Here is a 55,758-nt window from a genome sequence, read left to right as displayed (position 1 = left end):
TGATCGTCACATGACGGCAGGTATGCGCAGCGTCGCGCAACGTCAACATCTCGCGAGCGGTCAGGACTCGGATGTGTTCATCCGGTCCGACGGGCTGCTCGTCAAGCGCACGCGCACCGGCCGTGACCTGCGGCGCGAGGCCGAGATGATGTTGTACCTGAGCGGTCACGGCATCCCCGTCCCGCGCGTTCACGACGCGACCGAGGACGAGCTCGTCATGCAGTACGTGCCCGGCCCGCGGATGTCCGAGGAGATCGGCCGCAAGCCGTGGCTCGCCGGCCGTCTCGGCGAGGACCTCGCGGAGCTGCACCACCGCCTCGACCTCATCCAGGCGCCCGACTTCCTCAGCGGCGAGGGCAACCTCCTGCACCTCGACCTGCACCCCGGCAACGTCGTGCTCGGCCCGGAAGGTCCCGTCGTCCTCGACTGGGCGTGCGCTACCAAGGGCGACCGCCGGCTCGACGTCGCGCTCAGCTGGGTGTCCCTGGCCGTGGCCCGCCTCGCGCCGGTCAAGAAGCTCACGCGGTGGCGGTTCCTGAGGTCGTTCATGGCCAACGTGGACCCGAAGGCGATCGAGGCGATCCCGGAGGCTGCGCGCATCCGTCTGGAACGTCATGACCGCGATCCGCAAGAACGCGCGGCACTTCAGAAACTGATGGATCGCAAACGCCACTAGGCTGAGGCCCATGCCGGACCGTCTGTCAGCGCTGGACGCCTCGTTCTTGTACCTGGAGGACTCCACGACGCCGATGCACGTCGGCGGAGTGGCCGTGTTCCGACGGCCCAAGGCGGGTTTCGACTACGACAAGCTCGTCGACCTGATCGAGCAGCGCCTGAGCCTCGTGCCGCGCTACCGGCAGAAGGTCGTGCACGTCCCGGGACGCATCGCGCGCCCGGTCTGGGTCGACGACCCGGACTTCGACGTGACCTACCACGTGCGCCGCTCGGCCCTGCCCAAGCCGGGCAACGACACCCAGCTGCACGACCTGGTCGCGCGCCTGATGTCGCGGCCGCTGGACCACTCCCGCCCGTTGTGGGAGATCTACCTGGTCGAGGGCCTCGCGAAGAACCAGGCCGCGGTCATCACCAAGACCCACCAGGCCATGATCGACGGCATCGCGTCGCTGGAGATCGGCCAGGTCATGCTGGACGTGTCGCCGTCGCCGCGCACCAACGTCGAGAACCTCTGGATGCCGCAGCCGGAGCCGAGCGGGCTGCAGCTCGTGGCCGACGCCGTGACCGACATCGTGCAGCGCCCCGGCGAGCTCGCGGAGAACGTCCGCAGCGCCGCGATGGACACCGTCGCCACCGTCGGGAAGGTCATCAACGCCTTCGGTGCAGTGGCCGCCGCAATCCACACCGCCGCGACGCCCGCCCCTGGCAGCCCGTTGAACGTCCGCATCACATCGCCGCAGCGCCGTTTCGCCGTAGCGCGCGCTCAGCTCGACGACCTGCGCGCGATCCGCAAGACGCACGGCGGCACCGTGAACGACGTGGTGCTCGCGGCGTTGTCCGGTGCGCTGCGCAACTGGCTGCTCAGCCGGGGCGAGAACGTCACCGGCAGCACGACGATCCGCGCGATGGCGCCGCTGTCCGTCCGCGAGGCCGACCCGGACTCCGGCAACAACGTGTCCGCTTATCTGGTCGATCTGCCGGTCGGCGAACCGAACCCGGTCGTGCGCTTGCACCACGTCTCGCACGCGATGCGCGCACACAAGGAGTCCGGCCAGTCCGTCGCCGCCGACGCGCTGGTGAAGGTCTCCGGCTTCGCACCACCGACGTTGCACGCACTAGGCGCGCGGGCGGCCAGCTCGTTCAGCCGCCGGCTGTTCAACGTGATCGTCACGAACGTTCCAGGCCCGCAGGTGCCGCTGTACGCGGCGGGGGCGAGAATGACCGAGATCTTCCCGGTCGTCCCGCTCGCCAAGAACCAGGCGCTGGCCATCGGGGTGACGTCGTACGACGGCGGTGTTTACTTCGGACTGAACGGCGACCGCGACGCCATGTCCGATGTGGACGTTCTCGCGACCATGGTCGAGGAGTCGGTGGAGGAACTGATGGGGACGGCGAGCACGTCATGAGGGTCTACATCCCGGCCACGGTGTCGATGCTGCGCACGTTCGTCGACAGCGGCGAACTGGCCCCGATCGGTGGCACCGCGTTCGCCCTGACTCCCGCACTGCGCGAGTCCTACGCGGCGGGCGACACCGAAGAGCTCGAGTACGCCGCAATGCTGGACGCCGCGCGTGCTTCGTTGCGCCTGCTGGCCGGCGACGAAAAGGCCGAGCCACGCCGCGCAGTGCTCGCCGTGGACATGGACGACGTGACGCTGCGTCCGGACCTCGACTACTCGGTGGTGAAGGTCGCGGGCTCGGTCACGTTGAAGGACGTCGCCTCGGTGCACCTCGACACGTCCGAGGCCGAGGAGGACGTGCGCGCGGCCGCGGAGGTCGTCGACGCCGCGGACATGGGCGACCCGGACGCCGAGTTCACGCTGGGCAGCGCCGAGGACCACGAACTGGCCTGGTACGCACCGCAGGAGCTCGCGTTCGTCCTGGAGCTGCTCTAGTCCCGCCGCTGGTCGAAGACCTCGGGCATCGGCTGGAAACCGGCGGCCTTGTAGGTGGCGACGGCGCCTTCGTTGCTGCTCGGTGTGCAGACGAGTGCCGTGGACGAGCCGAGTTGCTGGAGCGTTTTCGCCGCGGCGATGGTGATGGCCTTGCCGAAGCCCCGGCCGCGGTGGTCGCGGTGCACGCCCATGGGTTCGAGCAGGCCGGGCTTGCCGGGGCCCGCTGACCACACGGTCACGGCTGCGACCGGCTGGCTCTCTGCGTAGGCGACGAGGCTGCGGGCGTCTTCGTACGGGCCGCTCGCCATGTTGTGCCAGCGCTCTTCGGTGAAGGTCGAGCGGTCGAACGACGCCCTGATCACTTCGGCGTACTCGTGTGCCTGGCCGGGGCCGATCACCTCGACTTCTGCTTCGGGGTCTTCGACCGGCTGGGAGAGGTCGCGGCGCAGTGGGGTCCACGGTTCGTCGGACTGCCAGCCGTCGCTGAACATCTGTTCCTGGAAGCGGGTGTGCTTCGGGGACTCGATGTAGACCTTGCCCGCAGGGAGCACGCCACGGCTCGGGTCTTTGACGTCCTCTGCCAGCTGTTGCGCGAGGTCCTCGTCGTGGTGGGCATCCGGGGCCATGGTGAAGCGGAGCAGGTCCGGCTGGTCGAGGAAGCCGACCGCGAGGATCCTGCCGTCGCGGCTCCAGGTGCGGACTGCAGCGGCTGTTGCCTCGGCGCCGAGTCGCCAGGCCCAGCCGATGTCGCCGGGATGCAGCTGCATGGGCGCGTCGTCGTGCTGCCACTCGCGGAGGGCCTGCACGGCTGCGGTCAGCTCGTTGACTTGCGGCGTTCGCAACACGGGCCGATCACACACCACGGGCTGGTCGGCCGCATCCGGATTTACATGCCCTCGGCGGGCTCCCACAGCTCGATCCGGTTCCCCTCCGGATCCACGCACCACCCGAACCGCCCGAACTCCGAGTCCTCGGTCTCCGGCAGCACCTCCACCCCGCGCGCCTTCAGCTTCGCCATCAACGACACCAGGTCGTCGACGCGCAGGTTCAGCATGGTGCGCTGGTGCGGCTCGCCGATGTATTCGGTGTCCTGGGCGAACAACGCCATCGTCGTCGTGCCGGGGTGGTCGGTCGTGGCCGTGTCGAGCCAGTGGAAGGTGACGGTGCCCTTTTCGCTCATCGGCACGCCGAGGTTGTCGCGGTACCAGGCGGCCAGGCGCACGGGATCTCGGGAACGCAGGAAAACCCCGCCGATGCCAGTCACCCGCGCCACCCGACGGACCCTACTACCGCGTGCCACGATGGGGGAATGGACGCCGTAACGTCTGCACCCGAACCGGTCAACGAGCCGGTGCACACCTACGCGCCAGGCAGCGCCGAACGCGCCAGTCTTGAACAACGCATCACAGAACTAAAAGGCACCACGCACGAGCTGACGATGACCATCGGCGGTCAGCAGCGCATGGGCGGTGGCGAGCCCATCAACGTGGTGCAGCCGCACAACCACCGGCACGTCCTCGGCGTGACCCACCAGGCGACGAACGCAGACGTCGCGGAAGCCATGCGTGCAGCTCAGCACGCCGCGCCCGGCTGGCAGGAGCTGCCGTTCGACGAACGCGCCGCGGTGCTTCTCAGGGCCGCCGACCTGCTGGCCGGCCCACACCGCGACACCCTCAACGCCGCCACGATCCTCGGGCAGTCGAAGTCCGTGCAGCAGGCCGAGATCGACGCCGCGTGCGAGCTGATCGACTTCCTGCGGTTCAACGTCCACTTCGGCCGCCGGATCCTCGAGGAGCAGCCGATCTCCAGCCCTGGCGTGTGGAACCGGATGGACCACCGGCCGCTCGACGGGTTCGTCGTGGCGATCACGCCGTTCAACTTCACCGCCATCGCGGGGAATCTGCCGCTTGCGCCCGCGTTGATGGGCAACACCGTGGTCTGGAAACCGAGTCCCACGCAGCAGCTCGCGGCGCACTTCACCATGCGGCTGCTGGAGGAGGCGGGTCTGCCGCCGGGCGTGATCAACCTCGTCACGGGTGACGGTCAGGCGATCGGTGCGGTGGCGTTGAAGGACAGGTTCTTCGCCGGCCTGCACTTCACCGGCTCCACGCGCACGTTCAAAGCGCTCTGGCAGACCATGGCGGCGAACCTCGACCACTACCGCGCCTACCCGCGCATCGTCGGTGAGACCGGCGGCAAGGACTTCGTGCTGGCACATCCGTCCGCCGATCCCAAGGCGCTCGTCACCGGGCTCGTCAGAGGCGCTTTCGAGTACCAGGGCCAGAAGTGCAGTGCGGCCTCACGGGCGTACGTCGCGCGTTCGTTGTGGGAGAGCGAGGTTCGCGAACGTCTGCTCGACGTCACGAAGTCCTTGTCCTACGGCGATGTCACGGACCTGTCGGCGTTCGGTGGCGCGGTGATCGACCGGCGTGCGTTCGCCAAGCACAAGGACGCGTTGCTGATGGCGTCGGCGTCCACGTCGGTCGAGGTGCTGGCCGGCGGCACGTGCGACGACTCCGTGGGCTACTTCGTCGACCCGACCGTGCTGCTCGGCACCGACCCGCACCACGACATCTTCACGACCGAGTACTTCGGCCCGATCCTCGCCGTGCACGTCTACGAGGACGCGGAGTTCCCGAAGATCATGGAGACCATCGAGAGCTCCACCCCGTACGCGCTGACCGGCGCCGTCTTCGCGCGCGATCGTGTCGCCGTCGAGCAAGCGCACAAAGCACTGCGGTTCGCCGCCGGCAATTTCTACATCAACGACAAACCGACCGGCGCGGTCGTGGGGCAGCAGCCGTTCGGCGGCTCACGCGGCTCGGGCACCAACGACAAGGCGGGCTCGATCTACAACCTGCAGCGCTGGACCAGCCCGCGCGCCATCAAGGAAACCCTGGTGCCGCCGACGAACCACACCTACCCGCACATGGGCTAGCGAGGCTTCCAGCCGGTGGCCTCGGTGAGCTTCGTGCTCACGACCCGCTGCGACCGTCCGAACACCTCGAACGCCGCGGCGAACCGTCCCATGAACTTGGGCATCCGGGTGATGCCCATGTCCCGCTTCAACACCGGCGACCCGACGTTGTAGATCCCCGGCGGCGCGTCGAGCACCGCGACAGCCGCGGCCGCCGCGTCACCGGGGTGCACGACGGACATCCAGCCGTCGCCCACGAGCACCGGTGGCGTCTGGGCCTCGCCGCCGGTCAGCAGGCCGATGCGCAGGAACACACCGCCGGGGTGCCGCAGCACGTTCCGCTGCGCCTGCACCGAGCTCGCGACGTGGCCGACGGGCTTCAGCGGCGCGTCCTCGTCGAGCTCCCGGTCGCCGCCGTCCGCGTACACGAACGAGATGCCCTCCTGCACGATCCGCCCGACGCCCGCCCGCAACGCGGCCTCGACCAGCGCCGCGCTGCCGTCCGTGCGGATGCGGTCGTTCTCCGCCCACGTGCTGGCCATGACGGCCTTCATGCTGAGCGGGATGCGGGTGGCGAGGTTGACGACGGCGTCGTAGCCCGTCAGCGCCGCGGTGAGCTGGTCGACGTCGAACATCGAGGTCGCGTGCCGGTCCAGCACCCCGACCTCGTGTCCGGCGGCCCGCAGCAGCGGCACCGCTTCCCGTCCGAGCACACCCGACGCACCGATCACGAATACCTTCATGACAGGTGGACGAGGTAGCGCGTCAGTCCGTGACAGGCACCCGTTCCAGCAGCGTGCGCGCTACAGCGCCCGTGACCTCACCGAGCGCTTGACGGGAGTCGGGCGTCCGGCGCACCACGAACCCGATCGTCTCCTTCTCGCCGACCGAGGCAAGGCCTTCGCACCGCACGGTGTCGTCGCACTGGTAGCTGACCGAGCGGTACTGGGTCGTCTCCATGCCGGCGCAGTCGCCGGTCTCCGGGCAGAACTGGATCTTGGCCTCGTGCTGGGTCTTCGCCAGCAGCGTGACCTGCACGGACACCTTGCCCTCGTCCGCGCCGTACTCGAAGTGGCACGACCGTTCCTGTCCCTGCGTGGCTTTGACGAGCCGCTGGTTCTCCACGTCGGAGTCCTTCAGCAGCGTGCACACGTCGACGGTCGCGAACGTCTTGGGCCCCTCGGCCACGTGCACGTTCGGCGAGCACGCGGTCAGCACCAGGAGGAGCGGCAACCAGCGCTTCACCTCGGCAACCGCTCCAACGCCTTGGCGGCGAGACCCTGCGTGACCTGCCCGACGACGTTCGGGTCGTGGCTGCGCTGGACCACCTTCAGCCCCAGCACCTGCCCGTCCCGCACCTCGACGACGGCGTCGCACGTCACCTCGCCCGAGGCATCGGTGCAGCGGCGCGTCATCGCACGGTCGTTGATCACCGCGCCGTAGCCGCCGTCGTCCTGCAGCGGCTTCGCGGCGTCGTTGTAGCTCGACGTCACGAGCGTCAGCCGGACCGTCAGCGAGTCGAACGTGTAGTCGCACGCCCGATCAGCCTTGGCCGTGCTCTTCAGGCTGCCCGCGTCACCGGACGCGAGCAGCACGCACGCGTCGAGGTCCGCGAACTTCGGGGCAGGGGGCGGCGCGGCGGTGCACGCCGTCAGGACGCCGAGCAGCAGGATCAGCCTCTTCACGGCCTCAACCTTTGCAGCACCTTGACCGACCGCTCACGGGCGGCCATCCCAACGCTGTAGCTCGGCGGCGTGATCAGCGACCTCAGCACCATCACGGAGTCCGGCTCCAGCTCGGTCACGACGATCCCCACCATGAACGCCTGTCCCGTGCTGGCGACCTCCCGCTCGACACCCCACCAGGCCTTGCGGCCCTCGACGGTCAGTTCGGAGCCCTCGGTCAGTCGGTCCTTCGCCTGCTCCAGCGACTCGTCCTCGACGCTCAGCCACACGGCCTCGTCCTCGGTGGCCCAGGTGCACTCCAGCTCGCCCGTCAACCGCTTCGGAGGGCCCAGCAACGGCTTCTTGAAGTCCGACTCGCCGAGCAGCGTGCAGGGGTCGACGGTGTTGAGGTCGGGCAGCGCGGGCTTGGCCGGGTCGGGCTTCGGCGCCCCGGTGACCTGGACGGTGCACGCGCTCAGCGCCAGCAGAGCGGCCAGGACAAGGCGCCTCATGACGGCATCCGGGCGAGCAGTTCGGTGATCAGCCCCTGGGTGTTGAGCAGCAGGTGCGACTCGCTCGCGTCTTTGCGCGACAACGACACCATGAGCGTCCGTTCGTACGCGACAGCCGCCCAGGCCACGCAGCTGATGTCGCGCTCTTCCCCGCCGCAGTAGAACCACACGTGGTGACCCTCGATCAGACCCTGCCACCCGTCGGGGTTGTTCGCCTTCTCCGCCTCGTACGGGCTGGGCAGCACACCGGCGAGAACGACGAGGTAGTTGCCCGGCTCACTGGTGCTGACCCAGACCGCGCAGGTGCCGGGGATCTCCTTGTGGAGCTCGGGCGGAGCGGCGAACGGGCCGTACTTGTTGCGCTTGAAGTCGTCCTCGGTGACGAGCTTGCACGGGTCGAGATTCGCGACGTTGCGCGGCTTGTCCATGCGCGGCGACGTCGTCGCCACCGGGCTCGGTGTGCCGGGGGTCCCAGCCGTGCACGCCGCGAGCGCGCAGCAGAGCACAGCAGCCCCCAGAAGTCTGCTCATGCGGTGAAGTGTGACTTATCAGCGCAAGTTCAATCCGTGTAGTCGTCCATCCCGGCACGCGAGGCGAGCAGCCGGCGCAGCGAGATCAGCCGGCCAGGCGCGTCCGGCACCAGCTCGTCCAGCATGCAGCCGGGATCCTCCGGGGCACCCAGATGGCCGCATCCGGGCGGGCATTCCTCGGCGGCCTCGGCGAAGTCCGGGAACGCCTTCACGATGTCGTCCGGCGTGATGTGCGCGAGGCCGAACGAGCGGATGCCCGGCGTGTCCACGACCCAGCCGCCGTCGGGCAGGCGCAGCGCCACCGCCTGGGTCGAGGTGTGCCGGCCCTTGCCCACGCCGGACACCACGCCCACCGCGCGGTTCGCGTCCGGCACCAGGCGGTTGACCAAAGTGGACTTGCCGACGCCCGAGTGGCCGATCAGGCACGAGACCGTGTCCGACAGGCGTGCGCGCAGCTCAGCGGGCTCCTCGTCGAACCGCGTCACGATCACCGGCACGTCGAGCTCGGTGTACAGGGCCAGCAGCGAGTCCGCGGACGCCAGGTCCGACTTCGTCAGGCACAGCACCGGTTCCAGGCCGCCGGCGTACGCGGCGACCAGACAGCGGTCGATGAAACCCGTGCGCGGCGGGGGATCCGCCAGCGCGACCACCATGATGAGCTGGGAGGCGTTCGCGACGACGACGCGTTCGAACGGGTCGGTGTCGTCCGCGGTCCGGCGCAGCACCGAGGTCCGCTCCTCGACGCGCACGATGCGGGCCAGCGTGTCCGGCTGGCCCGACGTGTCACCGACGATGCCGACCTGGTCGCCCACGACCACGGGCGTGCGGCCCAGTTCGCGCGCACGCATCGCCGTCACCACTACGTCGTTGTCCAACGCGCACGTCCAACGGCCGCGGTCCACGCCGATCACCATCGCGCTCTCGGCGTCGGCGTGTTCGGGCCGTCTCTTGCTGCGTGGCCGCGTCCCCTTGCCGGGGCGCACCCGCACGTCGGACTCGTCAAGCTTGCGCCAGTCCCGCTTGCTCACTTCTACGCGCCCCCGGTGAGCATGGCGTTCCACATTCCTGGGAAGTCGGGGATCGTCTTCGTCGTCGAACCGATGTCGTCCACCTCGACGCCCGGCACCACGAGGCCGATGATCGCGCCGGCGGTCGCCATCCGGTGGTCCGCGTAGGCCTTCCACACGCCACCGTGCAGCGGCGCCGGGTTGATGATCAGCCCGTCCTCGGTCTCGGAAGCGTTGCCGCCCAACCCGTTGATCTCGTTGACCAGAGCCGCGATCCGGTCCGTCTCGTGGCCGCGGATGTGCGCGACCCCGCGGATGATCGTCTGCCCCTCCGCCAGCGCCGCCAAAGCCGCGACCGTCGGCGTCAGCTCGCTCTCGTCGCGCAGGTCGATGTCCAACCCGGACAGTCGAGCAGGCCCGCGCACGGTCAGGCCGCGCTCCGACACCTCGACCTCGCAGCCCATGCGCTGAAGAATGTCGCGCACCGAGTCACCGGGCTGAGTGGTCTCAGCGGGCCAGTGCGGAATCGTCACCTCGCCGCCGGTCACCGCGGCCGCCGCCAGGAACACCGTCGCGTTCGACAGGTCCGGCTCCACGTGCCACGTGCGGGCGGCGATCGAGCCCGGCTCGACGTGCCAGAGGTTCGCCTCGGTCTCCACGTGAACCCCGACCGAACGCAGCGTCTGCACCGTCATGTCGATGTGCGGCAACGAGGGCACGGGCTTGCCGTCGTGCCGCACCGTCACGCCCTTGTCGTACCGCGCGGCGGACAGCAGCAGCCCGGAGACGAACTGCGACGAGCCCGACGCGTCGATCGTCACCTCACCACCGGCCAGCGATCCCGTGCCGCGCAACGTGAACGGCAACGCGTCGCCCTCGACGTCCGCGCCCAGCGACCGCAACGCACCCAGCACGGTGCTCATCGGCCGCGTGCGCGCGTGCGGGTCGCCGTCGAACCGGATCTCGCCCTCGGCCAGTGCGGCGGCCGGCGGCAGGAACCGCATGACCGTCCCCGCGAGCCCGCAGTCGACATCGGCCGGACCACGCAGCACACCGGGCGTCACGTCCCAGCCGCCGTCCTCGCGATCGGCGAACCCGACGCCCAGCGACGACAGCGCCGCGGCCATCAACACGGTGTCGCGACTGCGCAACGGCGCGTGCACCGCGGAGGGCCCGTCGGCCAGTGCCGCGAGCACCAGAACGCGGTTCGTGATCGACTTCGAGCCGGGCACCGGCACGGTCGAGTGGACTGGACCGGGTGCGCTGGGGGCTGACCAGTGCTGAGTCATGCAGCAATGATCCCGCACCCCACTTGGGGCGGCTCGCACAGGTGTTCCCGACGTGCGACGATGACGACTTCGGAGGTGATCGGTTTTGTGCGGTAGGTACGCCTCCACCAAGGACCCGGCGCTGCTGGCGGCCGAGTTCGACGCGGTGGACGGAACCGGCGACGAGGCGCCAGGGGCGGACTACAACATCGCGCCCACCAAGCACGTCATGGCTGTGGTGGAGCGCAAACCCGAGGACGAGGAGCTGGAACGCAGCCTGCGCGTCATGCGCTGGGGCCTCGTTCCGCACTGGGCCAAGGACCTCTCCGGCGCGGCGAAGATGATCAACGCCCGCTCCGAGAGCGTGCTGGAGAAGCCCGCGTACAAGCAGTCCGCGATGAAGCGCCGCTGCATCATCCCCGCCGCCGGTTGGTACGAATGGCAGCCGGGCGAGGGGCGCAAACAGCCGTACTTCATCACGCTCGGGGACGACGCCTCGCTCGCGATGGCCGGCATCTGGTCCGTGTGGTGGAAGGACGACGTTCCGACGGTCACGTGCGCGGTGCTCACCACGGACGCCATCGGCGCGATGACCGAGGTGCACCACCGCATGCCGTTGCTGCTGCCTCAGGACCGCTGGTCGTCGTGGCTCGACCCGACCTCCCTGGACCCGAGCGCGCTCCTGGCGCCGGATCCCTCGATCGTCGACGCACTTGAGCTGCGTCCGGTGTCGATGGCGGTGAACAGCGTGAAGAACAACAACCCGTCGCTGATGGAACGCGTCTCGTTGGAAGAGGACGAGAAGCCCGCACCCACGTTGTTCGAGCTGTCGTGACGACGCTGTTGGTGGACACGCCGCACGGCCCCGCGCGGGCCTCACTGCACTGTGCCCACGAACCGCGTGCAGCACTACTTCTGGGGCACGGCGCCGGTGGCGGCGTCGAGGCCCCGGACCTGGTCGCCGCGTGCCACGCCGCCAACAAGGTCGGCGTGCACGTGGCGTTGATCGAACAGCCGTACCGCGTCGCCGGCCGCCGCGCCCCCGCCCCGGCCAAGCAGCTCGACACGGCGTGGCTCTCGGTCGTCGAGGACCTGGGCGAACGCTGGTTCGACGGCCTGCCGCTGGTGTTCGGCGGCCGGTCGTCCGGCGCCCGCGTGGCCTGTCGTACGAGCGTCGAGGGCCAGGCCGTCGCGGTGCTGTGCCTGGCGTTCCCGGTGCACCCGCCGGGCAAGCCGGAGAAGTCCCGGATGGCCGAGCTGGACGGCGTCGAGGTCGCGACCCTGGTCGTGCAGGGCGAGAACGACCCGTTCGGTCAGCCCGCGCGTGCCCACCACCGCGAGGTCGTCCTGCTGAAGGGCGACCACTCGCTGAAGGCCTCCGTCGCTGACGTGGGCCGGTCGGTGGGCGAGTGGCTGGACCGCGTGCTGCGGCCGCTCGACTAATTCGCCTGCTTGATCGGCGGTCGCGGCGTTATCGTCCGCGCCCATGACAGTCTTCGATGAGCAGGGCAGGCCCGAACCACCCATGGACGGCGACGAACTCGCCACCCTGAACGGCTTCCTGGAGTTCCAGCGCGCCACCCTCGCGTGGAAGACGCAGGGCCTGAACGCCGAGCAACTCGCCAGGACCACCGCCAAGTCCACGATGACCCTCGGCGGCATCCTCAGGCACATCGCCTACGTCGAGCAGCAGTGGTTCCACGTCGTCCTGCACGACCGCGAGCCGCTGGAACCGTGGGCGAGTGTCGACTGGAAGGCCGACTACGACTGGGACTGGCACACGGCGGCCGACCACACCGTCGAGGACCTGCTCGCCCTCTGGCAGAACGAGGTCGAGAACGCCCGCAAGGCCGTCGCGGAAGCCCTGGAGACCGGCGACCTCGGTCAGCCGGCGAAGCGAGCACCGTGGCGGGACGGCCGCGTGCCGAACCTGCGCTGGATCCTCACGCACATGATCGAGGAGTACTCGCGCCACAACGGTCACGCCGACCTGCTGCGCGAGTCGATCGACGGCCAGACCGGCGAATGACCCTCAGGCGCTGATCGGCGCGACCACCGCGTTCGTCAGCTTCACCAGGTCGGCCGGCGCGATCTCCACCTCGAGCCCGCGCCGCCCGGCGCTGCAGAACATCGTGTCGAACTCCAGCGCCGAGGCATCCACCACGACCGGCAGCCGCTTCTTCTGTCCCAGCGGCGAGATCCCGCCCGCGACGTACCCGGTGGCGCGCTCGGCGTCGGCAATGACGGCCATCTTCGCCTTCTTGCCCTTGAGAGCAGCCGCCAGTCCTTTGAGGTCGAGCTGCCCCGTCACCGGCACGACGCCGACCGCGAGCTTGCCGTCCACTTCGGCCACCAGGGTCTTGAACACCCGTCCGGGGACCAGTCCGAGCGCCTCCGCCGCCTCCAGCCCGTAGGACTCGTGGCGGGGGTCGTGCTCGTACGAGTGCAAGGTGTGCGCCACCCGCTGCTTGTCCAGCAGCGCTGTGGCGGGCGTCCCACGTCCGGCCATGCGGAATTACTACCAGCCTGCCCGTTGTTACTCAGGACGTGGTGACGAACATGCTTGAGCGGCCCCGCGTATTGTCGGTCCCGACCCAGAACCAGTGGGAAGGGAGCGCGGTGCCCGCCACCGGCACGACTGAGACGACGGCGGAGCGTGCCGCGCGTTTCGAGCGCGACGCCATGCCGATGCTCGACCAGCTCTACTCGGCTGCCCTGCGCATGACGCGCAACCCGGCTGATGCCGAGGACCTCGTCCAGGAGACGTTCCTCAAGGCCTACTCGGCGTTCGCGTCCTTCAGTGAAGGCACGAACCTCAAGGCGTGGCTGTACCGGATCCTGACGAACACCTACATCAACGGCTACCGCAAGAAGCAGCGCCAGCCGATTCAGCAGCCGACCGACGAGATCACGGACTGGCAGCTGGCGCAGGCGGAGAGCCACACCTCGTCCGGGCTGCGCAGCGCCGAGGTCGAGGCACTCGACAACCTGCCCGACAGCGACGTCAAGGAAGCATTGCAGCGGTTGCCGGAGGAGTTCCGGATCGCGGTCTACCTCGCCGATGTCGAAGGCTTCGCGTACAAGGAGATCGCAGACATCATGGGCACCCCGATCGGCACGGTGATGTCCCGGTTGCACCGGGGCCGTCGCCAGCTCCGCGACCAGCTCGCCGACGTCGCGCGTGAGCGCGGTTTCCTGCGCGGCAACAACGGAGACGCGTCATGAACTGCGGCGAACCCCACGAGACCGACTGCTCAGAGGTCCTGTCCGAGGTGTGGCTGTTCCTCGACCAGGAGTGCGACCAGACGCGGCGCCAGGCGCTGCAGACACACCTCGACGAGTGCCACCCGTGCCTGGAGCAGTTCGGGCTGGAGGAGCACCTCAAGGCGTTGCTCGCGCGCAAGTGCGGAGGCGACTACGCCCCGGCCGACCTGAAGGCGCGCATCCGCGCCACGATCGTGGAGATCCGCACGGAGGACTGAACGGTCCCCTGAACGACAAAAAGGCCTGGTCACCGTCTCGGTGTCCAGGCCTTTTCGCAGCACTCAGGCGTTGGGGCGCTTGCCTCGGTTGGCGCCGCCCTTTTTGCGGTCGCGGCGCTTGCGAGCACGCTTCGACATGGGTGTCTCCTAGGATCAGAACTGCTTCACCCACCATTTTCTCATGGAGGAGTTCTGAGCACGCTCACGGACCTGCTGGCCGAGCACACCAAGCTCTCCGGCGTCGCTGTCGACCACCTCCAGCTGGTCGTCGCCGAGTGGCAACTCCTCTCGGACCTGTCGTTCGCGGACTTCAACATGTGGGTGCCGCTGGAGGACAACAAGTTCCTCTGCGTGGCGCAGGCCCGTCCCACGACGGCGCCCACGGCTCACCCCGAGGACGTCGTCGGCAGCGAGGTCGACACCGAGGAACACCCGCAGCTGCGCCGGGCCATCGACGAGTCGCGGATCTGCCGCGAGGAGGACCCGCGCTGGCACCTGGGCGTGCCCGTGCGGCGCGAGACCATCCCGGTCCGGCTGGGCAACCAGGTCATCGCGGTGCTGAGCCGCAGCACGAACCTGGCGGTCCCGCGCGTGCCGTCGCCGTTGGAGATCTCATATCTGGGGTCGGCTGCCGACCTGTGCCAGATGATCGCGGACGGCACGTTCCCCGCGCCCGAACCGTCCCCGGACGTGCACACCAGCCCGCGCGTCGGTGACGGCCTGATCAGGCTCGACCCGTCCGGTGCCGTGGTGTTCGCGTCGCCGAACGCGCTGTCGGCCTACCACCGCATGGGGCACGCCTCCGACCTGGTCGGCGTGCACCTGGCGCCGCTGACCAGGAGTTTGATCGGCGATCCGTTCGACGCCACCGAGGTCGCGCAACGCATCAGGCTCGCCCTGGAAGGCAAGCCGTCGATGCGCATGGAGGCCGAGTCACGGCGTGGTGCGGCGGTCCTGTTCCGTGCGCTGCCGTTGCGGCCGCGTGGCCAGGCCGCGGGCGCGCTGGTGCTGTGCCGCGACGTCACCGAGGTGCGCCGGCGCGACCGGGCGTTGATGTCGAAGGACGCCACGATCCGCGAGATCCACCACCGGGTGAAGAACAACCTGCAGACCGTCGCAGCGCTGCTGAGGTTGCAAAGTCGCAGGTTGACGAACCCGGAGGCGAAGGAGGCGCTGGCCGAGTCGGTCCGCCGTGTGACTTCCATCGCACTGGTTCACGAGACGTTGTCGATGTCGGTGGACGAGCGGGTCGATCTCGACGACGTGGTCGACAAGGTGATCCCGATGATGAGCGACGTGGCGGTCACCGAGACCCAGGTGAGCGTGCGCCGCGAGGGTGGTTTCGGGGTCGTCCCCGCCGAGATCGCGACCCCGCTGGTGATGGTGCTGACCGAGCTCGTGCAGAACGCCTTCGAGCACGCTTACGCCCCTGGCCAGCGCGGAGAGGTCGTCGTGCACTCCGAGCGGTCGGCGAAGTGGCTCGACGTGACGGTCACCGACGACGGCAAGGGGCTTCCGCCCGGTTTCTCCCTGGAGCGCACGGATCGTCTCGGTTTGCAGATCGTTCGGACCCTTGTTGATTCCGAATTGAGAGGCTCGTTGAGCTTGCGGCGAAGGCCCCGAGGCGGTACAGAGGCGGTCCTGCGCGTGCCCCTCAGAGGGCGGCGCTAAACTAACGCCGTGCACACGTGACGGCCAGCCTCAGCGGCTCTCACGTGGTCATGCGGGAGGGTGTGCAAACAAAGAAAAAGCCCGACACCTGGCACGGTGTCGGGCTTCTTCTTATGTGTCGTTCGCGGCTAACTGCCTGCTCAGGCGTTGCTGCGGGCCCGCGTGCGGGCGTTGCGGCGCTTGAGAGCGCGGCGCTCGTCTTCGCTCATCCCGCCCCAGACGCCGGCGTCCTGGCCGCTCTCCAGTGCCCACGCGAGGCAGTCGGAGACGACGGGGCAACGGCGGCAGACGGTCTTCGCCTCGGCGATCTGAAGCAGCGCGGGACCACTGTTCCCAACGGGGAAGAACAGCTCGGGGTCCTCGTCGCGGCAGATCGCGCGGTGGCGCCAGTCCATTGGAACTACTCCTCAGCTAGGCGCGCACAAGGGCACGCCGGTTGTCAGCGGTCGTTTTGGGGTGCTTGTGAATGCTTTCACGAACGGCTGGGATGTCAAGGGGTTAGCACTGACCCGGTGAGTGAACTCACCCAAAAGATCGACAGCGTTCACCTGGGGTTTAACGCTCTGCTGTCACTCGACTGCAGTACATCGCGGGTCGATACCGAGACAGTCACGAACCGATCACGGGCTGTCAAGTTGCTTATACGGCAACAGTCAACGCGTCGGGGACTGCCCGGAACTCCACCGCAGTCGTCATGCCGAGGAAATCACCGTCGACCTGGAGGTTGGCGGGCTCCTCGCACTTCACTCTGACATAACCCACGTCATCACGCCGAACGAGATTTCCGCTCTTCGGGTTACCCGTCGCGAGCACCTGGGCCACGTAGCGCCCCACCGTGGGCACGCGCAGGGTCTTCAGCGCGGACAGGCCGAGGCCTCCGTCGAACGACGTGCTGGGGTTGAGCTGGATCGCCTTGTCGCCGAAGTACGTCCACGGGTCGGTGTTCGACACGAACACCATGCCGACGTCGTTGAACGGTGACTCACCGGGAACCTCGACCGTGAAGTGCTGAGGCTTGCGCACGTTCTGCGCATAAGCCTTCAAAGCGACAGTCAGATACAGAGCGGGACTCGCATTGCGGCCCTTCGCTCGCTTCTTCTCCACGCCGGCGACGACGTCCGCGTCCAGGCCCATGCCCGCGTTGAAGGTGAACCAGCGGCCCTTACCGCCCTCGACGACGTCCGCGAAGACCTGACCGAGCCCGATCCGGCGCTTCGTGCCGTTCTCGATCGACTGAAGCAGGACGTGCGTCGCCTCGACGGGGTCGCGGGGGATGCCGAGCGCGCCCGCGAAGACGTTGGCCGAACCGCCCGGCACGACGCCGAGCATCGGCTTGTTGGGGCGTGGCCCGTCGCGCAGGATGCCGTTGACGACCTCGTTGACCGTGCCGTCGCCGCCGTGGGCGATGACCAGGTCGAACCCGTCCGCCGCGGCCTTGCTCGCAGCGTCTGCCGCATGGCCGCGGTAGCAGGTCTCGATGATCTCCAGCTGGACGTCGCTGGCGAGTGCGTGCGCCAACACGTCACGGCCCGCCGGCGTTGTTGTAGTCGCCTGAGGGTTCACCACGAGAAGAGCGCGCACTACTTGAGAGTAAGACAGTGCGTGACGGTCAGCCGCGCGCATGTCCTCCCTCAGGGTGGCTCCTGCTTCACGAAAGTGGCGCAAATCTCCCTTCCGGTAGCACCGCGTGCGCCTCCCAGACGAGTGCACCCCGGACGACCGCCGGCTCGCTGAAGGCCCCTTGATCTTCCCGCGCCGGACGTGCTGAGTGAGCCCTCCAACCGGGTGGCCTACGATCCGTGACCAGTACAGAACGTGAGGAAAGGTCTCCAGTGACCACTGCGCCACCCCGCTCGGTGCGCATCGCCGCCGCGCTCACCTTCCTGCAGTGCCTGGGCGGTATCGCGCTGGCTGTCGCGCTCGTCGTCCGGGTGATCGGGGGAGCGACGCCAGCTGGCCCCATCCTCGGCGCCGCCGGTGTGCTGGTGCTCTGGTTCGGCGGGGCGATCTTCGCGTCGATCATGTTGTTCCGCGGTCGCCACGGCGCGCGCACTCCCGTGATCGTCACGCAACTGCTGCTGCTCGGCTGTGCCTGGTACGCGTACGGGGCGTCGCAGCAGCCGTTGCTCGGTTCGCTGGCCGGTTTCTACTGCGTCGCGGTTCTGGTGCTGCTCTTCACCCGCGAAGGCCGTGAGTGGGCGCTCGGTCTGGGCGAACCGGCAGATTTGGCCGAAGGTGACAAAGCCGACTAACGGAGGGTGGTCACGGTCACACGACCGAGTGAAGCTGTGCGTGGTTGTTTAACCACTCCCTGCACTCACGAGGTGACCAACCATGCGTTTGTTGACCGCGATCGCGGGCGCCGTCCTGGCGGCACTCTCTCTCGCACCTGTGACGGCGTCGGCGGCTCCGGACGACCCGGACATGTCGCCGATGATCATCGGTGGCAGCTACGCCCAGAACTTCCCCTACGCGGCGCGCCTGTTCGCCAACGGGCGGGAGAACTGCTCGGCCACCAAGATCGCACCTCAGTGGATCCTGACCGCTGAGCACTGCGTGGCGTCGAGCACCGCGAGGTACACGTTCCGGGCGGGCAGCCTGGACCAGACCTCCGGTGGACAGCTGGTGACCGGTGACCGCGTCATCAAGCACCCGTCCGCCGACCTGGCGCTGGTGCACGTGACCACGTCGATGTCCTCGCCGTTCTCCCCGCTCGGCAACCCGGTCTCGGTGGGCAACACCGTGCAGCTCTACGGCTGGGGCGCCACCTGCACCAACCAGCCCGAGATCAACTGCCAGTCGCGCTACCTGAAGGTCGCGAACACCCGCGTGACCAGCACCAACGGTCGTGACTACCGCGGTGGCGTCGCCATCTCGGTGCAGCGTGTCGACGGCATCGCGGCCGGCGGCGACTCCGGCGGCCCGATGTTCGCCAACGGCCGTCAGGTCGGCGTCGCCTCGACGTCGGACCGCGCGACGCGCTCCAACTACACCAGCATCAACCACGCCCCGTACCGCACCTGGATCCGGAACACCGCGGGCGTCTGACACACCCTGATTGATCAGCGGTAACCCTGCGATGGCCCTCGGCTCCGGCCGGGGGCCATCACCCTACGTGTTCACGAATGGTGGATGGACACGAACGGAGTAGCCAGTTACCGTGCTGCCAGCGTTCGCGCCGCTCGGGAGCAGGGTGAGGTGCGCAGTGCAGGACGGCCCGAAGCGGGTGACGACAAACGGCGGCTCAGAACGCCCAAATGTGGCTCGCCTGTTCGACTACTACCTCGGCGGCGCGCACAACTTCGCGGTTGACCGCGCCCTGGCCGAGGAAAGCATCAAGCGCTTCCCCGTGGCCGAGATGGCACGCACGATCAGGTCCTTCTCCCGCCGCGTAGTGCGCATGTGCGTGGAAGAACTGGGCATCCGCCAGTTCCTGGACCTGGGCAGCGGCATCCCCACAGCGGGCAACGTGCACGAGGTCGCCCAGTCCATCGACCCGTCCTGCAACGTCGTCTACGTGGACCACGACCCGGTAGCCGTGGCCCACGCCCGCACGATGCTCCGCGACAACCTGAGCGCCGCGATCGTCCAGGCCGACATGTGCGACGTCGGCGCCGTGCTGCGCCACCCGGAGACCCGCCGCCTCATCGACTTCACCCAGCCGACCGCGGTCCTGATGGTCGGCATCCTCCCGTACATCCTCGATGAGCCCGCCGGCGTCGTGGCCCGGTACCGCGCGGCGCTGTGCGAGGGCAGCGTCCTGGCCTTGACGCATCTGACCAAGGATGTCGAGCCCGACCTGGTGGATCAGCTCGTGAAGCTCGCTGACGGCATGGATTCCGAGTTGGTGCCGCGGTCCAAGCAGGACGTGGAGGAGTTCGTCTGCGGGTTGCAGCTGTTGGAGCCCGGGTTGGTGCTTGCCGCTCACTGGCGGGCGGACGGCGAGCTGCCTGGGACCTCTGCTGCGGCTGATGCTTCGACTTATGGGGCGGTCGGCGTCATCTGACGTGCTCGCCGCCCACTGGACGGTGGACGGCGAGCTGCCCGGTCGTCACGTTCCTGTCTAGCTCGCCTTCGCCCGCAGCGCCTGACCGCTGGTCGAAGTGCTGTTGGTGACCGACGTCCCGCTGCTCTTCCGCCACTGCAGGTCGTTCGCACCCGTGCTCCGCTCAACCTTCACACCGTTGAGCGAGATCCCGGAAACGCTGTCGGTCGTGAAAGCCGGCCGCCCATCGCTCTTGTCGAACTCGATGGTGCTGTCGATGAACTTGACGTCAACCGCGTTGCGGATCCAGAACCCGAACGCCGGCCGTACCCCGAAGATCCGCGGCGGGTACTCACCGGACACCTCCGGCGGCACCCGCGACGAGTCAGATTCCTTGTGGTTGCCGGGAACGGTCAACCTAACGTTGTCGAACGTCAGCCCGGTGATCTTCGAGTCGGACCGGCCGGAGATGGTCGACGCGTACTCCGGGTCGCCGGGGATGTCGCGCGGCGCGGTCAGGTTCGTGCCGGTGATGTTCCTGTACGTGATGTTGCGGATCTTGCCGGTGGGTGGCGAATTGGGGCAGCGGCCGCGCTTGCCGATGTGGATGAAGATCGGTGACGCGGTCTTGGTGAGCTGGATGTTGTCGTAGACGACGTCCTCGATCACCGCGCCGTCCATCGACACCATGCCCAGGCCGGCCTTCGACGCGCCGGTGACCTTGAGGTTGCGGAACTGGATGTTCTTGAAGCTGCCGCAGGTCTCCGAGCCGAACTGGATCGCGTTGTTCTCGGTCGACTGGATGGTCGAGTCGCGGACGATGTTGTTCTCGCTCAAGAAGGTCTTGCCCGTGGCGTAGTCGCTCTTGAACGCCACCGCGTCGTCGCTGGAGATGATCGTGGAGTTCGACAGCTCGATGTTGGAGCTGTTGATGAAGTTGATGCCGTCGCGGTCGTCGGGGCTGTCGACGGTGATCCGGTCGAGCTTCATCCCGTTGCAGCCGTTGACGATGATCGCGAAGTGGCCGGCCTCGCGGAACGTCACGTCGGTGATGTTGACGTTTTTGCAGAACTTGAGCGACAGCATCTTGTCGCCCTTGCCCGCCGGGATGTTCTCGCCGGTCTCCAGCTTGTTGGCGCCGTCGATCACGCCCTTGCCGGTGAAGTTGATGTTCTCGACGTTCTCGCCCCACAGCAGCGCGTTGCGGAAGTGGCTGTGCCCGAAGTCCTGGTACTTGCGGTAGGTCGGGTTGGGTTCCGGTGCGTCGATGCCGCTGCCGGACGCCACGATCCGCGCGCCCTGCTGGATGTTGATGGTGATGTTGCTCTTGAGGTGGATCGAGCGGGACAGGTATGTGCCCGGCGGGATTTCGACGATGCCGCCGCCCGCGCTGGAAGCCGCCGCGATGGCCTTGTCGATGGCGACCGAGTCGATCGCCTTGCCGTCGCCCTTCGCGCCGTAGTCCTTCACGTTGAAGCTGGCCGCGTTCGCCACGCCCACCGGTGCCACGACCACCGCTAGCGCGACGAACGCGCCGGTCAGTCGACGCCTCATCGTTGAGAGGTCCTTCCTCGTCGTGCGTCGAGGGCGGCGGCTAACTCGGCGTCTGAAACGTTCTGAAAACGGTTTCATCAACGACCATAGTGAAGGCCGGGCCCGAAGTACAGACCCGGCCTCGCCTGAGCACAGGGGGGCTCAGGTGTGTCAGTACGCAGCCTTCGGGGCACCGCCGAGGCCGGCCGGGCCGCGGTACTGCGCGCCACCGAACGCGAGGATCGCGTAGCCGATGATGCTGAACAGCCACAGGCCCACGACGCCGAAGACGGAGTCCTTGCCGAAGGACTTCGCGACGTCCATGGAGACGATCAGCGCGATCACGATGTTCACGATCGGGATCAGCAGCAGGATCAACCACCAGCCGGGACGGCCGGCGAGCTTCAGCCACACGTAGATGTTGTAGATCGGGATGATCGCCGCCCAGCCCGGCTGACCCGCCTTGGTGAAGGTCTTCCAGAAGACGACGATGCTGAACGCGATGAGGGCCAAGTAGATGATCAGGCCGACGACGCCGATGCCAGTCGCGGCCGGGTCAACGGTAGTCGGGTCAGTGCCCACGGTCTTTCCTTCTTTCCACGCTTACTTGCTGCCGGGGGATCGGCGAGCGGGGACGCTGCCAGGACCGTGGACCCGTCCTGTGTGGAATTCCCGTTTCGTGAGCGTTTCGAGACCTTCTGTCAACCTTCAGAGTGAAGAGCCGAGTTTGGCCAGCGCTTCGTCCGCGACCCGCATGACGGTCCACTCGTCCATCGGGATCGCGCCCAGGGACTTGTAGAACCCGATGCTCGGCTCGTTCCAGTTGAGGACCCACCACTGCAATCTGGTGTATCCCTTGGCAATGCATTCCTGGGCGAGCACTTCGAGAAGCTGCTTGCCCAGGCCGTTGCCGCGCTGCTCCGGCGTGACGTAGAGGTCTTCCAGGTAGATGCCGTGGACGCCGTCCCACGTCGAGAAGTTGAGGAACCACAACGCGATTCCGACGACCTGACCGTCCACTTCGGCCACATGTCCGAACAGTGCGGGGTGCTCGCCGAACAGTGCGGTGTGCAGCTGTTCCGAGGTGAGGTGGCACTGCTCGGGCGCACGTTCGTACAGCGCCAGCTCGTGCACCAGCTTGACGACCGCGTCGACGTCACGCGGTTCCACCCGCCGGATCATCACACCTCCCAGGCAGGCACGTTGAGCCTGCGCACCTGCGGGTCGCCCCGCTCGTCGCCCAGCTGGCAGATGCCGGCCGGGTCCAATCCGAAGTGGACGCCCTGGTCCGGCGCCAGCCCGAGCCACGCCGCGATCAGCACGCGACTGAAGTGCCCGTGTCCCACCAGCACGACGTCGCCGCCGGGCAGGATCTTGCGCACCTCGGCGAGCACCTTGCGGGCCCGGTCCTGGACCTCGGCGTGCGTCTCGCCGTTCGGCATCGGGTGCGTCCACACCGTCCACCCCGGCACGCGCTCGCGGATCTGCGGCGTGGTGATGCCCTCGTAGTCGCCGTAATCCCACTCGGCGAGCTCCTCGGTCGTGGCGCTGATCTCCAGGCCGGCCAGTTTCGCCGTTCTGGTGGCGCGCTGCCGCGGGCTCGTCAGGACGAGGGCCGGCGCCTGGTCGGTGCCCCGCAACCGCGCGAGCGTGGCGCCCGCGCGGCGTGCTTGCTGCTCACCTTCCGGCGTCAGCTCGATGTCAGTGCGTCCCGTGTGCCTGCCGCTCTCGGACCACTCGGTCTGGCCGTGGCGCAGCAGGTAGAGGTGGGTGCTCACCTGTTCGATCCTAGGGAGTGACGGGGAGCACGTTTGGGGGAGTCCTGCTTGGAGGTACCCAGCGCGCCATGACCGCCGAGCACCCCGACCACGGCGCACCCGACGAGGTCGACCCCCAGGAGATCCGCGAGGCCTTCGGGGTCCGCGTCGCGCGCATCCGGGCGGAGCTGACCTCGACGTGGAACAAACTGCGCCAGAACGAGCGCGACCCGGACGCCAGAAACGAGTGAGCGCCTACTTCCGTTCGAACGGCTGTTCCGAAGTCCGGTAGCGCTCCTGCCCGGTGCTGGGCTTGATGAGCACCACGAAGTCCAGCGGTTCTCCGAACGCCTCCGCGTCGATCAGGTGCGTGGTCACGCTCCACCTGCCCGGCTCCAGCTGGACGGGGAAGCCTTCGTCTTCCTCCGCGTTCCCGGTGATGTGCTCGATCCCGCTCACCCGCACGTCTGTCTCGCTGACCAGCAGATACGGCTCGGACCTGACGACGACGTGCTGTTGCTCGGCCTCGGTGAGCGCGGCGTCGGCGCCCCACCGCACGATGTACTCCCACGCACCGTCCATTCCGGTGCTGAGCGGGACCATCGAGCCTGCCTCGATGTGCCTGGGGATGCCGCCGTCTTCGAGCAGTTCCTCGTCCCACGTGTCGTAGTCGACGACGTGGCTGAACGGTTTGCGGTGCCACAGCACCTGCATGCCCGCGTCGGTTGCCACGAGTCCGTTCGCCTGCCCCATTTCGCGCCCCCAGTTCGTCGTCGTGCGATGTCGCTGCGCCGAACAGCGTAGTTCGATCGTCTGTTTGTTGTTTTGTTTGGCGGATTACCGGCACTTTCGCGTGCAGTGTGCTCCACGGCGTGGCTAGAACGGAGTGGATCGTCCTTTCTGAGGGGGACCCGCACATGCGCCGCATAGTCGCGCTTTTGATACCTGCTTTGATCGCTGCAGTCGTACCGGCCCTGCCGGCTTCCGCGGCATCTTCACCGTCCTCGGCTCCGGGTTGGGCCGTTGCCGGTGACGTGATCCAGTGGACCGCTCCCACGCAACTGCCGTTGTCGGACGCCGGCGTGGAGTTCTGGGAAGGGAACCGTTTTCTCGGCGTGGCCAGGGAATCATCCGACCTGCGGACGTTCACGCTGAACGCTTCGCTGCGGAATCCCGAGGCGCTGCAGGTACGTTCTGCCGGGCGGCGGCTGGACGTCACTGAGCCCTCCGCGTCCTCGCTGGGTTCTGTCGGGGAGCTGCCGGCGCTGTTGCCTTCCGCTTCTGTCGATCCCGGTGTGCCCGGCCCGTACGCCACGACGAGTGGTTCGTACGCGCTCGATCCGATCCGGTTGCCGGACTACCCGGCGGCGATCGAGATGGAGGGACTTGTCGTCGCGCCCAAGGGTGCGCCGGGCAAGCGGCCGCTGGTGCTGTTCCTGCACGGCAGGCACGCCACCTGCTACAGCACCGCGGGCCAGGTGGGCCTGAACTGGCCGTGCCCGGCAGGGATGAAGGCGATCCCGAGCCACCGCGGCTATCTGAAGGCGCAGGAGCTGCTGGCTTCACAGGGCTACGTGACGGTGTCGATCTCCGCGAACGGCATCAACGCCCAGGACGCCGCGACCATCGACGCGGGCGCGCAGGGCCGTTCCTCGTTGGTGCGTCAGCACTTGGCTCACTGGGCCGACTGGTCCGCCGGTCGCGGCACCGTGCCCGGCTCGGTTCCCGCGGACATGTCGAAGGTGTTGCTGGTAGGCCATTCCCGCGGTGGCGAGGGCGTGAACCGCGCAGCTTCGGACAGCCTGTACCCGCCGCCCGGCGACACAGGCTTCAACGGCCCGGTGCGCTGGACGATCCGCGGTGACGTGCTGATCGGCCCCACGATCTTCGGCCACAACCCGGCGCCGGACGTGCCCTCGGTGACCTTCCTGCCCGGTTGCGACGGCGACGTGTCCGACCTGCAGGGCCAGATGTTCCTGGACCAGACCCGAGGCCTGAGCCGCGGCACCGCCCTGCACAGCGCGCTGTACATGGTCGGCGCCAACCACAACTTCTTCAACAGCGAGTGGACGCCCGGCCAGGCCGTGGCCCCGGCGAACGACGACTTCTGGCCGGGCCAGACACCGGACCCGGTCTGTGCGCCCGGTACCGCGACTCGGCTGAGCGCTGATCAGCAGCAGACCATGGGCGCTACTTATGTTGCGGCGTCTGCACGTCTGTTCCTGGCACGCGACGAGTCCGTGCTGCCTTTGTTGGACGGCTCCGGTGTTCGCGCGCCTTCGGCCGACCCGGCTCGCGTGCTGTCCCACGCTCTTGGTGGTGCGCGCAAGCCGTTCGTCGTGCCGGATGGTTCTACGGTGGCTTCCGGCAGCGCTCGGGTGTGCCAGCAGGTCGCTCGTGACACCGACGCCGCGTGTGGTGGCTTCCGCTCACCGCACTTCGTGGGCTTCCGCTTCGCTTCTTCGCAACCCGAACGCCTTGCGGTGGCGCTGAAGTGGTCCAACGCGGGTGCTGCCGGCGTTGTGCGTCTCGCCGAGCCGGTGTCGTTGAAGGGCTCGCTGGCACTGCGCCTGGCCGTTCCCGCCAACGCGCCGGCCACCAAGTTCGGCGTTTCTGTGACCGACCAAAATGGACAGAAGCACGCGCTGGGCTCGGTGTCGGTGACCGGACTTCCGGGCACTGACCGCGTGAGTGCGTTGTGGGCCCAGGAAGTTCGGCTCGCTGTGCCCGCAGGACTCAGCCGCGCGGCGTCATTGGAACTGACTCCGGAGTCTGGTGCCGGCGAGGCGTGGCTGATCGACGCCTACGGTTGGAACAAGGGCCTCGTCCCGGTCCTGCCGGCCCGCCTGGGTCGTGTGGACGCAATCGTGGCCGCGGTGGACGAGGGCAACTCCGGCACCCAGACCCACAACATCACGGTCAGCGTCAGCGGCAACGGCACCCGTGCCGTCCGCCTCTTCTACACCGACCCGACCGGGCAGTCCGCCACGAAGCTCGTGACGCTCGCGCCGGGCGAGCACAGCGCCACGGTGCCGGTTTCGTTTGAAGGCAACACCAGGTGGAGCAGCGACGCCCGCTATCCCGTTGGCGTGCAAGCGATCTCCAACGCCTTCGTCGGCGCGGCCTTCGGCGCGTTGCTGGTGAAGAACGACGACCCGGTGCCGACGGTCTCCGTGGCTCCGGTCGCGGACAACGTGAAGGAGGGCAGCCCGCTCACCTGGAGGGTGACGCTGTCCGAGGCGGCCGACTCCCCGATCGTCTTCGTGGGGAAGCCGGTGGCACCGGCTTCGGGCATGGAACTGTCCACAACGGACGTCGATGCCCAGTGGTTCCTGCGGAACTCCGGTGAGCAGGCCTTGCCTTCGCGGCCCTTGTCCTCCACCCGGTTGCAGGTGCTGGCGTTCGTCAACCCCGGCGAGACGACCTACGACGTGACGGTGCCGACCGTGGTCGACTCTGACACCGAGGCGGAGGAGTCGGTGCGGTTCAAGTTCGAGGGCCGGTCGCCTGCCGGCCCCGGCTTCGAGGTGACGGGCAAGGTGGCTGACGCCGCGTAGTAGGCCAGGTACGGTGCCGCTTCCAGCTCAGGAAGCGGCACCGTCTTGCTGTGCGATCTCCTCAGCGCGGTCTCTCGCAGTCTGGGCCTCCTCGTGGCGGCCGAGCGCGTCCAGTGCTAGAGCGAGGCAGCTCATGGCCACTCCGACCTCGCGGTGGTCGGGTTCGTAGATGGCTTGCCGGATCCTGAGTGACCGCTCGTACAGTCGGAGCGCCTCTTCGTACCGGCCGAGGGCGTACAGGGTGTGGCCCAAGTTGATCATTATGGTCGACTTGCTGGGATGATCGGGCTCGACGGATGCCTCGTAGATGGTCATTGCCCGTTCGGCCGCGATCAGGGCCTCGTCCTTGCGGTTCAAATCCAGTAAGGCGATAGCGAGGTTGCTGTAGATCTCGGCGGCGTACGGGTGGTCGGGGCCATTGGCGGCTGCGTAGATGTCCAGAGCGCGTTGGTATAGAGCGCAGGCCGCTTCGGAGTTCCCCAGTCTGCTGTGTACGTTGCCCAGGTTGGTGAGGCTGTCGGTGAACCCAGGGCCATTTGTCACCTCGTGGATGGCGAGCGCTCGTTCGAGCAAGGGCTGCGCTTCTTCGTTGTGGCCGAGGCGGCTGAGCATGAAACCGAGATTGTTCAAACTTCCAGCGATTTTCATGTCGTCGGCGTCCGGTGCAGATTCGTGGATGGCGAGTGTGCGTTCAGCCAACCGTCGGGCGTCGTGCAGACGATGGGTGGCGATGAGGTACATCATCGCGTGTTCGAGCAGCCAAAGGTTAAGCGACGTGGGCTGGTCTTCAGCGTCGTCGATGCAGGTGAGGACATGGGGAAGCAGCGCTCGCCATCGTGGCCATGCCCTTGGCGCGTTCTTCGTCGGGTCCGGCAGGTCCACTGCGAGAAGGTTCTGCACCGCGGCGTGCGACGACGAATCACCGTGGACTCGCAGTGACTGTTGCAGGAGCCGGTGAGCGATGAGCATGTCGTTGCTGCTCCGCCGGATGAAGAACCAGTCGGCCAACGCGCCGACGGTCTCGGACCAGGCCAGCGGATCCCGAGCGGCGCCTGCGAGTGCCTCCGGCAGAAGATCCGGATGGTTGGTGAACAGGTCGAAGGGCACCGGTTCCGGCGCCATCCACGCGAGCAGGTCGAGCAGTTGAAGTGCGGCGGGGTCCTCTTCACCCAGAGCGGTCAGCGACAGGTCCCACAGAGTGGCGAGTGTTTCCTTCTGGCCGATCACCCGCCCGCGACCGACCATGTCCGCAGCCCGTTCCTTGAACAGCGTTGTGTACTCCTCGACAGAAAGACCGGTGGCTTCCAGGTAGGCCGACGCCTGTTCGAGAGCCAGTGGCAGGTCTCCCAGCATTTCAGCCAGCGTCGCCACCTGCTCGTTCGATGCGGCGGGGACGCGGCGGCGCAGCAACGCGATGCTCTCCTTGCGGTCCAGCACATCGATCTCCAGCACGACGCCTACCGCCGTGAACCCGCTACGCCGGGTGGTGATCACGACCTGGCCAGGTCCGGACGGCAGGAAGGAAAGCAACTCCGCTGGGTCTTCCGCGTTGTCGAACACCAGCAGCCACCGTGGTCGACGGCGCAAAGCCTTCAGAACGCGCTTGGTGTCCGACGGATCGGTGTCGAGGCCCAGCGCGATACCCAGCTGAGCGAGGTGTTCGGGGATGAGCGCCGGTTGTTCAGACGGAACGCACCAGACGATGTCGAAGTCGCTCGCGAACCGGTAGGCGTATTCGATCGCGAGTTGCGTTTTGCCCACGCCACCCATGCCGCGCAACGAATGCACGGTGACCGCCTGGTTCGACCGCATCGCCTTGCGCAGCCGATCCAGCGACTCGACGCGGCCGGTGAAGTTCGGGTTGCGGGGCGGCACGTTCCACACGTCCGGCAATGCACCGGGGAAGCTCGGCTTCCCGGGCCGGCCGGGGAAACGAGGAGCCTCAAGCGGTTTCATCCGCCCCGTCAGCGCGCCCTGGACGACCTGACGCAGCCGGGTGCGGGCAACATCCTCGTCCGGCCCGAACAGGTCGACTGAAACAACGGAGGCCAGCAACCCAGGCCGGTCGCAGTCCTCGATGCGCAGCACCAGCAGCTTGCGGTTGGCGCCGGACGGGTCGTTCTGCCACGCGGCCTGCCATTCCGCGGTCGCGAAGGCCGAGTCGAGGTATGCCGACGACAGCACCGCGATCGTGCGTTCGGACTCCTGCACGCCCCGGTGCATCATGTCGACGAAGTTGGTGCCGGGCACCATGTCCCACGCCTGCACCAGCACCTCGTGGCCCTGGGCTTCGAGCTCCCAGGCGATCCACTCGGCCCAGGCCTTGTCGACGCCCGTGTAGGACACGAAGAAATCAGCCACCCGGACCTCACCCTCAAAGCGTGTGCATCAGGTCACATCGCACACCATTCACTCAGGGTTACGCGCCCAAACGACAAAACGGCGCCGCTCCCTGCCCAGGGGAGCGGCGCCGTTCACAAGACGAAGAAGGGCTCAGCCCTGCTTGGTCTCCCAGAAAATCTTGTCGATCTGCGCGATCAGGTCCAGCAGAGCCTGACCCGACGCGGGGTCCATCGAGCCCTTGGTGCCGCCCGCGCCCGCGGCCTTGGTGGCGCGGTTGAACAGGTCGTGCAGCTCGGGGTACTTCTCGAAGTGCGGCGGCTTGAAGTAGTCCGTCCACAGCACCCACAGGTGGTGCTTGACGAGCTCGCTGCGCTGCTCCTTGATCAGGACAGCGCGCTCCCGGAACTCCGGGTCCTCGTTGGCCTGGTACTTCTCCTGGACCGCCTTGATCGACTCGGCCTCGATGCGGGCCTGCGCCGGGTCGTAGACGCCACAGGGCAGGTCGCAGTGCGCGGTTGCTTCGACGCGCGGGCGGAGAATGCGCGACACGAGTCGCATCGTTCCTCCCAGAATGAAAACAGTGGATGCTCCGACAAGAAGGACCCTACTCCGGCTGACCGAAGGGTGATCGTTGAGACCGCGCCTTTCCACCGTGCTCGTCCGGGGGCCGTCGATGGCGCCTGCGCTCAAGAACGACGACATCGTGCTGGTCAGATGGGGTGCGAGGCCCCGAGCGGGTCAAGTGGTCCTCGTCAGGTGGGCTCAGCGACCGGATCAGCTGTCCGTCAAACGTGCCTCTCACGAAGTGGACGGAGGGTGGTACGTAGTAGGAGACAACCCGTTCGCGAGCACGGACTCCGAGCAACTCGGGCCGGCCGAGGTGCTCGGAGTCGTCAAAGCTCGACTGTGGCCGAGGCCCCGGCTCAGGCTTTGAGGGACGCGTACAGCGCCAGGCAGTCCTCGTAGCGCGGCAGCACGCCCGCTTCGTAGGCCTCGGCCAGCGTGGGCGCCTCGGTGTCCTTCGGCGACAACAGGAACTCCAGCTCGCGCGGCCACGGCAGGTCGAGCGCCGGGTCGAGCGGCGTCAGGCCGTGCTCGCCGGACGGGTTGTAGACGGTGGAGCACAGGTAGTTCATGGTCGTGTCGTCTTCCAGCGCGATCATCGCGTGGCCCAGCCCCTCGGCCAGGTAGACGGCGTTGCTCTTCTTCGAGTCGACCAGCACCGCCTCCCACTGGCCGAACGTGGGCGAGCCGACCCTGATGTCGACGATCACGTCGATGAACGAGCCGCGCGGGCAGAAGACGTACTTGGCTTGGGAGGGCGGGACGTCCGCGTAGTGGATGCCGCGGATGGTGCCCGCGCGCGACACGCTGTGGTTCGTCTGGGCGACCTTCAACGGGTGCCCGACCGCTTCGATGAAGGCGGCCTCCTGGTACGGCGAGACGAACACGCCGCGGTCGTCGGGGAATGTCCGGGGAGTGAACTCGAACGCGCCGTCAATTTTCAGCGAACTCGCCTGCATGCCGTCACTCTAAGGCGTCAAAGTTTCTTGACCGATCGGGTGCTTCCTGCCTGCATAAACCGACCGGTCGGTGCAGAAAACCGGACGGACGTCTTGCTACATGCCCTCTGACCTGCGGAAAAAGTGTGATCCCCGCCGCAGACAGCGGAGCGGGACCCTGCCACACTTCCGTCACCCGCAGCACTCGGGAGCTTCTCCGACGCAACTCGTCGGAGGCATCGACCGAGTTTCCAGGCCCCGTGCACCCGGCGTGACAACGCTGGGCCGGTGCGCCGTTTGGTGATGAGCCCACAGTTGGGGCTACTACGCCGCCCGCACCGCAGGAGGGACGCCGTGACAGCAGTGAACGAAGCCCGTACCGAGAACTCCGATCCGACTCAGCTGACGGACGAGGAGATCTTCAACGCGCACCTGGGCGGGAAGCTCGAGGTCGGCGCGACCGCCTCGCTCGCTGACCCGAAGGCGCTGTCCATCGCGTACACCCCTGGTGTCGCACGAGTGAGCAAGGCCATCGCGCAGGACGCGAGCCTCGCCGCGAAGTACACCTGGGCCCACCGCCTGGTCGTCGTCGTCAGCGACGGCACCGCGGTGCTCGGCCTCGGTGACATCGGCCCCAGCGCGTCGCTGCCCGTCATGGAGGGCAAGTCCGCGCTGTTCAAGACGTTCGGCGGCCTCGATTCCATCCCGCTCGTGCTCAACACGACGGACGTGGACGAGATCGTCGAGACGCTCGTCCGGCTGCGCCCGTCGTTCGGCGCGGTCAACCTGGAGGACGTCTCCGCGCCGCGCTGCTTCGAGCTGGAGCAGAAGCTGATCGAGGCGCTCGACTGCCCGGTCATGCACGACGACCAGCACGGCACGGCCGTCGTGTCGCTCGCCGCGCTCAACGGCGCGAACACGGTGCTCGGCAAGAACATCGGCGACCAGCGGGTGGTCATCTCCGGTGCGGGCGCCGCGGGCATCGCGATCGCGAAGATCCTGATCGCGGCCGGCGCCGGTGACATCACACTGCTCGACTCGCGCGGCATCGTCCGCACGGGCCGCGCCGGCCTGAACCCGGTCAAGGAAGAGATCGCGGCGGTCACCAACAAGACGAACCTCGACGGCGGCATCGACGTGGCGCTGCGGGGTGCCGACGTCTTCATCGGCGTGTCGTCGTCGAAGGTGTCCGAGGACCTGATCGCGAGCATGGCGGACGACTCGATCGTGTTCGCGCTGTCCAACCCGGACCCCGAGGTGCACCCGGACGTCGCCGCCAGGCACGCCGCGATCGTGGCGACCGGCCGCAGCGACTTCCCGAACCAGATCAACAACGTGCTCGCGTTCCCCGGCATTTTCCGCGGGGCTCTCGACGCGGGCGCGCGGCGGATCACCGAGGGCATGAAGCTCGCGGCGGCGGATGCCATTCTGGCCGTGGCGAAAGATGATTTGGGCCCGGACCGAATTGTTCCGTCCGCACTGGACCCGCGCGTCGGACCCGAGGTCGCGGCAGCTGTCGCGATCGCGGCGAAGGCCGACGGAGTCGCCTGATCCAGCCCGCTATTCGCCACCCTTTTGCATGTACACGGGTACCGGAACCACGAACGTGGCTTTTCGTTAACCCGTCAAGGGGTGGGCGATGACGCTCCGAAGCGCTACCGTCCCTCTCCTCGGGTGTTCACCCGAGGAGAGGGTTCGTGTTTGCCGCCGTTCGGGTGCCGTTGTCGTGCCCACCCGAATTGCCGCGGGCGGCGGATACGGGAGAGGGTGGGCCGGTGCCCAAGTGGGTGGGACGCGCGACGGTGGTGAACGGCCGTGCACGGACGGCTGTGCCGACGAAGGGGAAGCCCGCGTCGGGGAAACCTCCGGTGACGCTCGACGGCCTGACCCTGCCCGACGCGCCTTCGTTGCTCGTCGACATCAAGGGCGTCGTCATGCAGGCGAACCCGGCCGCCGTGGAGCTGGCCGGCGCGCAGGGACCTGACGACCTCGTCGGGCACCCGCTCGGTGAGCTGCTGCTCGGCAACCAGTCCGACCTGCGCCTGTTGCGCGCGGACGGCAGCGAACTGCCGGTCCGCGTCGCCCGCCACGCCGTTCCGGGAACGGGGCTGCAGGCCGTGCTGCTGATCGACGTCTCCGACCTGTCCGCCGCCGCAGACGCGTTGCGCGACGAACAGCGCCGGCTGCGCAAGGTCCAGCGGGTCGCGGAGCTGGGTTCGTGGGAGTACGACCCGGAGACCGGCCTGACCGTCTGGTCGGACACGCACTACGAACTTCTCGGCGTCGAACGCGGCGCGGTCGTGCCCGGCGCGCAGGCCGTGCTGGACGTCGTGCACCCCGACGACTACCACTACGTCGAGTCGTACTGGCAGGGCCGCGAGATCACCGGCGACCCGATCGACATCGAGTACCGGATCGTCCGCCCGGACGGCCAGCTGCGGTGGATCCGCGGCGTCGCCGAGGCGAGGCTGACCGACGAGGGCCGGCTGGACAAGATCACCGGCTACATCCGCGACATCACCGAGTCCAAGCGCGCCGCCACCGAGCTCGCCCAGGAACGCGCTCGGTTGCTCGAAGCACAGCGCATCGCCCGCATCGGCAGCTGGGCGTACGAGACCGGCACTCGCGCCGTGCACCGCAGCGAAGTGCTGATGGAGATGTACGCCGAGCTCGGCATGACCCCGGACGACGACCTGCTCAGCGGCGTGCACCCGGACGACCGCGAGTCCGTCAAGGAACTGCGCCACCGCCTGCTCCACGCCGTCGACGACGAGCCCGTCGAGGTCGAGGTCCGCAGCGAGATCGGCGACCGCGTCTACATCTGCCGCGCCCGCGCCGAGATCTCCTCGTCCGGCCGCGTCGACCGCTACCACGGCACCATCCAGGACGTCACCGAAGCGCGTGCGCTGGAACGCCAGATGCGCGACGACCGCCGAAGACTGGCCGACGCCCAGCAAGCCGCCCGCCTGGGCATGTGGGAGTGGAACCCCGGCACCGGCGATGTCGTGTGGTCGGACATGCTGCGTGAGCTCTACCTCATCCCCGCCGACGTCGACGGCACCTACCAGCACTACCTCGACCTGGTGCATCCCGAGGACCGCGGCTGGGTCGACGACCTGTGGCGCCAGTTGGCCGTCGACGAGGTCGCCGTGCAGTGCGAACACCGCGTGGTGCGCAGCGACGGCTCGCTGCGCATCTTCCGCTGCCACGGCATGATCGTCCGCGATCCGCACGGCAACCAGCTCGCCGTCGGCACCGCCCAGGACGTCACCGAACAGCGCGCCGCCGAGGCCCGCATGAAGCGTTCCTCGCAGCGCTTCACCGACCTCGTGTCCGTCACGCCGGTCGGCATCGGCCTGTTCGACGAGGCCGAACGTCTCGTGGACGCCAACGACGCGTTGTGCGACCTGCTGGGCATGGAGCTGGAGCAGCTCCGCGGCGTCACGGCCGAGCAGCTCACCCACCCCGAGGACACCTCGCCCGGCCTGCAGTGGGCCGCCGAACGCACGCAGAAGATCCCGCAGCGCATCCTGGTCCGCCCCGACGGCGAGAAGGTGTACTGCGAGCTGCACATCGCTCTGTCCGTGCAGGACGACGGCCGCCGCTTCTGGCTGATCGTGTTCCTCGACATCACCGAACGCCGCCGCGCCGCCGAGGCGTTGCGGCACCAGGCCACCCACGACGAGCTGACGGGCCTCCCGAACCGCGCGCTGGTGAAGGAGATCCTCGGCAAGGTGCTGGACGGCCCGGGCCGGTCCAAGGTCGCCGTGCTCTTCTGCGACATCGACAACTTCAAGCGCGTCAACGACTCCCTGGGCCACGACGCGGGCGACGAACTGCTCGTGGCACTGGCCCGGCGGCTGGAAGGCGGCCTGCCGGAAGGCTGCACCGCCGCTCGTCTGTCCGGCGACGAGTACGTGATCATCTCCGAGGACATCGACTCCGTGGGCGGCGTGGACGCGCTCGCGACCAGGGTCGCTTCTCTGTTGAGGACTGCCGTTCCGGTGCACGGTCAGCTGGTCCGGGTCTCGGCTTCGATCGGCGCCGCCGTGCCGAACGGCTCGCGCGCGAACGGCGCGGACCTGCTGCGGTTCGCCGATGCCGCCATGTTCGAGGCGAAGCGCAACGGTGCCGGCCGGGTGTCGTTGGCTTCCGCGGCGTTGATCGCTTCCGCGGACCGCCAGGTGCACCTCGAAGGCCAGCTGCGCGAGGCGTTGCAGCACGACGGACTGGCGTTGCACTACCAGCCGGTCGTGGGTGTCGACGGTGCCGTGCTGACCGCCGAGGCCTTGGTGCGCTGGCCGCACCCGGACCGCGGATTGCTGCCGCCGGACGTGTTCCTGCCGGTCGCCGAACAGGGCGACCTGATGCGCGAGCTCGACCGCTGGGTGTTGCGAACGGCGTTGAAGGAGGCCGCGACCTGGCCCGCGCCCGACGGCCGGCCGGTGTCGGTGGCGGTGAACCTGGCGGGTCTGGTGCCGGGCGATCCGGAGTTCGTCGACATCGTGTCGAACGCGATCATGGAGTCCGGCGTGCCCTGGGAACGGGTCGTGCTGGAGCTCGTCGAGACCGCGTTCGTCGACCTGCCCTCGCGGGTGCGTCAGTCGATGGACGAGCTGGTGCAGCGCGGCGTGCAGTTCGCCGTCGACGACTTCGGCACCGGGTACTCGTCGCTGGCCCGCTTGAAGGACCTGCCGGCGCAGATCATCAAGGTGGACCGGCGGTTCGTTTCCGGTGTGGGCAACGACTCCTCGGACTTCGCTGTCGCCCGTGCGGTGGTGGACATGGCGCGGGCCATGGGACGCAAGTGCGTGGCCGAGGGTGTGGAGACTGCTACGCAGTTCCACGTTCTGCGCGGGGTCGGGGTGGACGCGTACCAGGGTTGGTTGTTCTCGCGTCCGGTGCCGCCCAAGGAGTTCCGCGCGGTTCTAGCCCTCGGACCGCTCCACATACCGCGCGCTGGCTGAGATCTCCGGCAGCAGTGCCGCGATCCGGTGCTTGGGCAGGTCGATCAACCGCAGTTCGAGGTCGTCGGACGCCACCTGGGCGTTGTCGACGATCTCCGCTGCCTGCTTCTTGGTCAGCACGCCCTGCGACGCGGTGATCAACGCTTCGCGCCACACGTTGCGCAGCTTGCCGTGCGCCTTCATGAGCACCTCGCGGACCGTGCGGTCGCCCAGTGACAGCGTTCCGGCGAGAACTTGATCGGCGACGACGATCGTCGTCTTGCCATCTGGGTTGTTGCGCAGGAATTTCAGCGTGAACCGCGTCGCCACCAGTTCCTGCAGCTCCTTCTGCCCGGCCTCCGACGACACGGCGGGGTGGTTGTTCGGCACGAGGCACGCCAGCCGCGCTGGTGACGAGGCGAGGAGGGTGCGCAGCAACCACGGCCCCGGATCCGCCGACAGGTCAACGGCCAGCGACGCCGCCCCCTTGCCGACGGGCTCGGCCCACCCAGCGGAACGCGGCTTCGGCGGCGGCGAGGACTCCGGGCGCGGAGCCAGTTCCGAAAGCGCGGTGAGCGCCTCACGAGACGGGCCGGACGACTCCACGGACTGCGCGCCGTGCGTGTAGATCCGCGTCCCACCGGACACCGAACGCCGCCCGGTGGGCCGGCAGACGTACAGATCCGCCGCCGATCCGATGGCCTGCGCGCCGTCGAACCGGTGGAACGCGGGCAGAATCGCCTCGAACACCAGCCCGAGCTTCTGCAGCTCCTGCTGCACCTTCAACCCCAAAGCGGGTGTGCGGTCCGAGAACCCGTAGGCGAGCAGCACGCGTCCGTCGGCAACATCGGACAACGCCTCCACCGCGCGGCCGGCGAACAGACCCATGCCCTCCGGCGTGTACGGCGGGTCGCTGAAAACCAGGTCGAAAGATTCCAGAACCGACGCCGGCAGCCCGAAACGCATGTCGCAGTGCAACGTCCGCACATCGAGGCCGCGAGCGGAAGCGCGGGAGTCGATGAACTCCAGCAGCCGCTCGTCGAGATCCACGACCGTGATGGACACGGACGGGTTGACCGCGGCGACGGCCAGCGACGTCAGGTCGTGGTCGCCGAGGCACAGCAAACGCTTGCCTGACAGGTCGTAGACCGAGTCCAGCCACACCGCGCGGTTGAGGGCGGTCTCGGCGGTCGCCTGCACGTGGTCCAACGAGGACAAAGGCGCCGGCACGTCGGCGATGTCGACGAGGATCTGGCGCAGCACGTCCGTGTGATCGCGCACTCCAGGAACACCGAACTCGGCGCGATAAGACGCGACCACCCCAGGCGCGATGCGGTAACGATCGCCTGAAGATTCAGCGTCGTCGCCCAGAGCCCTGAGCAGGTCCTGAACGGTGCGGCGGGGGACGGCGGGCAGGCGCACGAGTTCGGCCAGCGGGTGCCAGTCCTCGCTGAGCAGGGACAACACCTCGCGGAGCTTGCGGGCGTGGATGCCGCGCTCCGACACCATCTGGCGAACCTGGTCGATCGTCACAAGCGGTAAACCATACGGCCTGCCACATGGTGGAATGCTGTGCCGGGGTACGCCGAACGAGTTAAGGTCTTTCAGATCTACATCCAGGGCGGTCCGAATCGGGGAGACCGTCACGACCGGAGGGATCCGAAGGGTGATCGAGTTCCGGGCCGTCACCAAGCGGTTCGAGGACGGGACCATCGCTGTCGACGAGCTCGACCTCACGGTCGAGGCGGGCACCATCACGGTGTTCGTCGGTCCTTCCGGCTGTGGCAAAACGACCTCGTTGCGGATGGTCAACCGCATGATCGACCCGACGTCGGGCACGATCCTGGTGGACGGCAAGGACGTCCTCACCGTGGATCCGCCGACGCTGCGGCGCGGCATCGGGTACGTGATCCAGCAGGCCGGACTCTTCCCGCACCGCACTGTGCTGGACAACGTCGCGACGGTGCCGCTTCTGTCCGGTTGGGACAGACGAAAGGCCCGTGCTCGCGCGGCCGAGCTGCTGGAGATCGTCGGGCTCGACCCGGCGTTCGGCAAGCGGTATCCGGCGCAGCTGTCCGGTGGTCAGCAGCAACGTGTGGGTGTCGCCCGCGCATTGGCCGCCGACCCGCCGGTGCTGTTGATGGACGAGCCGTTCAGCGCGGTCGACCCGGTGGTCCGGGAGGACCTGCAGAACGAACTCCTTCGCCTGCAAGCGGAACTCGACAAGACGATCGTGTTCGTCACGCACGACATCGACGAGGCGTTGAAGCTCGGCGAGCGCGTCGCGGTGTTCCAGACGGGCGGGCATCTCGCGCAGTACGCGCGGCCGACGGAGCTGCTGGCCGCGCCCGCCAACGACTTCGTGGCGTCGTTCGTCGGCAGGGACCGCGGGTACCGCACGCTGACGTTCCTGCACGCGGAAGTGCCCGTGCACCCCGTCACCACGGCCAAGCTCGGTGAGCGCATCTCCGTCGCCGACTGGACGCTCGTCGTGGACGAGGAGAACCGGCCCAAGGGCTGGCTGTCCGGTGTGGACGGTGAGGTCGAGGTGAACGAACGCGACCTCATCTCCGGAGGCTCGCTCTACGACGGTTCATCGCTCAGGGGCGCGCTGGACGCGGCGCTCAGTTCGCCGTCCGCGCTCGGCGTGGTGGTCGACGACCAAGGCGCGGTGAGCGGCGTGGTCAAGGCCGACGACGTGATCAAGGCGCTCGCGAAGGCCCGCGCGGCGGGTGAGGTCCCGAAGTGACCTGGATTTTCGAGAACTGGGAAAGGTTCTGGGAAGTCACCGAGGTGCACGTCCGGCTCTCCGTCGTGCCGGTGCTGATCGGGTTCGTGCTGTCGATCCCGCTCGGGTGGCTGGCGAGCCGGTGGTCCACGGCGCGCGCGATCCTGTTCCCGCTCGCCAACATCCTGTTCACGATCCCGTCCATCGCGCTGATCGTGATCACGCCGGTGCTGCTGGGCGTGAAGATCCTCGACGAGATCAACGTCATCGTGCCCCTGGTGGTGTACACGGTCGCGCTGATGGTGCGCTCGATCGCGGACGCGCTGTCGTCGGTACCGGGACACGTCACGGCCGCGGCGAACGCCATGGGATTCCGGCCGCTCCGAAGGTTCCTCACGGTCGACTTCCCGCTCGCGTTGCCGGTCACGATCGCGGGCCTGCGGGTCGCGACCGTGTCGAACATCAGCATGGTGAGCGTGGGCGCGCTCGTCGGACTCGGCGGCTACGGCCAGCTCTTCACCGAGGGCTACCAGACCGACCACACCGAGAAGGTCCTCGCGGGTCTCATCGGCACGGTCGTGCTGGCGGCGCTCGCGGACGGTTTGCTGTTGCTGGCCGGACGACTGCTCACGCCGTGGGCAAGGGCGGGGAGGTGAGCTGATGGGCGGCTGGCTCTTCGACCCCGCGCACTGGTCCGGCTCGACCGGGATTCCGGTGCGGCTGCTGGAACATCTCGGTTACACGTTGCTGACGTTGCTGATCGCCGCGGTGATCGCGATCCCGCTCGGCGCGTTCGTCGGCCACACCGGCAAGGGCGGGTTCCTGGTCGTCGGACTCTCGAACGTGCTGCGTGCCCTGCCGACGACGGCCGTGCTGATCCTCGTGGTGCTGTGGGCGGGTCTCGGCGACTTCCCGGTGTACGTCGCATTGGTGCTGCTGGCGATTCCGCCGATCATGGCGGGTACCTACGCGGGCATCCGCGCGGTCGACCCGGTGACGGTCGACGCCGCGCGCGGGGTCGGCATGCGCGAGTCGGGTGTGCTGCTCCAGGTGGAGATCCCGAACGCGCTTCCGTTGATCTACGGCGGTTTCCGCGGCGCCGCGCTGCAAGTGGTCGCGACCGCCACCATCGCCGCCTACACCGGCGCCGGTGGCCTCGGCAGGCTCGTCTTCGACGGTCTTGCCCTGCAGGAGTTCGGACAGATGCTCGCCGGCGCGGTGCTCGTGGCACTGCTCGCCGTTCTCGTCGACCTGGGGTTCGCCGGCCTGCAACGGCTGACGGTCTCGCCAGGGCTGCGTCCAGTGGGAACCGGAGGAAAATGATGAAGCGCATCGCCACGGCTGTCGCTGCCGTGATGCTTCTGTCGGCGTGCGGCGGTGACCCGCTGCAGGGCGGCAACGGCACCCCGGCGCCGACCGACACCATCGTGGTGGGCTCCGCGAACTTCCCGGAGTCGCGGCTGCTCTCCGAGATCTACGCGGAAGCGTTGGCCACCAAGGGCATCAAGGTCTCGAAGAGGCCGAACATCGGCAACCGCGAGCTGTACTTCAAGGGCGTCCAGGACGGCTCGATCGACCTGATCCCCGAGTACTCCGGCGTGTTGCTCAAGCACGTCAACAAGGAGGCGCCCGAGGTCGGCTCCGACGAGGTCTACGCAGCGCTGAAGAAGGCGCTGCCGGCCGGACTGATCGTGCTGGACAAGTCCTCCGCCGAGGACAAGGACGCGGTCGTCGTCACCAAGCAGATCGCCGCGCAGTACAGCCTCAAGTCGATCGACGACCTCGTGCCGTACTGCAAGGACTTCGTCTTCGGTGGCCCGCCGGAGTTCCAGAACCGCCCCGACGGCCTGCCCGGCCTGAAGGCCAAGTACGCCTGCGAGTTCAAGGAGTTCAAGGCGCTCGACGTCGGCGGCCCGCTGACCGTCGCGGGTCTGAAGGACAACACGGTGCAGGCGGCCGACCTGTTCACGACGGACTTCGCCATCAAGGCCAACGAGTTCGTGGTGCTGGAAGACCCGAAGAACGTCTTCGCCGCGCAGAACGTGCTGCCGCTGATCAACGAGAAGAAGGCGTCGCAGCAGGTCCGCGACACCCTCAACGCCATCTCGAAGAAGCTCGACACGAAGACCCTGCTGGAGCTGAACCAGAAGCTCGCGGCGCCGGACAAGCCGGAGCCCGAGAAGGTCGCCAAGGAGTGGCTCGCCTCCGCGGGCATCTGACCGGTTGAACGCAACGGCGGGGCGGGCACTGCACGGTGCCCGCCCCGTCGCCGTTTCACAGCTGTGCTTGCACGGCCAGGTACGTGTAGAGGTCCGTGTAGCCCAGCGAATGGTTCACGCGCAGCATGTGCCGGTTGTCGCTGCTGGTACGGGTGAAGATGACCTCAACACCGGTCAGCTCGTGCAGCATGCGTGCCTTCATCAGCAGGCCCAGCCCGTGGCCGCGATGCGCCGGCAGCACGACGGTGTGCAGCTGCTCGGCTCGGGTGCGCTGACCGGCCTGACGTTCCACGACGGTGAGGCCGGCGATCTCGCGGTCGTGCAACGTGAGCACGACCCACCGGTCACCTCCTGCCGTGAGGGTGCCGGCCTCCTCCCGTCGCACGCGATCGGCGGTGAAACCCGCCGAGTCGATCGCGGTGTCGCCGAACGGCGCGTCCGCCATGGCGTTCAGCCCCTCGACGTACGTCTCGACGAACTCGTCCGGTGTCCGGCCGGTCCAGGTGACCAGCTCGTACCCCGGAGGGAGCGCGCCGATCTCGGGCAGGCCGGTGACATCCAGCCGTTGCCGCGTCATCGACGTGACCACCCGCAACCCGCGGGCGGCGGCGAAGTGCTCGCCGGGGCTGTCCTTGAACACGTTCCACGACTCGGCGACGGTCCGTCCTGGGATCAGCGTCGGCAAGGCACCCAGCAGCGCGGTACCGATGCCACGGCGGCGATGTTGTGGCAGCACCGCGAGGTAGAACAGGGCGACGTGCGCGTTCGCCTTCTCCTCGGAGATCCGCGCCGACACGTAGCCGACGATCCGCTCGCCCTCGCGTACCACCGCGAAGCGCGGAGCCTCGAACCCGATGTCGTTGCGGGACAGCCAAGCGGTGACGGTGTCCTCGTAGGAGAGCGCTTCTCCGTCGGCCGCCAGCACCGCGTGCACACCGCGTCGATCAAGTTCGGACGCGTGCGCGAAATCCAGCTCCTCAACCCCCATGCACTCGATTCAAGCAAGCCCGTGCCGGTCTGCCCAGGCAGTTATGGCCACCGCGATCTCCTTCGGCCGGTCCTCCTGCGCGTGATGCCCGGCCTCGCCACCGGACACGACGTCCAAGGCCGCGATGTTCGCGGAGCACCAAGCCGTCAGCTCCGGCCCGATGAGCAACGTCGGCGCGTTCTCGAAGGTGACCAACAGCTTCGGCACCTCGACCGAAGTCCGGAGCCACTCCCCGTAAGCCTCCATCCGGGGCACGAGCGTCGCAGGTTCACCGTCGACCGGCAGCTGCTGCGCCCAGGCGGCGACCGGGCGGAGGCTTTCCCGATCCGGGTACGGCGCGAGGTACACCGCCAGGTCTTCCTCCGACACCGGCGTGCGCACACCGCCGGTGAACGCCTTCTGCACGAACCCCTCCACCAGTTCCTCGGCCAGGCCAGGAGTGCGGAGCTTGCGCACCCGCTCCTGGGCGGCGGGCTGGAGTTCGGTCATCTTCAACGGCCTGACCATCGTCTCGAAGAAGGCGACACCGGCCACGCGCGAGGGATTCCGGGTCGCCCAGTCGAACGCCAGCGCCCCGCCCCAGTCGTGGCCGACGAGCACCACGCGCTCCAGCTCCAGGGCGTCGAACCACGCGTCGAGGTAGCGCGCGTGGTCGGCGAACGAGTAGTCGATCGACGGCTTGCCGGAGCGGCCCATCCCGATGAGGTCAGGGGCCAGCCCGCCCAACTCGGGCAACACGTTGCGCCAGATGTGTGACGAGCCGGGATTGCCGTGCAGGAACACGAACGGCGCGGAGCCGGACGATTCGTAGTGCATGGTCGAGTCGAGAACGTGCACAGCAGGCATCGGAGAGCTCCCTAGTCGAGTGGGACGGCGAGCAGTGCCGTGATCTCGCGGGACAACGCCTCCGTGCGGTCGCCGGACCGTCCGCCCAGCGGCTCCAGCAGGCGGTCCAGCAGCGCGCCGACGAGGGCGACGGCGGGTTCGACGACAGAACGGCCGCGGTCGGTCAGGGCGAGCCGGATGGTCCGCGTGTCGACCGTGTCGCGGGTGCGTGAGATGAGGCCCTCGGCGTCGAGCGCGCGCACCAGTTTCGACACGTACAAAGCTTCGAGTCCGGTGAAGTCGGCCAGTTCACGCTGCGAAGGCGGGGTGTCGAACGCGAGCAACGACGCCAGCACCACGTACTGGGCGTGCGTCAGCCCCAAAGGCGCCAAAGCCCGGTCCACAGCCACTCGCCACTTCATCGCCAGCCGCCACACGAGGTGCCCAGGCGTCGCTCCCGCACTGCTCATGGCAGATACGGTACATGTCTACTATGTACATGGCTACTAAACCGGCGCCGCGTGACCGCCGATCCGCCCAGTCAGCTCGTCGGCCGCCTTGCGCACTTCCTTGGCCAGGTCGGGCCACGCCTGACCGCACGGTGTGTCGCACACGTGCCGGAACGTCAGCGTGATGGCCGCGATCGGCCGTTCCCCGTGGTCGAACACCGGCGCCGCCACCGACGCGAACCCCGCCGTCACGAACCCGTCCTCGACCGCCCAGCCCTGACGTCGCTCGACGGTCAGCAGCCGGCGCAACGCGGGCAGGTTGTGCGGACCCCGCCCGGTCCGGTCGACGAACGAGGCGACGGACGGGAACAGCGCCCTGACCTGCGCCGGAGGAACGTGCGCCAGCATCGCGCGGCCCGAAGCGGTCAGGTGCGCGGGCAGCCGGACGCCGACGTCGGACACGATCGCCTGCGGTTGCCGGGGCTGCTCGCGGACCAGGTACAGGGCCTCCGCGCCGTGCAGAACACCCAGATGAGCGACCTTCTCCATCCGATCGGCGAGCCGTCTGAGCAACGGGCGGGCGAGCCGTTCCAGCGGGTCGTGGCGCAGATACGCGGACCCGAGCTCGAACGACGCCACGCCCAGGCCGTACCGCTTCTCCTCGGGGAAGTGCGTCGCGAAGCCCGCCTCGGTCAGCTCAGACAGCAGGTGATAGGTCGTTGACCTGGGCAGATTCAGCTCGCGCGCCACCGACGCCGCGGAGACCGGACCTGGTCTGCCCGCCAGCAGCCGAAGGACCGAGAGACCTCGCCGCAGCGCGGGAACGTCACTGCTGCTGCCCACAAAAGTGATTTTCCCACGTGATGCAGCCCACGCCGTTCCGCCATCAGGGCACACTCAACAGAACAGGCCACACGTGCGTTGTAGGGGCGTGACGGTTTTGAAGGGGGTCGGGATTGACACCGAGTTTCGATGACTTCGTGGCAGAACAGGTGACCCCGTTGCTGCGCTACGCCACCGTGCTCACGTGTGACCCGCACCTGGCCCAGGACGTGGTCCAGGAAGTGCTGCTGCGCGCGCAGCAGAAGTGGGATCGCATCGGTTCAGTCGACCTCCCTCACGCCTACGTCAAGCGCATGGTGACCAACGAGTACCTCTCGTGGCGCCGACGCAGAGCCGCCAAGGACGTCGCCCTCTGCATGACGACGCTGGAGTCCGTCACCCCGCCCGTCGGAGACACGACGCACCACTACGACGAGCGGGAAGCCATGTTGCAGCGGATCGGGAAGCTGCCCCGCAAACAGCGGGCGGCGATCGTGCTCCGCTACTACGAGAACTACGAGGACTCGGAGATCGCACAGATGCTCGGTTGTGCCGAGGGAACCGTGCGCAGCCACATCTCGCGTGCGCTGGCCACACTCCGCCTGGACCACACGCCGGAGCCCGCAGGTGTCGGGTTGCGGCTCGGGGAGGGCCTGTCGTGAACGACACCGAACAGTTGATCAAGGAGGCGCTCGGCAAGCTCGCCGAACGGACTCCACACCCGGGGCCGACACTGAACGCCCTGCGCCGCAAGCGCAAAAGGCAGCGCAACAACATCTTCCTCATCGCCACCGCCGGCGTCGCCGCCGTCGCCGTGCTGATCTTCACCGGCCTCGTCGCGAGCAGCCGCTACCAGCCGCTCGACGGGGACAACGCGGCCGCCGCGCTCATGCCGGACAAGGCGGGCGCGCAGACGGTCGCGCTCAAGTACGCGCCGCACTGGCTGCCGAACGGGTTCGTCGAGACCCACCGCGTCGTCGGTGAGCAGGTCCAGCGCGACTACTCGCCCAAGGGCAGCGTCGGCAACCCGCTGGAGAAGCCCGCTCAGCCGCGCGTCACCGTGCGGACGATCGGCAAGCTGCCGGACGACCGCAGCATGTTCCAGGAGGTCGGCGTCCGCGGCCTGCAGGCCTGGGTGCAGACGTTCCAGGACCCGGGCAGAGGCGCCGTCGCCGAGCTCTTCTGGAAGGCGCAGGACGTGCTCAACGTGACGGTGAGCGGGCTCGACAACGCCCGTCAGGTCGCTCTCCAGGTGGCCGACTCGGTGCGAGCGGACTCGAAGCTCACCTACCTGCCGGCGTTCCGGCTCGACGACAAGCCCGCGAACGAGATCTGGGGCACCTCGGGCTACGACTGGACCGCGCGCTGGGCCGGTGAGAAGTACGGCGTGACCGTGTCGACGAGCCAGCCGCAGAAGACCGACGGCGAGCCGGTGACCGTGCGCGGCAAGCAGGGCGCGGTCGTCGAGCAGGGAACCGTCGTGGTGCGGGACAGCAGCGGGTTCTGGATCACCGCGACGGCGGAGAAGGCGGACACAGCCGTGGACGTGGCCAACCGCGTGCAGCTCCAGATCCAGCCGTCGCCGGACACGGTCTGGCTCGGCCAAGGGTTGTAACCGAGGCTGTCTGGGATCCCAGACGCCATCACTCGCTCCGGGGTCGCTGAGTCGGCCCCGGAGCGCTGTGATGTGTCCATGCGACAAGCGGTGGAGCTGGGTCCGAAGCCTCTGACCCTCGAGGACGTTCATGCCGTCGCCCGTGACGGCGCCCCGGTGACGATCACCGAGGCGGCCCGTGAGGCGGTCACCACCGCCCGCGGCCACATCGAACAGCTCGCCACGGCCGAACGCCCCACCTACGGCGTCTCGACCGGGTTCGGCGCGCTGGCCGTCCGGCACATCCCGCCGGACCGCCGGGCCCAGCTGCAGCGGTCGCTGATCCGCTCGCACGCCGCCGGCGCCGGCCCCGAGGTCGAGCGCGAGGTCGTGCGGGCGCTGATGCTGCTGCGGCTGCGCACCCTCGCGACCGGTCACACCGGCGTCCGGCTGTCCACTGTGGACGCGATGGCCGGGATGCTGAACGCCGGCATCACCCCGGTGGTGCACGAGTTCGGCTCGCTGGGCTGCTCCGGCGACCTGGCCCCGCTGAGTGCGAGCGCGCTGGCGTTGATGGGCGAGGGCATGGTCCGCAACGCCGACAACGAGCTCGTTCCGGCCGCCGAGGCCCTCGCCAAGGCCGGCATCGAGCCCGTGCAGCTGGCCGAGAAGGAAGGCCTCGCGCTGATCAACGGCACCGACGGCATGCTCGGCATGCTGTCGCTGGCGATCGCGGACTTCACCCGGCTGCTCGACATCGCGGACCTCACCGCCGCGATGAGCGTCGAGGCACTGCTCGGCACCGATCGTGTCTTCGAACCGGAGCTGCACGCGCTGCGCCCGCACCCCGGTCAGAACCTGTCCGCTGCCCGGATGCTCGCGTTCCTCAAAAACTCCGAGATCGTCGCCTCCCACCGCGGCCCGGACTGCACCCGCGTGCAGGACGCGTACTCGCTGCGCTGCTCACCGCAGGTGCACGGCGCGGCCCGCGACACCGTGGCGTACGCGGCGACGGTGGCCGACCGCGAGCTCTCGTCGGTGATCGACAACCCGGTGGTGCTGGCCGACGGCCGGGTCGAGTCCAACGGCAACTTCCACGGCGCGCCCGTCGCGTACGCGCTGGACTTCCTCGCCATCCCGCTCGCGGACGTGGCCTCCATCGCCGAACGCCGCACCGACCGCATGCTCGACGTCTCGCGTTCGCACGGCCTGCCGCCGTTCCTCGCCGACGACCCCGGCGTCGACTCCGGCCACATGATCGCCCAGTACACCCAGGCCGCGATCGTGTCCGAGCTCAAGCGCCTGGCCGTGCCGGCGTCCGTCGACTCGATCCCGTCCTCCGCGATGCAGGAGGACCACGTGTCGATGGGCTGGTCCGCGGCTCGCAAGCTGCGCAAGGCCGTCGACGGTCTGACCACCGTCCTGGCCATCGAACTGCTCACCGCCGCGCGCGCTCTCGACCTGCGCGCACCCCTCAAGCCCGCCCCCGCGACGGCCGCCGCCGTGGCGAAGTTGCGCGAGACGGTCCAGGGCCCTGGTCCCGACCGCCACCTCGCACCCGAGATCGCTGCCGCCGAGGCCCTCATTCGAAGTGGAGCTCTGTGATGACCACCGTTCGTGCAGACCGAGGAACCGAGCTGACCGCGAAGAACTGGTCGACAGAGGCCGCGCTGCGGATGTTCCACAACAACCTCGACCCCGACGTCGCCGAGCGTCCCGAGGACCTCGTCGTCTACGGCGGCACCGGCAAGGCCGCCCGCGACTGGCCGTCGTTCGACGCGATCTCCCGTGAGCTCAAGAACCTCGAAGCCGACGAGACGCTGCTCGTGCAGTCCGGCCGTCCGGTCGGCGTCATGCGCACGCACGAGTGGGCCCCGCGCGTGCTGATCGCGAACTCGAACCTGGTGCCGGACTGGGCGAACTGGCCCGAGTTCCGCCGCCTGGAGGCCGAGGGCCTCACGATGTACGGGCAGATGACCGCCGGTTCGTGGATCTACATCGGCACGCAGGGCATCCTGCAGGGCACCTTCGAGACGTTCGCCGCCGTTGCCACCAAGCGCTTCAACGGCACGCTTCGCGGAACTCTCACGGTCACCGCAGGCCTCGGCGGCATGGGTGGCGCGCAGCCGCTCGCCGTGACGATGAACGAGGGCGTCGCGCTGTGCATCGAGGTCGACCCGCACCGCGCCCAGCGTCGTCTGGAGACCCGCTACCTCGACGAGATCGCCGCGGACCTGGACTCGGCCATCGAACGCGTGCTGGCCGCCAAGGCCGCCGGTGAGGCCGTTTCCGTCGGTGTCGTGGGCAACGCGGCGGAGATCCTGCCCGAGCTGCTGCGTCGTGAGGTCGCGGTCGACATCGTCACGGACCAGACCTCCGCGCACGACCCGCTGGCCTACCTGCCGATCGGTGTTTCGTTGGACGACTGGCAGGACTACGCGGCGTCGAAGCCCGAGGAGTTCACCGACCGGGCGCGCAAGTCGATGGCCGCGCACGTCGAGGCGATGGTCGGGTTCATGGACCGCGGCGCCGAGGTGTTCGACTACGGCAACTCGATCCGCGGCGAGGCCCAGCTCGGCGGCTACGACCGGGCGTTCGCGTTCCCCGGCTTCGTGCCCGCGTACATCCGGCCGCTGTTCTGCGAGGGCAAGGGCCCGTTCCGCTGGGCGGCGCTGTCCGGCGACCCGGCCGACATCGCGAAGACCGACGCCGCGATCCTGGAGCTCTTCCCGGAGAACGAGCAGCTCCACCGGTGGATCAAGATGGCCGGTGAGCGCGTCGAGTTCCAGGGCCTGCCCGCCCGCATCTGCTGGCTCGGTTACGGCGAACGGCACCTGGCCGGCCTGAAGTTCAACGAGATGGTGGCGTCCGGCGAGCTGTCCGCGCCGATCGTCATCGGCCGCGACCACCTGGACTGCGGCTCGGTGGCCTCCCCGTACCGCGAGACCGAGGCGATGGCCGACGGTTCGGACGCGATCGCCGACTGGCCGTTGCTCAACGCCCTGGTCAACACGGCCTCGGGTGCGACGTGGGTGTCGATCCACCACGGTGGTGGCGTGGGCATCGGGCGTTCGATCCACGCGGGTCAGGTGACGGTCGCGGACGGCACCGAGCTGGCCGCGCAGAAGATCGAGCGCGTGCTGACCAACGACCCCGGCATGGGCGTCATCCGGCACGTCGACGCCGGGTACGACGAGGCCAAGACGGTGGCGGCGGACAAGGGCGTTCGCATTCCGATGGAGGGCTGATGCTCGACCAGATCGCGACCGTCGGGCGTGACCTCAAGCGCGGCGGTTACTCCCGCCACGGCTACGACACGCCGGAGCTGGAGCTGCGGCACTGGTTCGTCGAGCAGGCCGTCAAGCGCGGCCTGAACGTCGAGACCGACCAGAACGGCAACCTCTGGGCGTGGTGGGGCGAGCGCGGCGACAACGCGCTCGTCACCGGCAGCCACCTGGACTCGGTGCCCGGCGGCGGTGCGTTCGACGGCCCGCTCGGCGTCACGAGTTCGCTGCAGGCGGTGGATCTCCTGCAGGCCAAGGGGTTCACGCCGCGCAGGCCGTTCGCCATCGCGGTCTTCGCCGAGGAGGAGGGCGGCCGGTTCGGGGTCGCCTGCCTCGGCAGCCGCCTGCTCACCGGTGCCATCGCTCCGGAGAAGGCGCTGAACCTGAAGGACCCGGACGGCATCACGCTCGGCGAGGCCATGAAGGCCGCGGGCTACAACCCGGACCTGGTGGGCAAGGACGACCGCGCGCTGCGGCGCATCGGGCAGTTCGTCGAGCTGCACGTCGAACAGGGCCGCGGCCTGACGGTCCCGGTCGGCGTGGCGAGCAGCATCCTCGCGCACGGCCGGTGGCGCTTCACGTTCAGCGGCGAGGGCAACCACGCCGGTGCCACGCTGATCGAGGACCGCCGCGACCCCATGCTCCCGGCGTCGCAACTCGTGCTGGCAGCACGAAAAGCCGCGAGAGACGGTGGGCGGGCGACGATCGGCAGGCTCGTTCCGAACCCCGGCGGCACCAACGTCATCGCGTCCACTGTGGACGTCTGGCTGGACGCACGCGACACCGACGACGCGCGCACCCGTGCGATGGTCGCGGAGATCTCCGAGGCGGCGCACAACGCTGCCGAGGAAGAGGGCTGCGAACTGCGGATCACCGAGGAGTCGTACGGCGACACGGTGCACTTCGATCCGCAGCTGCGGGACGACATCGCTGGAGCGCTCGGCGGTGTTCCGGCGCTGCCGACCGGCGCGGGCCACGACGCGGGCATCCTCGCCGCGCACGTGCCGACCGCGATGTTGTTCGTGCGCAACCCCACCGGCGTGAGCCACGCGCCGGAGGAGTTCGCCGAGCAGTCCGATGTCGACGAAGGCGTCAAGGCCCTGGCGGCGACGCTCGAACATCTCGGATCATGACCCGGCCGGTGGCATTCCTCGCTACGGTCCGCCCATGCGTTTCTGGGGGATTGCGCTGGTGATGATGCTGGCCGCGTGCACGACGACACCGACACCGCGTTACGACGGTGCGGAGCCGACGACCCCGGCCGTGGAGCCGCCTGTGCAAGGCGCGCTCTACGGCCGGGTCATGCACGCGTCCGGTACGGGGGCACCGCGTGCGGCGGTCGGCGTCCGGCAGTGGGAGGACGGGCAGCTGCTCGGGTTGCTGGTGACCGCAGGGCTGTCGTGTGCGGTCGGTGCCTGCGCGGAACCGAAGTACGTCAAGCAGACGCCGGAGGGCACCTACAGCTTCCCGCCGGAAATGGTGCGGGAGAAGCAGATCTCGGTGGTCGCCGAGTGGGGCGACCGGGGAGTGTCGGCCGAGGTGTTCTTCAAGAACGAGAACGATCCGCAACGGGTGCCGGACCTCGTGCTGTGGGAGCCGGATCTGAAAATGCACCGGTACGGCGACACGCTGGTGACGTGGCCCCGGCACAGTCCCGGTGCGGTCTACACGATCTATTCGCAGAACGGCGGTCAGGTCAGCCCGCCGACGACGGGCACGGCGCGGCTCGTCCCGGACTGGCGGGTCGAAGGTGACCTGTGGGTCGAGGCGCGCACCGTGGACGGCGACGTCAAGTACCTGCACCGCTCCGCGCGCAAGCCTGTCGCCGCCAAACGCGGGTTCGTCGTCGGGCGCACCCAGCTGGCCGGGCGTGACTGCGTTGGGACGCAAGGACGGAAGCGAGTCGTGCTCAAGTTCGGCGACAGCATCGAGACGACCGACGACGGCGTGACGTTCAAGAAGATCACCGTGCCGCAGCCGAAGTGGGGCGTGCGGACGACGACGGTGGACGCGAAGTACGTGTGCGGCCGAGAGGTGGGCGTGTGGTGAACTTCTGGTGCGAACGGGCCTGGCTTCCTGACGGGCTCGCCGAACGCGTGCTGGTCCGCGTCGAGGCCGGCGTGATCAAGAGCGTGTCCACTGTGGACACGATTCCGCTCGGCGTCAGAAGGCTGCACGGCGTTGTCGTGCCGGGCTTCGCGAACGCCCACTCGCACGCCTTCCACCGCGCGCTCAGGGGCCGCACGCACGACGGCGGCGGCACGTTCTGGACGTGGCGTGAAGGCATGTACGCCCTCGCCTCGAAGCTCACCCCGCAGTCCTACTACCGCCTCGCCCGTGCGGTCTACGGCGAGATGGCGCTCGCCGGAGTCTCTGCGGTCGGCGAGTTCCACTACGTGCACGACAGGTCGAACGAGTTCGGGTACGCCCTGCGCGAGGCCGCCAGTGACGCGGGTGTCCGGCTGACCCTGCTCGACACCTGCTACCTCGCCGGTGGCATCGACCAGCCGGTGAACGAGGTGCAGCAACGGTTCTCCGACGGCTCCGCCGAGGCGTGGGCGGACCGCGTGCGGGAGCTCAAGTCCGACGACGTGATGCGCGTCGGTGCCGCGATCCACTCCGTCCGTGCCGTCCCGCGAGCCGAGCTCTCCGTGGTGGCACAGGCGTTCCCGGACGCACCGCTGCACGTTCACCTCTCCGAGCAGCCAGCCGAGAACGAGGCGTGTCTCGCCGCGTACGGCCTCACTCCGACCGGCTTGCTGAACGAAGCCGGCGCCCTCTCTCCGCGCACCACGGCGGTGCACGCAACGCACCTGACACCCGAGGACATCGCGTTGCTCGGCGAATCCGGTACGGGCGCGTGCTTCTGCCCGACCACCGAGGCCGACCTCGCCGACGGCATCGGCCCCGCCCGTGAACTGGCCGACGCGGGCAGCCCGTTGTCGCTCGGCAGCGACCAGCACGCGGTGATCGACCCGCTGCTGGAGACCCGCGCGCTGGAGCACAACGAACGCCTCCGCACCGGCCGGCGCGGCCGTTTCTCGCCGGCGGAACTGCTCGAAGCCGCCACTCGCCACGACGCACTGGGCTGGAACGGCGGGCGCATCGAACCGGGTGCGCCGTGCGACCTCGTGGCCATCAGCTGCTCGACCCCGCGCACCGCGGGTTCGTTGCCGGAGCAGGTCTTCCTTTCCGCAACCGCGTCCGATGTGGACACAGTGGTGGTCGGCGGCCGGGTGGTCGTGTCGGGTGGCGTGCACGAGACTTTGGGAGACGTCGGCAGGCTGCTGACGGACGCGATCGAGGAGCTGTGGGCATGAGCGTGCTGATCACCGGTATCGGCGAACTCACCACGAACGCCGAAACCACCGGCGACGCGCTGATCATCGACGGCGACCGGATCGCGTGGGTGGGCGAGGCGTCCAAGGCGCCCGCGGCCGACTCGAAAACAGACGTCGAGGGCCGCGCGGTGCTGCCCGGCTGGGTCGACAGCCACACCCACCTGGTCTTCGCGGGCGACCGCACCGCCGAGTTCGGCGCGCGCATGGCGGGCAAGCCCTACACCGCGGGCGGCATCGCCGTGACCGTCAACGCGACCCGCCAGGCCTCCGACGCCGAGCTGTCGGAGATCATCAGGAAGCACGTCGCCGAAGCACTGCGGCAGGGCACGACGTTCGTCGAGACCAAGACCGGCTACGGTCTGAACGTCCCGGACGAGGTGCGAAGCGCCCGGATCGCCGCCGAGCACGCCGACGAGGTCACGTTCCTCGGCGCCCACCTCGTGCCGCCCGGCGAGGACGCCGACACCTACGTCGACCTGGTCCGCGGGGAGATGCTCGACGCCGTCGCCCCGCTCGTGCGCTGGGCGGACGTGTTCTGCGAGAAGGGCGCGTTCGACTACGACCAGTCGAAGGCGGTCCTGGTCGCGGCCAAGGAAAAGGGCCTCGGCCTCCGCGTCCACGGCAACCAGCTCGGCGAGGGGCCCGGCGTGCGGCTCGCCGTCGAGCTCGGCGCCGCCTCGGTCGACCACTGCACCTACCTGTCGCAGCAGGACATCGACGCGCTGGCGTCGTCGGACACCGTCGCCACACTGCTCCCGGCGTGCGATCTCTCGACCCGTCAGTCCCTGCCGCCGGCCCGTGCCCTGCTGGACGCCGGCGCGACGGTCGCGCTGGCCAGCAACTGCAACCCGGGCTCCTCCTACACCTCGTCGATGGCGTTCTGCGTGACCACCGCGGTCCTGCAGATGCGGATGAGCGTCGAGGAGGCCGTGTGGGCTGCGACGGCCGGTGGTGCGCAGGCGTTGCGTCGCGACGACGTGGGCGTGATCCGGCCCGGTGCACGCGCTGACCTGCACGTCCTGGACGCGCCGTCGATCACCCACCTCGCCTACCGGCCCGGCGTGCCGCTCACGCACGCGGTCTGGCAGCGCGGCGAACGGGTGGTCTAGGCCCAAACGAGACAGCGGTCTCATAACCCTCCGTGTGGGCCTACTGGCGGAGGGTGCCGCCGCCGTACGGTGCTGCCCGTGGTGGACTTCGCGGAGGCGCTGACCAAAGCCGTCGACAACAGTGGCCTCAGCCTCGAACGCATCCAGCACCACCTGGCCGCCCGCGGCATGCAGGTGAGCATCTCGACGCTCAGCTACTGGCGCCGCGGTCGCAGCCGGCCGGAACGCCCGGAGTCGCTGAAGGTCGTCGCGGCGCTGGAGGAGCTGCTGGATCTCGGCGAGGGGTTCCTCACCGACCGGCTGGGCGACAAGCGGCCGCGTGGCAGGTGGGTCGGGCAGGCGATGTCGCTGGAGGACATGTGGGACTCTCGGGCCACCGACCTCGGTGAGGTCATGGCGCGGATCGACCGGCTGCAGCCGGCGGCGTCGAGGTATCTCAGCGTGAAGGACCGGCAGGTGGTCGGACCGGATCGGCGCGAGGTCGAGATGCACTGCACCGGCGTGGTCGAGGCGCTGGAGGACGGCGTCGACAGGTTCCTCGCCATCCAGCTCGCCGACCCCACCGACGTCGGGGTGGCCTTGATCGAGGCGGGGGCGCCGTGCCGGCTCGGGCGGGTGCGCAGCGAGGACAGCACCGGGTTCCTCGTCGCGGAGATCCTCTTCGACCGGATGCTCAGAGCGGGGGAGACCGCTCTCGTCGACTACACGGTCCGGATGAGACCCGGCGCGGACAGCGAGGTGTGCGACCGGCGGTTTCTGCGGCCGGTGGGCGACTACGTGCTGCAGATCGACTTCCACCCGGACGCCGTGCCCGCCCGGTGCTACTCGTTCACCAGGCCCTCGTTGCACGAGCCGGAGACCGCTTTGAACGACCTGTGGATCGGGACGACCGCGTCCACGCACATCCACGTGCGCAACCAGAAACCGGGGATCTACGGGGTGAGGTGGGAGTGGGAGTAGGACCCACTCCCACCACCCGCGCCCCCATCGGAAGCCGATGCCTCAGCCGAGCCGCATTCGGCCTGGGCATCGAGGGCGCCAGGATGGCCGTCGCCGCCGCAGGGATAGCGGCGCCGGCATGCTCTTAGACCTTCAGCAGCAGGTTCGGTGAACCCGTCTTCGCGTCGGTGATCTTGTTCGGCGTGGCCGCGCCGACCAGGGCGGATCGCACCTGGGCGGGCGTCGCGCCCGGATTCGCGCTCAGGTAGAGCGCTGCCGCACCCGCGACGTGCGGTGAGGCCATCGACGTGCCACCCATCGAACGGGTGCCGGTGTCGTTGCTGTGCGAGGCCGAGACGATCTCGCTACCGGGCGCCCAGATGTCGAGGCACTTGCCCCAGTTCGACGAACCGGCCGTCCAGATCGAACGCTTGTCGTTGCGGTCCGACGCGCCGACGGTGATCGCCTCCGGCGTGCGGGCCGGGGTGAAGTTGCACGCGTCCTGGCCGCTGTTGCCGCCCGCCAGCACGTAGGTGAAGCCCGCGTTGATCGAGCGCCGGACGGCGTTCTCCAGCGAGCTGTTCGTGCCGCTGCCACCGAGGCTCATGTTGACCACGGCCGGCTTCTTGCCGTTCGCCGTCACCCAGTCGATGCCGCGGATGATGCCGTCCCACGCGCCGCTGCCGTCGCAGCCGAGCACGCGGACACCGACGACCTTCGCCTTCTTCGCGACGCCGTACGTCTTGCCCGCGACCGTGCCGGCGACGTGCGTGCCGTGGCCCTGGCAGTCCTGCGCGACCGCGTCGTTGTCGATGAAGTCGTAACCGTCCGCAGCCCGGTTCTCGAATTCGGAATGCGTTTTCCTGATTCCCGTGTCGAGAACGTACGCCGTGACATTCGCCGCCGTGTTGGGGTACGTGAACTTCCGGTCGAGAGGCAGATTCGCCTGGTCGATCCGGTCGAGCCCCCAGGTCGGGTTGGACTGCGTGTCCTGGATCGTCGCGAACGTGTTGCGCTCGACGAACTCGACGTCCGGGTCCGCCGCGAGCCGCCGGGCCTGGCGCTCGGACATGCCGGTGACGGAGAAACCGTTCAGCGCGGTGCTGTACGTGTGCTTGACAAAGCCCTGGTAGCGGGAGGCCAACGCGCTGGCAGGGGTGCGCGCGCCGTCCTTGAGCACCACGATGTAGCTGCCCTCGACCGCCTGCGTGCCCGCACCGGGCAGCACGGCCTCCTCGGCCATCGCGGTGGGCGTCAGCATCGCCGTGGAAGCGATGCCGAATGCCGCCGCAATGGCGACATGACGCCGAAGTCTTGCCATGAGTTCCTCCTGGCAGGGAATGAACTGGGGAACACGACAAAACTAACGCGACATGTGGTCCGCATAACAGGTTCGAAACTTCAGTCCGCAATACTGTCAAAACTGTGGCGAACCCCGATTTTGCGCACGCTTGGTGCTGGGTGAGCCGGATTCGATCACGGGCCGTAGCATTCCGCCATGGCTGAATTCGCCGATGCGTTGAGCAAGGCCGTCGAGGCGAGCGGCCTCAGCCTGGAGCGGATCCAGCACCACCTGGAGTTGCGCGGTGTGCAGGTGAGCCTGTCGACGTTGAGCTACTGGCGCCGCGGCCGCAGCCGTCCCGAACGGCCGGAGTCACTCGCCGCCGTCGCCGCGCTCGAGGAGATCCTTCGGCTGGAGCCGGGTGCGCTGACTGGCAGCCTCGGCGAGAAGCGGCCGCGTGGGCGGTGGGTCGAGCGGGCTGCCGCGTTGGAGGGGATCTGGCAGGAGGCCGCCATCGACCTCGGCCGCGCGATCGCCCGCGTCGACAAGCTGATGCCGTACCCGGCGAAGTACCTCTCCGTGCGGGACCTGGCGGTGATCGGGCCGGACCGCCGCGAGATCGAGATGCGGACGAGCTCGGTGATCGAGGCGTTCGAGGACGGCGTCGACCGGATCCTCGTCGCCAGGACCGCGGACGAGACCGACCACTCGCCCGGCGAGATCCTCGCCGAGAAGTCGTGCCGCGTGGGCAGGGTGCGCCGGGACTCCGAGCACAAGCTGCTCGTCGCGGAGATCATCCTCGACCGCGTGCTGCGAGCGGGCGACACGGCGCTCATCGATCTCAGGTACATCTCCGACCCCGGAGCGGACAGCGTGTACGCGGACCGCAGCTTCGTGCGGCCGCTGCGCGACTACGTGCTGGAGGTCGAGTTCCA

At 68.5% G+C, this 55,758-nt stretch carries 59 protein-coding genes (1 of these 59 cut by a window edge); 32 read left to right on the top strand and 27 right to left on the bottom strand.

Translation table 11 applies throughout. From position 1 onward, the window contains the following. Positions 1 to 10: 10 nt before the first annotated feature. From LFM09_RS04850 to LFM09_RS04840, 3 genes are read left to right on the top strand one after another with little or no spacing between them, the layout of a single operon-like run. Positions 11 to 676: a phosphotransferase gene (locus LFM09_RS04850; protein ID WP_414095026.1), complete on the top strand. Its 666-nt coding sequence runs from the start codon at positions 11 to 13 to the stop codon at positions 674 to 676. 10 nt (positions 677 to 686) lie between these two features. After that, positions 687 to 2,081 (top strand): WS/DGAT/MGAT family O-acyltransferase, encoded by a 1,395-nt coding sequence (locus LFM09_RS04845; protein WP_414095025.1) that lies wholly within the window; start codon positions 687 to 689, stop codon positions 2,079 to 2,081. Next, positions 2,078 to 2,569 (top strand): DUF6912 family protein, encoded by a 492-nt coding sequence (locus LFM09_RS04840; RefSeq protein ID WP_414095024.1) that lies wholly within the window; start codon positions 2,078 to 2,080, stop codon positions 2,567 to 2,569. The genes LFM09_RS04845 and LFM09_RS04840 overlap by 4 nt, the downstream gene beginning before the upstream one ends. Here the strand turns inward: LFM09_RS04840 and LFM09_RS04835 are convergent. Beyond that, positions 2,566 to 3,414, bottom strand: a complete 849-nt coding sequence (locus tag LFM09_RS04835; protein WP_414095023.1) for a GNAT family N-acetyltransferase — start codon at positions 3,412 to 3,414, stop codon at positions 2,566 to 2,568. The genes LFM09_RS04840 and LFM09_RS04835 overlap by 4 nt on opposite strands. Before the next feature lie 41 nt (positions 3,415 to 3,455). Then, positions 3,456 to 3,842 carry a VOC family protein gene (locus LFM09_RS04830; protein WP_396419397.1) on the bottom strand — a complete coding sequence of 129 codons (387 nt, stop codon included), beginning with the start codon at positions 3,840 to 3,842 and terminating at the stop codon, positions 3,456 to 3,458. A gap of 36 nt (positions 3,843 to 3,878) precedes the next feature. Between LFM09_RS04830 and pruA the strand changes: the two genes are divergently transcribed. Further along, positions 3,879 to 5,507, top strand: coding sequence for an L-glutamate gamma-semialdehyde dehydrogenase (gene pruA, locus LFM09_RS04825; protein ID WP_414095022.1), 1,629 nt, complete (start codon positions 3,879 to 3,881; stop codon positions 5,505 to 5,507). On the opposite strand, the gene LFM09_RS04820 is transcribed toward pruA, so the two are convergent. The 7 genes from LFM09_RS04820 to aroA are packed head-to-tail and all read right to left on the bottom strand — an operon-like array spanning position 5,504 to position 10,488. Then, positions 5,504 to 6,229: an NAD-dependent epimerase/dehydratase family protein gene (locus tag LFM09_RS04820; protein ID WP_414095021.1), complete on the bottom strand. Its 726-nt coding sequence runs from the start codon at positions 6,227 to 6,229 to the stop codon at positions 5,504 to 5,506. The two genes, pruA and LFM09_RS04820, sit on opposite strands and share 4 nt — an antisense overlap. A 22-nt stretch (positions 6,230 to 6,251) precedes the next feature. Continuing rightward, complete coding sequence (locus LFM09_RS04815; protein WP_414095020.1) at positions 6,252 to 6,731, bottom strand: hypothetical protein; 480 nt, start codon at positions 6,729 to 6,731, stop codon at positions 6,252 to 6,254. Further along, on the bottom strand, positions 6,728 to 7,171 hold the full coding sequence (locus LFM09_RS04810) for a hypothetical protein (protein ID WP_414095019.1): 444 nt from the start codon (positions 7,169 to 7,171) through the stop codon (positions 6,728 to 6,730). The genes LFM09_RS04815 and LFM09_RS04810 overlap by 4 nt, the downstream gene beginning before the upstream one ends. Next, the gene (locus LFM09_RS04805; protein WP_414095018.1) at positions 7,168 to 7,662 is read right to left on the bottom strand and encodes a hypothetical protein; all 495 of its coding nucleotides are present in this window, start codon (positions 7,660 to 7,662) and stop codon (positions 7,168 to 7,170) included. Before LFM09_RS04805 ends, LFM09_RS04810 begins: the two co-directional genes overlap by 4 nt. Further along, positions 7,659 to 8,192, bottom strand: a complete 534-nt coding sequence (locus LFM09_RS04800; RefSeq protein WP_414095017.1) for a hypothetical protein — start codon at positions 8,190 to 8,192, stop codon at positions 7,659 to 7,661. Before LFM09_RS04800 ends, LFM09_RS04805 begins: the two co-directional genes overlap by 4 nt. Positions 8,193 to 8,221: 29 nt before the next feature. Continuing rightward, positions 8,222 to 9,220, bottom strand: a complete 999-nt coding sequence (rsgA, locus tag LFM09_RS04795) for a ribosome small subunit-dependent GTPase A (RefSeq protein ID WP_414095016.1) — start codon at positions 9,218 to 9,220, stop codon at positions 8,222 to 8,224. 2 nt (positions 9,221 to 9,222) lie between these two features. Continuing rightward, entirely contained in the window at positions 9,223 to 10,488 is a 1,266-nt protein-coding gene (gene aroA, locus LFM09_RS04790) for a 3-phosphoshikimate 1-carboxyvinyltransferase (RefSeq protein WP_414095015.1), read from the bottom strand. 85 nt (positions 10,489 to 10,573) lie between these two features. On the opposite strand from aroA, the gene LFM09_RS04785 reads away from it, so the two are divergent. Genes LFM09_RS04785 through LFM09_RS04775 form a run of 3 tightly spaced genes read left to right on the top strand, consistent with a single transcriptional unit; the run spans position 10,574 to position 12,496 of the window. Then, the gene (locus LFM09_RS04785; protein ID WP_414095014.1) at positions 10,574 to 11,302 is read left to right on the top strand and encodes an SOS response-associated peptidase; all 729 of its coding nucleotides are present in this window, start codon (positions 10,574 to 10,576) and stop codon (positions 11,300 to 11,302) included. Then, the gene (locus LFM09_RS04780) at positions 11,299 to 11,910 is read left to right on the top strand and encodes an alpha/beta family hydrolase (protein ID WP_414095013.1); all 612 of its coding nucleotides are present in this window, start codon (positions 11,299 to 11,301) and stop codon (positions 11,908 to 11,910) included. Before LFM09_RS04785 ends, LFM09_RS04780 begins: the two co-directional genes overlap by 4 nt. A gap of 43 nt (positions 11,911 to 11,953) precedes the next feature. Then, a complete protein-coding gene (locus tag LFM09_RS04775) occupies positions 11,954 to 12,496 on the top strand; it encodes a DinB family protein (protein ID WP_414095012.1) in 543 nt (180 codons plus the stop codon). Between the two features lie 3 nt (positions 12,497 to 12,499). Here LFM09_RS04775 and ybaK read toward each other — a convergent pair whose 3' ends face one another. After that, positions 12,500 to 12,976 (bottom strand): Cys-tRNA(Pro) deacylase, encoded by a 477-nt coding sequence (ybaK, locus tag LFM09_RS04770; RefSeq protein WP_414095011.1) that lies wholly within the window; start codon positions 12,974 to 12,976, stop codon positions 12,500 to 12,502. 50 nt (positions 12,977 to 13,026) lie between these two features. On the opposite strand from ybaK, the gene LFM09_RS04765 reads away from it, so the two are divergent. Further along, positions 13,027 to 13,692, top strand: coding sequence for a sigma-70 family RNA polymerase sigma factor (locus LFM09_RS04765; RefSeq protein ID WP_414095010.1), 666 nt, complete (start codon positions 13,027 to 13,029; stop codon positions 13,690 to 13,692). After that, positions 13,689 to 13,949 carry a mycothiol system anti-sigma-R factor gene (gene rsrA / locus LFM09_RS04760; RefSeq protein ID WP_414095009.1) on the top strand — a complete coding sequence of 87 codons (261 nt, stop codon included), beginning with the start codon at positions 13,689 to 13,691 and terminating at the stop codon, positions 13,947 to 13,949. The genes LFM09_RS04765 and rsrA overlap by 4 nt, the downstream gene beginning before the upstream one ends. Positions 13,950 to 14,012: 63 nt before the next feature. Here rsrA and LFM09_RS04755 read toward each other — a convergent pair whose 3' ends face one another. Continuing rightward, the gene (locus LFM09_RS04755) at positions 14,013 to 14,087 is read right to left on the bottom strand and encodes a 50S ribosomal protein bL37 (RefSeq protein ID WP_369809028.1); all 75 of its coding nucleotides are present in this window, start codon (positions 14,085 to 14,087) and stop codon (positions 14,013 to 14,015) included. Positions 14,088 to 14,141: 54 nt separating this feature from the next. On the opposite strand from LFM09_RS04755, the gene LFM09_RS04750 reads away from it, so the two are divergent. Further along, positions 14,142 to 15,620 (top strand): sensor histidine kinase, encoded by a 1,479-nt coding sequence (locus LFM09_RS04750; RefSeq protein WP_414095157.1) that lies wholly within the window; start codon positions 14,142 to 14,144, stop codon positions 15,618 to 15,620. A gap of 140 nt (positions 15,621 to 15,760) precedes the next feature. Here LFM09_RS04750 and LFM09_RS04745 read toward each other — a convergent pair whose 3' ends face one another. Together LFM09_RS04745 and LFM09_RS04740 are read right to left on the bottom strand one after the other, a co-directional pair. Continuing rightward, complete coding sequence (locus LFM09_RS04745; protein ID WP_015104912.1) at positions 15,761 to 16,015, bottom strand: WhiB family transcriptional regulator; 255 nt, start codon at positions 16,013 to 16,015, stop codon at positions 15,761 to 15,763. Positions 16,016 to 16,259: 244 nt separating this feature from the next. Continuing rightward, on the bottom strand, positions 16,260 to 17,201 hold the full coding sequence (locus LFM09_RS04740) for a diacylglycerol/lipid kinase family protein (RefSeq protein ID WP_414095008.1): 942 nt from the start codon (positions 17,199 to 17,201) through the stop codon (positions 16,260 to 16,262). A gap of 251 nt (positions 17,202 to 17,452) precedes the next feature. On the opposite strand from LFM09_RS04740, the gene LFM09_RS04735 reads away from it, so the two are divergent. From LFM09_RS04735 to LFM09_RS04725, 3 genes are all read left to right on the top strand, one after another. Further along, entirely contained in the window at positions 17,453 to 17,872 is a 420-nt protein-coding gene (locus LFM09_RS04735) for a hypothetical protein (RefSeq protein ID WP_414095007.1), read from the top strand. An 82-nt stretch (positions 17,873 to 17,954) separates the two neighbouring features. After that, positions 17,955 to 18,668, top strand: a complete 714-nt coding sequence (locus LFM09_RS04730) for a S1 family peptidase (protein WP_414095006.1) — start codon at positions 17,955 to 17,957, stop codon at positions 18,666 to 18,668. A 112-nt stretch (positions 18,669 to 18,780) separates the two neighbouring features. Beyond that, positions 18,781 to 19,626 carry an SAM-dependent methyltransferase gene (locus tag LFM09_RS04725; protein WP_414095005.1) on the top strand — a complete coding sequence of 282 codons (846 nt, stop codon included), beginning with the start codon at positions 18,781 to 18,783 and terminating at the stop codon, positions 19,624 to 19,626. Between the two features lie 57 nt (positions 19,627 to 19,683). Here the strand turns inward: LFM09_RS04725 and LFM09_RS04720 are convergent, their stop codons facing one another. The 4 genes from LFM09_RS04720 to LFM09_RS04705 all read right to left on the bottom strand — a co-directional run bounded on the left by LFM09_RS04720 (position 19,684) and on the right by LFM09_RS04705 (position 22,916). After that, positions 19,684 to 21,159: a glycoside hydrolase family 28 protein gene (locus LFM09_RS04720; protein WP_414095004.1), complete on the bottom strand. Its 1,476-nt coding sequence runs from the start codon at positions 21,157 to 21,159 to the stop codon at positions 19,684 to 19,686. Between the two features lie 150 nt (positions 21,160 to 21,309). Next, positions 21,310 to 21,720, bottom strand: coding sequence for a DUF5684 domain-containing protein (locus tag LFM09_RS04715; RefSeq protein WP_414095003.1), 411 nt, complete (start codon positions 21,718 to 21,720; stop codon positions 21,310 to 21,312). 126 nt (positions 21,721 to 21,846) lie between these two features. Next, positions 21,847 to 22,320: an N-acetyltransferase family protein gene (locus tag LFM09_RS04710; RefSeq protein ID WP_414095002.1), complete on the bottom strand. Its 474-nt coding sequence runs from the start codon at positions 22,318 to 22,320 to the stop codon at positions 21,847 to 21,849. Then, positions 22,320 to 22,916, bottom strand: a complete 597-nt coding sequence (locus tag LFM09_RS04705) for a histidine phosphatase family protein (RefSeq protein WP_414095001.1) — start codon at positions 22,914 to 22,916, stop codon at positions 22,320 to 22,322. Before LFM09_RS04705 ends, LFM09_RS04710 begins: the two co-directional genes overlap by 1 nt. Before the next feature lie 68 nt (positions 22,917 to 22,984). Here LFM09_RS04705 and LFM09_RS04700 point away from each other — a divergent pair, with 68 nt between their 5' ends. Next, the gene (locus tag LFM09_RS04700; protein ID WP_414095000.1) at positions 22,985 to 23,146 is read left to right on the top strand and encodes a hypothetical protein; all 162 of its coding nucleotides are present in this window, start codon (positions 22,985 to 22,987) and stop codon (positions 23,144 to 23,146) included. A 4-nt stretch (positions 23,147 to 23,150) separates the two neighbouring features. Here LFM09_RS04700 and LFM09_RS04695 read toward each other — a convergent pair whose 3' ends face one another. Further along, complete coding sequence (locus tag LFM09_RS04695) at positions 23,151 to 23,648, bottom strand: hypothetical protein (protein ID WP_414094999.1); 498 nt, start codon at positions 23,646 to 23,648, stop codon at positions 23,151 to 23,153. Between the two features lie 281 nt (positions 23,649 to 23,929). Between LFM09_RS04695 and LFM09_RS04690 the strand changes: the two genes are divergently transcribed. Further along, the gene (locus tag LFM09_RS04690) at positions 23,930 to 26,452 is read left to right on the top strand and encodes a hypothetical protein (RefSeq protein ID WP_414094998.1); all 2,523 of its coding nucleotides are present in this window, start codon (positions 23,930 to 23,932) and stop codon (positions 26,450 to 26,452) included. A gap of 27 nt (positions 26,453 to 26,479) precedes the next feature. Here the strand turns inward: LFM09_RS04690 and fxsT are convergent, their stop codons facing one another. Beyond that, entirely contained in the window at positions 26,480 to 28,813 is a 2,334-nt protein-coding gene (gene fxsT, locus LFM09_RS04685) for an FxSxx-COOH system tetratricopeptide repeat protein (protein WP_414094997.1), read from the bottom strand. Positions 28,814 to 28,945: 132 nt separating this feature from the next. Then, positions 28,946 to 29,353 carry a superoxide dismutase, Ni gene (gene sodN, locus LFM09_RS04680; RefSeq protein WP_045312164.1) on the bottom strand — a complete coding sequence of 136 codons (408 nt, stop codon included), beginning with the start codon at positions 29,351 to 29,353 and terminating at the stop codon, positions 28,946 to 28,948. Positions 29,354 to 29,447: 94 nt separating this feature from the next. Here sodN and LFM09_RS04675 point away from each other — a divergent pair, with 94 nt between their 5' ends. Continuing rightward, positions 29,448 to 29,729 (top strand): S24 family peptidase, encoded by a 282-nt coding sequence (locus LFM09_RS04675; protein WP_414095156.1) that lies wholly within the window; start codon positions 29,448 to 29,450, stop codon positions 29,727 to 29,729. Here LFM09_RS04675 and LFM09_RS04670 read toward each other — a convergent pair. After that, positions 29,719 to 30,318, bottom strand: a complete 600-nt coding sequence (locus LFM09_RS04670) for a dTDP-4-dehydrorhamnose 3,5-epimerase family protein (RefSeq protein WP_414094996.1) — start codon at positions 30,316 to 30,318, stop codon at positions 29,719 to 29,721. The two genes, LFM09_RS04675 and LFM09_RS04670, sit on opposite strands and share 11 nt — an antisense overlap. Positions 30,319 to 30,651: 333 nt before the next feature. Between LFM09_RS04670 and LFM09_RS04665 the strand changes: the two genes are divergently transcribed. Then, positions 30,652 to 31,848, top strand: a complete 1,197-nt coding sequence (locus tag LFM09_RS04665; protein WP_414094995.1) for an NAD(P)-dependent malic enzyme — start codon at positions 30,652 to 30,654, stop codon at positions 31,846 to 31,848. A gap of 224 nt (positions 31,849 to 32,072) precedes the next feature. Then, positions 32,073 to 35,264 carry an EAL domain-containing protein gene (locus tag LFM09_RS04660; protein WP_414094994.1) on the top strand — a complete coding sequence of 1,064 codons (3,192 nt, stop codon included), beginning with the start codon at positions 32,073 to 32,075 and terminating at the stop codon, positions 35,262 to 35,264. On the opposite strand, the gene LFM09_RS04655 is transcribed toward LFM09_RS04660, so the two are convergent. Beyond that, complete coding sequence (locus LFM09_RS04655; protein ID WP_414095155.1) at positions 35,226 to 36,752, bottom strand: bis-aminopropyl spermidine synthase family protein; 1,527 nt, start codon at positions 36,750 to 36,752, stop codon at positions 35,226 to 35,228. The two genes, LFM09_RS04660 and LFM09_RS04655, sit on opposite strands and share 39 nt — an antisense overlap. 157 nt (positions 36,753 to 36,909) lie before the next feature. Between LFM09_RS04655 and LFM09_RS04650 the strand changes: the two genes are divergently transcribed. The 4 genes from LFM09_RS04650 to LFM09_RS04635 are packed head-to-tail and all read left to right on the top strand — an operon-like array spanning position 36,910 to position 40,190. Next, positions 36,910 to 37,992, top strand: coding sequence for an ATP-binding cassette domain-containing protein (locus LFM09_RS04650; RefSeq protein ID WP_414094993.1), 1,083 nt, complete (start codon positions 36,910 to 36,912; stop codon positions 37,990 to 37,992). Then, entirely contained in the window at positions 37,989 to 38,627 is a 639-nt protein-coding gene (locus tag LFM09_RS04645) for an ABC transporter permease (RefSeq protein ID WP_414094992.1), read from the top strand. The genes LFM09_RS04650 and LFM09_RS04645 overlap by 4 nt, the downstream gene beginning before the upstream one ends. A gap of 4 nt (positions 38,628 to 38,631) precedes the next feature. Next, on the top strand, positions 38,632 to 39,294 hold the full coding sequence (locus LFM09_RS04640) for an ABC transporter permease (protein ID WP_414094991.1): 663 nt from the start codon (positions 38,632 to 38,634) through the stop codon (positions 39,292 to 39,294). Then, entirely contained in the window at positions 39,294 to 40,190 is an 897-nt protein-coding gene (locus LFM09_RS04635; protein ID WP_414094990.1) for a glycine betaine ABC transporter substrate-binding protein, read from the top strand. Before LFM09_RS04640 ends, LFM09_RS04635 begins: the two co-directional genes overlap by 1 nt. A 55-nt stretch (positions 40,191 to 40,245) precedes the next feature. Here LFM09_RS04635 and LFM09_RS04630 read toward each other — a convergent pair whose 3' ends face one another. From LFM09_RS04630 to LFM09_RS04615, 4 genes are read right to left on the bottom strand one after another with little or no spacing between them, the layout of a single operon-like run. Continuing rightward, positions 40,246 to 41,178: a GNAT family N-acetyltransferase gene (locus tag LFM09_RS04630; RefSeq protein WP_414094989.1), complete on the bottom strand. Its 933-nt coding sequence runs from the start codon at positions 41,176 to 41,178 to the stop codon at positions 40,246 to 40,248. Between the two features lie 9 nt (positions 41,179 to 41,187). Continuing rightward, on the bottom strand, positions 41,188 to 42,024 hold the full coding sequence (locus LFM09_RS04625) for a haloalkane dehalogenase (protein WP_414094988.1): 837 nt from the start codon (positions 42,022 to 42,024) through the stop codon (positions 41,188 to 41,190). Between the two features lie 11 nt (positions 42,025 to 42,035). Beyond that, complete coding sequence (locus LFM09_RS04620; protein WP_414094986.1) at positions 42,036 to 42,473, bottom strand: MarR family winged helix-turn-helix transcriptional regulator; 438 nt, start codon at positions 42,471 to 42,473, stop codon at positions 42,036 to 42,038. A gap of 36 nt (positions 42,474 to 42,509) precedes the next feature. Beyond that, a complete protein-coding gene (locus tag LFM09_RS04615; RefSeq protein WP_414094985.1) occupies positions 42,510 to 43,295 on the bottom strand; it encodes an IclR family transcriptional regulator in 786 nt (261 codons plus the stop codon). A 113-nt stretch (positions 43,296 to 43,408) separates the two neighbouring features. Between LFM09_RS04615 and LFM09_RS04610 the strand changes: the two genes are divergently transcribed. The 9 genes from LFM09_RS04610 (at position 43,409) to LFM09_RS04570 (ending at position 53,562) form a co-directional block, all read left to right on the top strand. After that, a complete protein-coding gene (locus tag LFM09_RS04610; protein ID WP_414094984.1) occupies positions 43,409 to 43,936 on the top strand; it encodes a SigE family RNA polymerase sigma factor in 528 nt (175 codons plus the stop codon). Continuing rightward, on the top strand, positions 43,933 to 44,889 hold the full coding sequence (locus tag LFM09_RS04605) for a hypothetical protein (RefSeq protein ID WP_414094983.1): 957 nt from the start codon (positions 43,933 to 43,935) through the stop codon (positions 44,887 to 44,889). Before LFM09_RS04610 ends, LFM09_RS04605 begins: the two co-directional genes overlap by 4 nt. Positions 44,890 to 44,967: 78 nt before the next feature. Further along, positions 44,968 to 46,473: a histidine ammonia-lyase gene (gene hutH, locus LFM09_RS04600; RefSeq protein WP_414094982.1), complete on the top strand. Its 1,506-nt coding sequence runs from the start codon at positions 44,968 to 44,970 to the stop codon at positions 46,471 to 46,473. Continuing rightward, on the top strand, positions 46,470 to 48,116 hold the full coding sequence (hutU, locus tag LFM09_RS04595; RefSeq protein WP_414094981.1) for a urocanate hydratase: 1,647 nt from the start codon (positions 46,470 to 46,472) through the stop codon (positions 48,114 to 48,116). The genes hutH and hutU overlap by 4 nt, the downstream gene beginning before the upstream one ends. Further along, the gene (locus LFM09_RS04590) at positions 48,116 to 49,285 is read left to right on the top strand and encodes an allantoate amidohydrolase (RefSeq protein ID WP_414094980.1); all 1,170 of its coding nucleotides are present in this window, start codon (positions 48,116 to 48,118) and stop codon (positions 49,283 to 49,285) included. Before hutU ends, LFM09_RS04590 begins: the two co-directional genes overlap by 1 nt. A gap of 34 nt (positions 49,286 to 49,319) precedes the next feature. Continuing rightward, a complete protein-coding gene (locus LFM09_RS04585; RefSeq protein ID WP_414094979.1) occupies positions 49,320 to 50,201 on the top strand; it encodes a hypothetical protein in 882 nt (293 codons plus the stop codon). Then, entirely contained in the window at positions 50,195 to 51,472 is a 1,278-nt protein-coding gene (locus LFM09_RS04580; RefSeq protein ID WP_414094978.1) for a formimidoylglutamate deiminase, read from the top strand. The genes LFM09_RS04585 and LFM09_RS04580 overlap by 7 nt, the downstream gene beginning before the upstream one ends. Continuing rightward, positions 51,469 to 52,602, top strand: a complete 1,134-nt coding sequence (hutI, locus tag LFM09_RS04575; RefSeq protein WP_414094977.1) for an imidazolonepropionase — start codon at positions 51,469 to 51,471, stop codon at positions 52,600 to 52,602. Before LFM09_RS04580 ends, hutI begins: the two co-directional genes overlap by 4 nt. Before the next feature lie 78 nt (positions 52,603 to 52,680). Beyond that, on the top strand, positions 52,681 to 53,562 hold the full coding sequence (locus LFM09_RS04570) for a hypothetical protein (RefSeq protein ID WP_414094976.1): 882 nt from the start codon (positions 52,681 to 52,683) through the stop codon (positions 53,560 to 53,562). Between the two features lie 124 nt (positions 53,563 to 53,686). Here LFM09_RS04570 and LFM09_RS04565 read toward each other — a convergent pair whose 3' ends face one another. Beyond that, positions 53,687 to 54,862 carry a S8 family peptidase gene (locus LFM09_RS04565; RefSeq protein ID WP_414094975.1) on the bottom strand — a complete coding sequence of 392 codons (1,176 nt, stop codon included), beginning with the start codon at positions 54,860 to 54,862 and terminating at the stop codon, positions 53,687 to 53,689. A 177-nt stretch (positions 54,863 to 55,039) separates the two neighbouring features. On the opposite strand from LFM09_RS04565, the gene LFM09_RS04560 reads away from it, so the two are divergent. Further along, positions 55,040 to 55,758, top strand: partial view of an XRE family transcriptional regulator gene (locus LFM09_RS04560; protein WP_414094974.1) — the 5' portion only. 166 nt of this gene lie beyond the right edge of the window; only the first 719 of its 885 coding nucleotides appear in the window; it begins with the start codon at positions 55,040 to 55,042; its stop codon lies beyond the right edge, outside the window.

The sequence above is a fragment of the Lentzea alba genome, assembly GCF_047445655.1.
Lineage (GTDB): Bacteria > Actinomycetota > Actinomycetes > Mycobacteriales > Pseudonocardiaceae > Lentzea > Lentzea alba_A.
This window is presented reverse-complemented; position numbering and strand designations above follow the sequence as displayed.

Coding starts and splice junctions, on each gene's coding strand:
- LFM09_RS04730 (WP_414095006.1), top strand. CDS start 17,955: ATGCGTTTGTTGACCGCGATCGCGGGCGCCGTCCTGGCGGCACTCTCT.
- hutI (WP_414094977.1), top strand. CDS start 51,469: ATGAGCGTGCTGATCACCGGTATCGGCGAACTCACCACGAACGCCGAA.
- aroA (WP_414095015.1), bottom strand. CDS start 10,488: ATGACTCAGCACTGGTCAGCCCCCAGCGCACCCGGTCCAGTCCACTCG.
- LFM09_RS04820 (WP_414095021.1), bottom strand. CDS start 6,229: ATGAAGGTATTCGTGATCGGTGCGTCGGGTGTGCTCGGACGGGAAGCG.
- LFM09_RS04655 (WP_414095155.1), bottom strand. CDS start 36,752: ATGGTGTCGGAGCGCGGCATCCACGCCCGCAAGCTCCGCGAGGTGTTG.
- LFM09_RS04775 (WP_414095012.1), top strand. CDS start 11,954: ATGACAGTCTTCGATGAGCAGGGCAGGCCCGAACCACCCATGGACGGC.
- sodN (WP_045312164.1), bottom strand. CDS start 29,353: ATGCGACTCGTGTCGCGCATTCTCCGCCCGCGCGTCGAAGCAACCGCG.
- LFM09_RS04850 (WP_414095026.1), top strand. CDS start 11: ATGACGGCAGGTATGCGCAGCGTCGCGCAACGTCAACATCTCGCGAGC.
- LFM09_RS04745 (WP_015104912.1), bottom strand. CDS start 16,015: ATGGACTGGCGCCACCGCGCGATCTGCCGCGACGAGGACCCCGAGCTG.
- LFM09_RS04620 (WP_414094986.1), bottom strand. CDS start 42,473: ATGAGCAGTGCGGGAGCGACGCCTGGGCACCTCGTGTGGCGGCTGGCG.
- LFM09_RS04635 (WP_414094990.1), top strand. CDS start 39,294: ATGAAGCGCATCGCCACGGCTGTCGCTGCCGTGATGCTTCTGTCGGCG.
- LFM09_RS04565 (WP_414094975.1), bottom strand. CDS start 54,862: ATGGCAAGACTTCGGCGTCATGTCGCCATTGCGGCGGCATTCGGCATC.
- LFM09_RS04845 (WP_414095025.1), top strand. CDS start 687: ATGCCGGACCGTCTGTCAGCGCTGGACGCCTCGTTCTTGTACCTGGAG.
- LFM09_RS04585 (WP_414094979.1), top strand. CDS start 49,320: ATGCGTTTCTGGGGGATTGCGCTGGTGATGATGCTGGCCGCGTGCACG.
- LFM09_RS04800 (WP_414095017.1), bottom strand. CDS start 8,192: ATGAGCAGACTTCTGGGGGCTGCTGTGCTCTGCTGCGCGCTCGCGGCG.
- LFM09_RS04670 (WP_414094996.1), bottom strand. CDS start 30,318: ATGCAGGCGAGTTCGCTGAAAATTGACGGCGCGTTCGAGTTCACTCCC.
- LFM09_RS04700 (WP_414095000.1), top strand. CDS start 22,985: ATGACCGCCGAGCACCCCGACCACGGCGCACCCGACGAGGTCGACCCC.
- hutH (WP_414094982.1), top strand. CDS start 44,968: ATGCGACAAGCGGTGGAGCTGGGTCCGAAGCCTCTGACCCTCGAGGAC.
- pruA (WP_414095022.1), top strand. CDS start 3,879: ATGGACGCCGTAACGTCTGCACCCGAACCGGTCAACGAGCCGGTGCAC.
- LFM09_RS04765 (WP_414095010.1), top strand. CDS start 13,027: ATGCTTGAGCGGCCCCGCGTATTGTCGGTCCCGACCCAGAACCAGTGG.
- LFM09_RS04720 (WP_414095004.1), bottom strand. CDS start 21,159: ATGAGGCGTCGACTGACCGGCGCGTTCGTCGCGCTAGCGGTGGTCGTG.
- LFM09_RS04805 (WP_414095018.1), bottom strand. CDS start 7,662: ATGAGGCGCCTTGTCCTGGCCGCTCTGCTGGCGCTGAGCGCGTGCACC.
- LFM09_RS04840 (WP_414095024.1), top strand. CDS start 2,078: ATGAGGGTCTACATCCCGGCCACGGTGTCGATGCTGCGCACGTTCGTC.
- rsrA (WP_414095009.1), top strand. CDS start 13,689: ATGAACTGCGGCGAACCCCACGAGACCGACTGCTCAGAGGTCCTGTCC.
- LFM09_RS04625 (WP_414094988.1), bottom strand. CDS start 42,024: ATGCCTGCTGTGCACGTTCTCGACTCGACCATGCACTACGAATCGTCC.
- LFM09_RS04640 (WP_414094991.1), top strand. CDS start 38,632: ATGGGCGGCTGGCTCTTCGACCCCGCGCACTGGTCCGGCTCGACCGGG.
- LFM09_RS04590 (WP_414094980.1), top strand. CDS start 48,116: ATGCTCGACCAGATCGCGACCGTCGGGCGTGACCTCAAGCGCGGCGGT.
- LFM09_RS04630 (WP_414094989.1), bottom strand. CDS start 41,178: ATGGGGGTTGAGGAGCTGGATTTCGCGCACGCGTCCGAACTTGATCGA.
- LFM09_RS04710 (WP_414095002.1), bottom strand. CDS start 22,320: ATGATCCGGCGGGTGGAACCGCGTGACGTCGACGCGGTCGTCAAGCTG.
- ybaK (WP_414095011.1), bottom strand. CDS start 12,976: ATGGCCGGACGTGGGACGCCCGCCACAGCGCTGCTGGACAAGCAGCGG.
- LFM09_RS04695 (WP_414094999.1), bottom strand. CDS start 23,648: ATGGGGCAGGCGAACGGACTCGTGGCAACCGACGCGGGCATGCAGGTG.